Source organism: Aliihoeflea sp. 2WW, assembly GCF_000497755.1.
Lineage (GTDB): Bacteria > Pseudomonadota > Alphaproteobacteria > Rhizobiales > Rhizobiaceae > Aliihoeflea.
The window spans coordinates 106,628-161,499 of sequence record NZ_AYOD01000005.1 but is presented as its reverse complement, the minus strand read 5'-3'; the positions used below and the strand labels follow the sequence as shown (position 1 = coordinate 161,499).

Here is a 54,872-nt window from a genome sequence, read left to right as displayed (position 1 = left end):
CCGCCTTCCGGGGCTGGAGAAACGCTCGCCGATCCGCATCGTCCTCGACCGCGACGCGCGACTTTTGCCGACATCGCAACTTGCATCGAGCGCACGCGAGACGCCCGTTCTGTTGGCAACCGCGATCGACGCCGATGCCGGCCGTCGTGCCAGGCTTGAAGAACTCGGCGTCGGCTTCATCGCCTGCGACGAGCACGAAGGCCGCATCGCCCTGCCGGAATTTCTCGAGGACCTGGCAGCGCGCGGCGTCCTGACACTTCTCGTCGAAGGGGGCGCAGAGACCGCGCGCCAGTTTCTCGCCGAAGGCTCGGTCGACCGTTTGGTGCTCTTCGTCGGCCCGACGAAGATCGGCGAAGGCGGCGTCGCATCCCCGATCGACCCGGCCGGGGTTCCCCCGGGCTTCCGTCTCTTCCGCCGCGATGTATTCGGCGGCGATATCTGCTGCGAATATGTGAGGACCGACTGATGTTCACTGGGATCGTCACCGACATCGGCGAGATCAAGACCATCGCGCCGCTCGACAAGGGCATCCGGCTGCGTATCGGCACGGAATACGATCCGGCGACCATCGCCATCGGCGCCTCGATCGCCTGCGCCGGCGTCTGTCTGACCGTCGTCGCGCTGCCTTCGGATGGTGCCCGCTGGTTCGAGGTCGAGGCGTGGGAAGAGGCCCTGCGGCTGACGACGGCCGGCAACTGGCAGGTCGGCTCTCACCTCAATCTCGAACGCGCATTGAAGATCGGCGACGAGCTCGGCGGGCACATCGTCTCCGGCCATGTCGACGGCATGGCGGAGATCGTCGAGCGGATCGACGAAGGCGACGCCGTCCGCTTTCGCCTCCGCGCTCCGCGCACGTTGTCGAAGTTCATCGCGCCGAAGGGCTCGATCGCGCTCGACGGCACGTCGCTCACCGTCAACGGCGTCGACGGCGATCTCTTCGACGTCCTCCTGATCCACCACTCGCTCGGCGTGACGACATGGGGCGCGCGACAGGTTGGCGACCGCGTCAATCTGGAGGTCGACACCATGGCACGCTATGCCGCGCGCTTGATGGAAGCGCGCGACGAATGAGCGTGATCGACAACGAACGCACCAAGCTTCTGGCGAATGCGCTCGATCGCGCGTCGACGGCGTGCTTCACGGTGGGCGTGGCAACGCCGCTGGCGGGGTATCTCTATGGTGTGATAAGCTTCTCGTCACCGATCGGATTTTGGCTCGTCTTCACGGCGGCGGGTTGGATGACTGCGACGGCCTCCCTACATATCTTGGCGAGGCAAGTCTTGAAGGGTTTGAAATCATGAGCTTCAGCGATCCAATGTTCTGGTTCACTTCGCTCGGCTTGCCTGCAATCATCATCGTGGGCGCCTACATCGCCGTGCGCCTGCACGAGCGTTCGCTGAAGCGCTGACCGGCCGACTTTCTCCAAAGCTTCGCTTGCGAACTCGGCCGGATCGGCCTAAGTCACCGGGCCAATCCCGGAGACATTCATGCCCCATCAGGAACCCCTCAAAGTTCTGATCGTCGAAGCGCGTTTCTATGACGATCTGGCCGACGCCCTTTTGGACGGCGCCAAGGCGGCGCTCGATGCGGCAGGTGCGAGCTACGATGTCGTCACCGTGCCCGGCGCACTCGAAATTCCGGCCGTCATTTCGTTCGCGCTCGACGGCGCGGATGCGGGCGGCGCGGACTATGACGCCTTCGTCGCGCTCGGCTGCGTGATCCGGGGCGAGACCTATCATTTCGACATCGTGGCGACCGAATCCTGCCGCGCGCTGATGGACCTGTCCGTCAATGAATCGCTGGCGATCGGCAACGGCATCCTGACCGTCGAGAACGACGACCAGGCCTGGGCGCGCGCCCGCCGCAACGAGGGCGACAAGGGCGGCTTTGCCGCCCGTGCCGCCTTGACGATGGTGGAGACCCGCAAGCGTCTTGCAGGTGCGTCCCGATGAGCGAGGCCGACGAACTCCCGACCACGCCGCCGATCCGTCAAGCCAACAAGCGCGGCGCGGCACGGCTTGCCGCCGTGCAGGCGCTCTACCAGATGGACGTCGCCGGCACCGGCCTGCTCGAGATTTCGGCCGAGTACGAAGCCTACCGGCTCGGCAAGGAAGTCGACGGGGCGACCTATCGCGAGGCGGATGCGCAATGGTTCCGCGCGATCCTTTCAGGCGTGGTCGAGGACCAGAAGACGATCGATCCGGTGATCCGGCAGGCGCTGACCGACGACTGGCCGCTGTCGAGGCTGGACTCGACGCTGCGCGCGATCCTGCGCGCCGGCGTCTATGAACTGATGAAGCGCGCCGACGTACCGGTTGCGGTCATCGTCACCGAATATGTCGACATCGCCAAGGCCTTCTACACCGAGGAAGAGCCCAAGCTCGTCAACGCCGTACTCGACCGCGTGGCGCGGCGCCTGCGCAACGAGGGCAGGGGCGGAACGCCGAAGGCATGACGACGGCCACGACCCGCGATGCACGGCGCACGGCGATCGTTCTCGCCGCTGCGCAGGCCATCGTCGGGTCGGCGGCGCCGATCGCGATTTCGGTCGGCGGCCTTGCCGGCTTTTATCTTCTCGGCGCCGACAAGAGCCTTGCGACAGCGCCCGTCACCGGCTTCACCATCGGCGTCGCGCTCGGCGCCGTTCCGGCGGCACTGGTCCTCAAAAGGTTGGGATTGCGGCTGGGCTTCATGACCGGCACTGGCATGACAGCCGCTGGTGGTCTCGTTGCGACGCTCGCCTTGTTCGCGCAGAATTTCTGGCTGTTCGCGGCGGGCCTGGCGCTGATCGGCATCGGCAATGCGTTCGTGCAGCAATTTCGGTTTGCAGCGGCCGAGTCGGCACCTGCTGCGTTCAAGGCCAAGGCCATTTCCTTCGTTCTCGCCGGCGGCGTGCTGACGGCGATCATCGGGCCGCAGATCGTCATTTTCACGCGCGAATTGATGGCACCGGTCATGTTCGCCGGCACGTTCGCGTCCGTGCTCGGCATTGCCGCGGTCGGAGCGCTGATCCTGTCGGCTTTGCCGAAGCGTCAGCCCGAAGCGCATGCGAGCGCTGGCGCCAACGTCCCGGCACGCCCGCTTCGCGAGATCGTGCGGCAGCCCAAATATGCGACCGGACTTCTGTGCGGCGTCGGCACTTATGCGCTGATGAGCTTTGTGATGACCGGCGCGCCGCTCGCGATGGTGGGGTGCGGGTTCTCGACCGACCAGGCCATGCTCGGCATTTCGTGGCACGTGATGGCCATGTTTGCGCCGAGCTTCTTTACCGGCAAACTGATCGCTCGTTTCGGCAAGGAAAGAATCGTCGCGGCCGGCCTCGTCCTGCTGATTGGTTGCGCCGTCGTCGCGCTGTCGGGCATTGCGCTCTGGCAGTTCTGGACGGCTCTCGTTCTTCTCGGCATCGGGTGGAATTTCGGCTTCATCGGCGCGACCGCGATGGTCGCGGAGACCTACCATCCCTCCGAGAAAGGCCGCGCGCTGGGCTTTCACGATTTCGTGCTGTTTTCGACGGTCGCCTTCGCCTCGTTCATGTCGGGCCTGGTCTACAATTTCGCCGGCTGGGAAATGCTGAACTGGATCATCTTCCCGGTGGGCCTTGCCTGCCTGGCGTCCCTGGCCGTCCTTGCCCTGCGCCCGCCGAGCATCCTGGCCGTACGCGACTGACCATGCGTAAGAATAACTCCTTGATGTGTGCGGAATCCTTCGCATAAGCTGCCCGCGAATGTCGGATGACGAGCGATTCCGGCTTCGTTCCCAATGCCCGGGGAGGGGTTCTGCCGGGCGAGCATCAAGGAAAAATCGGCAATGACCATGCTTTTCGTCGTCATCGCCTGCGGCTTGCTGTCCATCGTCTATGCGATCTGGGCCACCCAGTCGGTCCTCGCGGCCGATCAGGGCAATGCACGCATGCAGGAGATTGCGGGCGCGATCCGGGAGGGCGCGCAGGCTTATCTCACTCGCCAGTACACAACCATCGCGCTCGTCGGCGTCGTGGTCTTCGCCATCACCTGGTGGCTGCTCGGGGTCACGGCCGCGATCGGCTTCCTGATCGGCGCCGTTCTTTCGGGCGTTGCCGGCTTCATCGGCATGCACGTTTCCGTGCGCGCCAATGTGCGCACCGCGCAGGCCGCTTCGAACAGCCTGTCGGCCGGCCTCGACATCGCCTTCAAGGCGGGCGCGATCACCGGCATGCTGGTGGCCGGCCTCGCGCTGCTTGCAGTCTCGGTCTACTACTGGGTGCTGATCGGCCCCATGGGCGCCGCCCCGTCCGACCGCATGGTCATCGACGCGCTGGTCGCGCTCGGCTTCGGCGCATCGCTCATCTCGATCTTCGCGCGTCTGGGCGGCGGCATCTTCACCAAGGGTGCCGATGTCGGCGGCGATCTCGTCGGCAAGGTCGAAGCGGGCATTCCCGAGGACGATCCGCGCAATCCGGCAACGATCGCGGACAATGTCGGCGACAATGTCGGCGACTGCGCAGGCATGGCGGCGGATCTTTTCGAAACCTATGCCGTGACCGTCGTCGCGACCATGGTTCTCGCCGCGATCTTCTTCCTCGGTTCCGACATGCTCGGCTCGATCATGATCTACCCGCTGGCGATCTGCGGCGCGTGCATCATCACCTCGATCATCGGCACCTTCTTCGTCAAGCTCGGGGCCAATGCCTCGATCATGGGTGCACTCTATCGCGGCCTGATCGTCACCGGCCTCCTGACCGTCGTCGGCATCGGCGCGGCGACATCGCTCACCATCGGCTGGGGCTCGATCGGCGTCGTCAACGGAATCGACATCACCGGCACCAACCTCTTCATCTGCGGCCTGATCGGCCTCGTGGTGACGGCGCTGATCGTCGTGATCACCGAATACTATACCGGCACCAACAAGCGCCCGGTGAACTCGATCGCGCAGGCGTCGGTGACCGGCCACGGCACCAACGTCATCCAGGGCCTTGCGGTCTCGCTGGAATCGACGGCACTTCCGGCAATCGTCATCATCGGCGGCATCCTGGCGACGTTCCAGCTTGCCGGCCTCTTCGGCACCGCGATCGCGGTGACGACCATGCTCGGCCTGGCCGGCATGATCGTCGCACTCGACGCCTTCGGCCCGGTGACGGACAATGCCGGCGGCATCGCCGAAATGTCGGGCCTCCCGCCGGAAGTCCGTCAGTCCACCGACGCGCTCGACGCGGTCGGCAACACGACCAAGGCGGTCACCAAGGGTTACGCGATCGGCTCTGCCGGTCTCGGCGCGCTGGTGCTCTTCGCGGCCTATTCCTACGATCTGGAATACTTCATCGCGAATCCGGACCAGTACCCGTATTTCGCCGGCATGGAGGATGTCTCCTTCTCGCTGTCGAACCCGTATGTGGTGGCGGGCCTGCTCTTCGGCGGCTTGATCCCCTACCTCTTCGGCGGCATCGCCATGACGGCCGTCGGCCGTGCGGCCGGCGCCATCGTGGAGGAGGTGCGTCGCCAGTTCCGCGAAAATCCGGGGATCATGCAGGGCACGGTCAAACCGGATTATGCACGGGCGGTCGATCTCCTGACCAAGGCGGCGATCCGGGAAATGATCATCCCGTCGCTGCTGCCGGTGCTGGCGCCGATCGTCGTTTATTTCGGCATCCTGCTGGTCTCGGGCTCGAAGGCCGCAGCCTTCGCGGCGCTCGGCGCAACGCTTCTGGGCGTGATCGTCAACGGCCTCTTCGTCGCCATCTCGATGACGTCGGGCGGCGGTGCGTGGGACAATGCGAAGAAGTCGTTCGAGGACGGTTTCATCGACAAGGACGGCACGCGCCATCTGAAAGGCTCGGATGCACACAAGGCATCGGTGACCGGCGATACCGTTGGCGATCCCTACAAGGATACGGCGGGCCCGGCCGTCAATCCGGCGATCAAGATCACCAACATCATGGCGCTTCTGCTGCTGGCCGTGCTCGCGCACAACTGATCGAGGCGCATGGAAAAGGGGCCGCGGTAGCAATACCGCGGCCCCTTCTTTGTGGTGTTGGACCGAATTCTAGAAGTTGACCGCACCGCGGCCCGCGCCGGTCCCGATCGGCGTGCCGCCAACGACGCCGGTGATCATCTGCTGGATAAAGTTCACATCGCCACCGGCGGTCGGCGTGGTTCGCGAGATGAAGTCGAACACGCGTCCGTCCTGCAGGCCGTAATTGGCGATGTTGGAGACGCGGCCGTCCGCGCCGAAATAGATCGCCAGGATCTTGCGGTCGACGACGCGCGGATTCTGAAACGCGACGTTCCGGACGGCCGTCTGCGAGATGTAATAGTAGGTCTCGTTGTCGAAGGTCGCCGTGGTCGTCGGCGTTCCGAGCGCAAGCGTCACCTGCTCGCGGCTCGACCCCACCGGCACCAGTTCGAGCATCTGCTCGTCGACGACATAACCTTGCTGGAAGGTCTGGCGTGGGCTCATGTCGCCCGAGATCGAGGAACAGCCGGCAGCCACGCCTGCAAGCAGGACAGCAATACCCGAAGTGACCAGCCGTGCACGGCTCTTGAAATTCCGTCCTTGCAACGACAACTCCATGACTTGGTTAAGCGCGCCTTGCGCCTGCGGGCAAAAGCGGTAAACCAGCTTGCGCGCCGATGCAACACGGCCGGCACTGAAACCGCCAGAAGGAGCCCTTCGGGAATGTTCAAGCGACTGTTCGGCGCTCGCCGGAATGAGAACGCTGCCATCGTCCACAGCATTTATGGACAAATCGTGGCGGCGGCGCGCCAGCCGGTCCTCTATGCCCAGTGGAACGTGCCCGACACGCCGCTCGGCCGCTACGAGATGATGGCGCTGCACATGTTCCTATTCCTGCATCGCACGCGCGGCGAGGACGGGCCGATCCAGGACGTTGCGCAGGACGTGACCGACGAGTTCTTCAAGGACGTCGATCATTCGCTGCGCGAACTGGGCATCGGCGATGTGGGCGTGCCAAAGCGCATGAAGAAGCTGGCGAAGATGTTCTACGGGCGTGCCGATTCCTATGGAAAAGCGCTGGAGGCGCAGGACCGCGAGGCGCTGGCGCAGGCGCTCTACCGCAATGTCTTTCCAGGCGGCACCGACTGGCATGAAGCACAGGCGATGGCCGACTATGTCATGGCGTCTGCGCGCGATCTCTCGGCGCAGCCGGCAGCAGCGATCATCGCCGGAAACATCGCCTTCCTGCCGGCCGAACACGCGATCGCGACAGGAGAGGCGACGACATGAGCGACGAACCGAGCCCGGTCGCCTTCGAGGCGAACGTCCTACGCCTGCCGGCAAAGGGCATGCCCGTCTCTGTCGAGGCCGACGAGCGGCAGCGCCGTGCGCTGGCCGACGCACATCATCTGGTCGAGGTGAAGAACTTCCACGCCGATCTTCTGGTCGAAAACTGGAAGCGCGACGGCGTCAAGGTGACCGGTCGCGTGAAGGCGCAGATCGTCCAGTCCTGCATCGTCTCGCTCGAACCGCTCGATGCGGAAATCGACGAGGAGGTGCACGCGCTCTTCGTTCCCGAAGGATCGAAGCTGATGCGCCCCGATGCGATCGAGGGCGGCGAGATGATCCTCGATGCCGAGGGTGATGACGGACCCGAGCCGTTTTCGGGCGACACGATCGACGTCGGTCAGCTTGCGGAAGAGTTCTTCGCGCTCGGCATCGACCCCTATCCGCGCAAAGCCGGTGCGCAACCCGTCGCTCCCGCTGCCGATCCAAACGCCGATCGCGGACCGCTCTACGAGCAGTTGAAGAAGTTGAAGCGCGACGGTTGAGCATGATCCGGCTTCACATCACCGGCCCGGCCGGGGCAGGCACGACGACGCTCGGTGCCGCATTGGCCACCGACCTCGACATTGCGCACCTCGATACGGACAGCTTTTTTTGGTTGCCGACAGATCCGCCTTTTACTCGAATGCGCGCAGTCCCGGCGCGGCAGGAGCGGCTCGCGCGGGCGATGGAAAACGCCGGTTCCTGGGTGCTGTCCGGCTCGGTTTTGGGATGGGGCGACGAGCACGTGCAGCGTGTAGATGCGGTGATCTATCTCTATGTGCCGCCCGAGATTCGCATTCCCCGTCTCATTGCCCGCGAACGGATGCGCTACGGAGACGACATTGCGTCAGGTGGGCGCATGCACGACCAGCATTGCGAGTTCCTCGCTTGGGCGCGTGGCTACGAGGATGACGCCCATGCCGGGCGCAGTCGCCACAAACATGAGGCTTGGCTTGCAACACTGGGTTGCCTCGTTCTTCGACTTGACGGATCAGCGCCCGTTCCCACGCTTGTTGAAGATGTCCGCACAGCCGTGACACCCGTCGCGTAGGCGTGCATAAGGCAGTTGTTTGCCGGGACGAAACCGCTATTTTCGCCGCACTTTGCTGAAATGCCGCCCGAAACGGGCCAACGAAAGACGATTGCCGCGTGATACGCATTTCCATCGACGCCATGGGGGGAGACCATGGTCCTTCGACGACGCTGCCGGGTCTGGCGCGTGTTGCCGAGAGACGCCCCGATGCACGGTTCCTGATCTACGGCCGCGAGGACGAGGTTCGCCCGGTCCTTGCGAAGCTGCCCAAGCTCGAGGCCGTCTCCGAGTTCCACCATTGCGAAATCTCGGTCCGCATGGACGACAAGCCGAGCCAGGCGCTGCGTCAGGGCCGGTGGAAGTCGTCGATGTGGAAGTCGATCGAGGCGGTCAAGAACGGCGATGCCGACGTGTGCATCTCGGCCGGCAACACCGGCGCGCTGATGGCGATGTCCAAATTCTGCCTGCGCACCATGGCGAGCATCGAACGGCCCGCCATCGCGGCCATCTGGCCGACCGTGCGCGGCGAGAGCGTCGTGCTCGACGTCGGCGCGACGATCGGCGCCGATGCGCACCAGTTGATTGATTTCGCTATCCTCGGCTCGGCGATGGCGCGCGCGCTGTTCGACATCGAGCGCCCCTCCGTCGGTCTGCTCAATGTCGGCGTCGAAGAGGTCAAGGGCCAGGAAGAGGTCAAGGAGGCGGGCCGCATCCTGCGCGAGGTCGGGCTGAAGTCGATCGACTATCACGGCTTCGTCGAAGGCGACGATCTCGGCAAGGGAACGGTCGACGTGGTGGTGACGGAAGGGTTTGCCGGCAACATCGCGCTGAAGACGGCCGAAGGAACCGCCAAGCAGATCGCGCAATATCTGCGCGAGGCGATGTCGCGCAGCTTCCTGTCCAAGATGGGCTATGTGCTCGCCAAGGGCGCGTTCGATTTCCTGCGCGAGAAGATGGACGTGCGCAAGATCAATGGCGGCGTCTTCCTCGGGCTGAACGGCATCGTGGTGAAAAGCCATGGTGGCACGGACGACGAAGGCTTCGCGGCCGCCGTCGAGCTTGGCTACGACATGGCCAAGGGCAAGCTGCGGGAACGCATCGAGGCGGAACTGCAGCAATTCCATGGGCGTCTTCGCCCGCGCGCCAAAGATGACGACGTGACCGTCGCGGCGGGAAAGTGAGATTTTGAGAATGATCAGATCGGTCGTGCGCTCGGTCGGCAAATCCCTGCCGCGCCGTGTGATGAAGAATACGGATTTCGAGGGCGTGCTGGAAACGTCCGATGCCTGGATCGTCCAGCGGACGGGCATCACCCAGCGCCACATCGCGGCGGATGACGAGACGACGGCCTCGCTTGGCGAGGCGGCGGCGCGCGCGGCGCTCGATGCAGCCGGCCTGACCGTCGACGATATCGACCTGATCGTGCTCGCGACATCGACGCCGAACAACACCTTCCCGGCGACCGCGGTCGAGATACAGGAACGGCTCGGCATGCGCCACGGCTTCGCCTTCGACATGCAGGCGGTGTGCTCCGGTTTCGTCTACGCCATCAACACCGCCGATCTGCACATTCGCGGCGGCATGGTCAAACGCGCCATCGTCATCGGCTCGGAAACCTTCTCGCGCATCCTCGACTGGCAGGACCGCGGGACATGCGTCCTGTTCGGCGATGGCGCCGGCGCGGTCATTCTCGAGGCGGGCGAAGGCGAGGGCACGATCGCCGATCGCGGCATCCTCGCCGCCAGCCTGCGCTCGGACGGCTCGCACCGCGAAAAACTCTATGTCGATGGTGGCCCGTCGACCACCGGCACGGTCGGCCACCTTCGCATGGAAGGCCGCGAAGTCTTCAAGCACGCCGTCGGCATGATCACGGACGTCGTCGAATCCGTCTTCGCGCAGGCAGGCATCACGGCCGAGGACCTCGACTGGTTCGTGCCGCACCAGGCCAACAAGCGCATCATCGATGCGTCCGCGAAAAAGCTCGGCATCGCCGACGAAAAGGTCGTCATCACCGTCGACAAGCACGGCAACACCTCGGCGGCTTCGGTGCCGCTTGCGCTGTGCGAGGGCGTCGACACCGGGCGCATCAAGCCGGGCGATCTGGTGCTCTTGGAGGCGATGGGAGGCGGGTTCACGTGGGGCGCCGTCCTCGTCCGCTGGTAGCATCGCCCGGTCGCTGGGATAAACCAAGCGGGGTCAATGGGTTCTTGACCTCGACACCCCAATTTCCTAACGTCCTCACTGCTTGAAAATTCGCCTGTTTTTTCAGAATGGTTGGACGGCCGATGGGGGGAAAGACTTTAACGCGTGCCGATCTCGCCGAAACTGTCTACCGACAGGTCGGGCTTTCGCGCACCGAATCCGCGCAACTCGTCGAGATGGTGCTCGACGAGATTTGCGACGCCATCGTCCGCGGGGAGATGGTGAAGCTGTCCTCCTTCGCGACGTTCCAGGTCCGCTCGAAGAACGAGCGCGTCGGCCGTAACCCGAAGACGGGTGAAGAGGTGCCGATCCTTCCGCGTCGGGTGATGACCTTCAAGGCGTCGAACGTGTTGAAGCAGCGAATTCTCGACAATCATCGCGCCATCGCAAATCCGGTCACGGAAGCCAAGCTCGCCAAGGGCTGAGCCCGGACCGGTCATGACAGCAAAATCGGGGGGCAAGACCGCCCCGCACTTGAATATGCCCTTCTAAGGGTCTGTAATACTGGCGAATCGCGAGCCCTGAAAGCGAGCACGCCATGGAAAAGTCTCCCGACGCATTCCGCACGATCAGCGAGGTCGCCGACGATCTCGACCTGCCGCAGCACGTCCTGCGTTTCTGGGAAACGCGCTTTTCGCAGATCAAGCCGATGAAGCGGGGCGGCGGCCGCCGCTACTACCGCCCGCAGGATGTCGAGCTGATCAAGGGCATCCGGCACATGCTCTACGACCAGGGCTATACGATCAAGGGTGTGCAGAAGCTTCTGCGGGACAATGGAAACCAGTTCGTCATTGCCATCGGAAACGGCGATATGGCGGCGGTCGAGGCCATTGCGCAGCGCAAGCAGCAGGAGGCGGAGGCCGTCCATGCCGCGCCGGAGGGCGATGGCGACGACGAGATGATCCTCGGCCAGGCCAAGGCCAAGCCGGCACGCCGGTTTTTCGGGCTGGGCCGCGGCGAGGACGAAGGGCCGGTGGCGCCCGACGACGAACGCCTGTCGCGCGACAACCGCGCCTTGCTTCAGGAGGCGCTGTTCGACCTTCTGGAATGCAAGCGCCTGCTCGACCAGGTGCGCTGAAGCCGCCGCAACTCCAGTGGAACCAAGCCCTTGCGCCGCCGTTTGTTAGGCAAACACGTGGCGAATGGAAGGACCACTCATGTCATATTCGATCTTCGGCGGCCGTCGTTCCTGGGATGACGATCTCGAACGGCGCATCGCGCATCTGAACAAGGAACTGTCCGTCCTCAGCCGGCAGGCGCGCAAGCGCGGCTCGCACTTCTACGACGACACGCGCGAGACCGCGTCCGACGCCTATGACGACATTGCCGAGCGCATTCATGACTGGATGCCGGTGGTGCGCAAGCAGGCGCGCTATGCGGAGCAGACCGCACGCGAACATCCCGCACTCGTCCTCGCTGGCCTTGCGGTCGTGGGGCTGGCCGCCGCCGCGCTTCTGCGTCGCTAAGTTGTACGGAAATTGACCGAAAGGCCGGCATTGCCGGCCTTTTTCGTATCGGGAAAAAGATAATCAGGGGAAGGAAGAATGGTCGGAGCGATAGGATTCGAACCTACGACCCCTTGACCCCCAGTCAAGTGCGCTACCGGGCTGCGCTACGCTCCGAGCCGTGCGAAGCTCTAATTGCTCGGTCCTGGCAAGGCAAGCGCATAATTGCGCGGGGCAATGGAATTGGCCGGTGACGCGGCGGAACCGCTTGCCTGATGGCGCGCTTCGAGCCCGACGCATCCCCAGATGATGCCCATCAAGAGATAGAAGTGGCGCCAGTGGTCCATGTCGATGACGGTGCCGAGCAGGATGTGGCCCACGAACACGACCCATGCGCAAAGCAGGAACGGCTGCCAGACCCGCTGCCTGAACAGGATGCGAAACCCGGCCGCGACCGTGAAGACCAGCAGCGAGACATAGGCGGCAAAGCCGAGCCAGCCATAGTCCATCAGCGCTTTCAGCCAGATATTGTGGGTGTCCTCGCCGAAGATCGTGCCGAAGACGAGCGGGCCGATGCCCAGCGGATGCTCCATGGCCAGCGCGAAGCCGAGCCCGTAGCGGGCGAAACGGCCGAGGCGTGCGCCGTCATAGTCCTGGACGAGTTGCGCGCGCGTCTCGAACAGCGTTGCGACCTGCGGGATCTGAAGCGCGACCATGACGGCGAGCGCGATCACGCCCATGCCGATCAGGGCCATGACAAGGATGCGCAGCCGCAGCTTGTTGCTCGAGGAGTTGAGGAAGACCGCCGCGCAGACGGTGAGCGCGGAGAGCGCGTAAAGACCCCAAGCGCCGCGCGAGAAGGAGAGGAAGATCGCGAAAGACAGGATGAGAAGCCCGGCCGCCTGGACCGGCATCTTCATCAGACGGCCTGTCACGAGCCCATGCAGAAGCCAGACCGCCGGAAGCACGAGGAAGGGCCCGAACACGTTCGGGTCCTTGAAGGCGCCGGCCGCCCGGTCGTAGAGGGTGAACCGCTCGGCGCCGGGAAAGGCGCCGAAATAGCCGAGAATGCCCAACAGTCCCGTCAGGCAGGCGGCGAGTGTCCAGCCGATGAAGATCGGACGCAGCAACCCGGTCCGCTTCTCGACGATAGCGGCTACGAACACAGCCGTCAGCGCCAGGAACGCTGTCACCGCCAGGTAGAGCGGCGTGTCCTTGAGGTCCCCCATCTGGGTCATCGAGATCATTCCGCCGATCAGATAGACGATCCACAGGACGAGAAGGGGAGCGGTCGTGCGTGAGATGGCAAGCCCGAACAGCGCCCAGATGCCGATGAGTGCGACCATGTAGAGTTCGTAAGGCGCCGGTTCGTTCTGCACGAAACCGGCCAGCCCGACGCCAAGGCCCACGGCGACGGAACTCGTCAGCGCGACGAGCTTGGCGTCGATCGCGGTCCGGGGCAGGGTGCCGGCGGCGGCGCTCAATACGCATTCTCCGTATTGAGGAGCCGCAGCGGCGTCAGGAACAGGATTTTCAGGTCCAGACCGAGCGACCAGTTCTCGATATAGTCGAGGTCGAACTCGGTGCGGCGGCGGATCTTGTCGTCATGGTCGATCTCGCCGCGCAGGCCGTTGATCTGCGCCCAGCCGGTGACGCCAGGCTTGACCCGGTGCCGCGCGAAATAGCCGTCGACGACCTCCTCGAAGAGCCGGTCCTGCGAATGGCCCTTGATGGCGTGCGGACGCGGGCCGACGAGCGAAAGCGAGCCAAGCAAAGCGTTGAAGAACTGCGGCAGTTCGTCGATTGAAGTCTTGCGGATGATGCGCCCGACGCGCGTCACCCGCGGGTCGCCCTTGGTGACGGCGCGGCGTGCGAGCGGGTCGCACTGGTCGGTATACATCGAGCGGAACTTGAAGACCTCGATGACCTCATTGTTGAATCCGTGCCGCTTCTGCTTGAAGAAGACGGGCCCCTTGCTGTCGAGCTTGATGGCGATCGCGGTCGCGATCATCAGCGGCGAGAAGACGATCAGGCCGGCAAGGCTGAAACTGATGTCGAACAGGCGCTTGGCGACCGAATCCCAGTCGTTGATCGGCTTGTCGAAGATGTCGAGCATCGGCACCGAGCCGACATAGGAGTAGGCGCGCGGGCGGAAGCGTAGCTGGCTCGAATGCGCCGAGAGGCGAATGTCGACCGGCAGCACCCACAGCCGTTTCAGGAGCGACAGGACGCGCGACTGGGCGCTGAGCGGCAGCGAGACGATCAGCATGTCGATCCGCGCGATGCGGGCGAATTCGACGAGTTCGGTCACGGAGCCGAGCTTCGGATAGCCGGCGACGATCGGCGGCGAACGCGAATCGTCGCGGTCGTCGAAGATGCCGCAGATGCGGATATCGTTGTCGGGGTCCTGCTCGATGGTGCGGATCAGCGCTTCGGCAGGCTTGCCGCCGCCAACGATCAGCGCACGCCGTTCCATCGTGCCGTTTCGTGCCCACCGGCGGATCAGGAGCGACAGCATGACGCGCCCCGAAAGGACGAGGAGGAGGGCGCTGGCCAGCCAGCCGGCGAACCAGACCCGCGAGAACTCGTCGGATATCTTGAGGAAGAACCCGGCCATCGCCAGAAGCGCGAACGTCGCGGTCACGACGAGAACGATCCGCGGCAGGAACACGAATGGCCGGCGCATGACGCCGAGCTGGTAGAGATTGGCGATTTCCAGCAGCAGCACGCCAAGGCCCGAGCCCGCGAGAATGACGAGTGGATAGCCATAGGTCGGGCCGACGGCGCCGCTGGCATAGGCAAAATATATGGACAGGCCGGTCAGGGCGAGGATCAGGAACTCGCAAAGACGCAGCAAGCCGCTGACCATGACGGGCGACATCGTGTCGGCGCGATATTGCGAGGCGACGGTGCGCGCGATTTCGCTCAACTCGCCGGTGCCGGCGGGCGCCGAGGCATCGGCGAAATCACGGACGGCTTTCGCCGTGAACTGGTGAGGCGGCTGGCTGTGGTTCATGGGCACACTCGCAATCTGCGAGAAAGCCTTACGGTGGCTGCCCTAAGAAACGCTTGAAACGAAGGGCCTGTCGCCCCTCAAGCAGATTTACGGTAAATGCTTTCGATACGCCCCGCCATGGCGGTGGCGCTGAAATCCTGCTCCAGGCGCCTCGCATCGGGCATGGAAGCGGCGAGCCAGTCGCGATCTTCCATCGCGCGGACCATCAGGGTGGCAAGGCTGTCGGTGGTAGGTTCGGCGAGGGCAGGCGAGTTCGCGCCGAGGATTTCGGGAATTCCGCCTACGGCGGTCGCGATCATCGGCCGCCCTGCGCCGAGTGCTTCCAGGACGATGTAGGGCATCGCCTCCGCGCGCGAGGGCACCACCATCACATGCGCCATGCCGAACGCCAGCCGTGCCGGCATGGCGGCGTGGAAGGTGACGGCGAGGCCCAGCCGGGCGACGCGGTCGCGATAGCGCGGCAGGTCGTCACCGTCGCCCACCATGTGTGCGCTGACGGCCGGAAACCGGTCCCGCACCTGCGCCAGCGCCTCGATGAAGAGATCGGGCCCCTTCAGGTCGCGCATCATGCCGATATAGAGGAAGTCCGCAGCATCGGGCCGCGTTTCCACCGGCTCGAATTCCGACGCCTGCAAGCCGTTATAGACGAGGCTGTGCGGTGCGCGCGGCGTGCCGACCTTGGCGAGATAGGTGCGCCGCTCAAAATCGGAGACGAAAAGGATGTGGTCGCTGAAGCGCTCCAGTTGCCGCTCGGCGAGGAAATAACCACGCCCGGCCGCCGAGCGGGGATCATAGTGCAACACCCCGCCATGCGGCGAATAGAGCCGCTCGAGAGACCGGCGCCGCCGCTTGAGCAGCGTGCCGAAGAAACGTGCGTAAAAGCCGCCCTTGGCGCCGTGGCCGTGTAGAACGTCCGGCTGCAGGTCTCCGAGAAGGTTGAATGCGCGGATGGCCGATTTCAGGTCGCCGATCCCGACATGGCGCTGCATCGCGATGCGGTGGATGCCGAGCGACACATAGGGCTCGACCGTCTTGAAAAGGCGGTCTTCATGTTCGCCACCGGTCGTGGAATCGCAGACGATGGCCACCTCGTGGCCGGCCGCATGCTGGGCCGAAGCGAGATCGCGCACATGGCGGAAGATGCCGCCGACCGGAGATCTGAACGTATGGACGATCCGCATGCGCCCTTATGCGCGCGAAACCCTAAAAGAAGCGTTCGCGCACATAGAGCGTATCGCCGGGCAGGACCGGGTCCGTCGTCGTCACGCGGCCCGTCATCACCTCGCCATTGATCTGGCGCGTGATGTCGACGTCGCGCTGCTGCGCGCGCGGCGTATAGCCGCCAGCCGCCGCCACGGCCTTCTGGACCGTCATGCCCGGCACGTAGGAATACTGCCCGGCCGCACCCACTTCGCCCATGATGAAGACCGGCCGGTAGCGGTCGATCTCGGCGGTGACGTCGGGATTGCGGATATAACCGTCGCGCAGCTTGGTCGCGATCTGGCCTTCGATCTGCTGCAGCGTATAGCCGCGTGCGGCCACCGCGCCGATCAGCGGAAAGGCGATGTAGCCGGACTGGTCGACGGAGTAGCTGTTGGTCAGCGATGCCTGCTCGAAAACCGAAATCCGCACCCGGTCGCCTGCGTCGAGGACGTAGGGCTGGTTGATCGCCTCGTGGAAGGCATGCGGGGCGGGCTGGTAGCTGGTGCAGCCCGAGAGGAACGCGAGAGCGAGGAGACCATAAAGAGCGGGGCGTTTCATGACCTGGCGAGCGTCCATCCCTTGAGCCGCGAAGCAGCCCGATTGCAGATGGCCTGTTATCGGCTCGTTAAGGTTAATGGCCGGTAAAGCCCAGTCATGATTGCCGTTCCCGCCGCCGCAATCGTTAACCCCATGGTTACCATGTGTCTTTACTTCTGGGTGCCTTGGGCCGGAGTGGATTCGCTATGAGCGGAATGCAAGTGGGTGGCAACGACGTCGATATCGACCTTCGCCGTCTCGCCTTGAGTGTGCGCGACAGGTGGAAGCCTATCCTGACGGTCGTGCTGGTCGTCACCATCGCCGCCTTCCTCCTCGCCTATTTCGCAACGCCGCTCTACCGTGCCGAAACGCGCATTCTGATCGAAGCCCGCGAGTCCGCCTATACGCGCATGTCGGGGGCGGGCGAGGGCGACCGGCCTATTCTCGACGATGAGGGAGTTGCAAGCCAGGTCGAGGTGATCGCCTCGAGTGACATCCTGCGCCGCGTCGCCGCCGAATTGCAGCTCGCCGAGCGTGCCGAGTTTCAGAGCGGCGGCATACTCGCCTCGTTCGGCCTCGGCGGCTCGGACGAATTGCTGCGCGCGCAGACGACCATCGACATCATGCGCGAAAAGCTCTCCGTCTATCGCGTCGAAAACTCCCGCGTCATCGTTGTGCGCTTCTCGTCCGAGGATCGCGAACTGGCCGCTGCCGTTCCGAACGCGATCGCCGACGCCTATCTCGACGAACAGCGCGCCGCAAAGCTGCTTTCCAACGAGGATGCGACCGGCTGGCTCGCGCCCGAGATCGCCGATCTGCGTGAACGGGTCCGTGAGGCGGAAGCGAATGTGGCAGCGTTCCGCGCCCGTTCGGGGCTTCTCGTCGGCCAGAACAATTCGACGCTGGCAAGCCAGCAGCTCTCCGAGCTTTCATCCGAACTGTCGCGCGTGCGCGCCAGTCGCTCGGCCGCCGAGGCGCGGGCCGAAGGCGTCCGCCAGGCGATCGAGACCGGCGCGTCGCTCGATGCGGTGCCGGAAGTTCTCGCCTCGCCGGTCGTCCAGCGTCTGCGCGAGCGCGAGGTGCAGTTGAACGCGGAGATCGCCGATCTGTCGACGACGCTTCTCGACAACCATCCGCGCCTTCGCGGCCTGCGCTCGCAACTGGCCGACCTATCGACGCGCATCCGCCAGGAAGCGCGCACGGTGCTGCAGAGCCTCGAGAACGAGTCCCGCGCGGCTCAGCGCAGCGAAGAGCGCCTGCAGCAGGATCTGGACGCGTTGAAATCGACCTCCGCTGCCGCCGGCACGGAAGAGGTAGAACTGCGCGCGCTCGAGCGTGAGGCGACCGCGCAGCGCGAACTCCTCGAATCCTACCTGACACGCTTTCGCGAGGCGAGCGCGCGCGGCGACCGCAACTATCTGCCGGTCGACGCGCGCATTTTCGCCCGCGCCACGCCGCCGGTGGATTCCTACTATCCGAAATACGGCCCGATCCTCGGCGCCGCCTTCATGGGCTCGCTTCTCCTGATGATCGTTGGCACCCTCCTTGGTGAACTGTTCAGCGGTCGGGCGATGCGCCCTGCGGCCGGCGGCGCGCGCGTCCATCCGGTTCCCCATCTCGTCATGCCCGCCGCTGCATCCGCCGAGGCCGCTCCAGCTTCGTCCGACGTCGGCACGCTACCCCTCGACGTCTCCGTCGAGACGGCTGCCGAACGGCTGATCGCCGCCGGTGTCGCACGTGCCATATTCGTATCGCCGGAGGGCGAGGAGGCTTCGACGGCCTCCGTCATGGTCGCTCGCGAGTTGGCCGATGCGGGGATGCGCGTCCTCTATCTCGATCTCACCTTCACCGGAACGCCGTCGAGCCACATGCTGGAAAGCCGCACCTATACGGGCATCACCAACCTCCTGGCCGCCGAAGCCCAGTTCACCGAGACGATTCACGGCGACCTTTATTCCGACGCGCACGTCATTCCCGTCGGCACGGCCGAACCCCGTCGCGCCATGCGCGCCGCAGACCGCCTGCCGATCATCCTGACGTCGCTGACGACGGCCTATGACATCGTCGTCGTCGAGTGCGGACCGACCGAAAGCGAAGGCCTTCGCCGGGTCGCGGGGGATGCGAGCGAGATCATGATCGGTGTTATCGATACGGCGGATGCCCGCGTGCTGGCGGCGTCCGAAAGCCTGTTCGCAGCAGGTTATGGAGAGGCCGCCCGCGTCGTCGCTCCGGCCCCGCAGGCACAGGGCGAAGCGCGGACGGTCGCCTGATCACCTGAGGCGACGCACCGCTTTCGCCAAGGCCCAGAGTTGCGGACTGGCCTTGATCCGCTTCTTGGCGCCGGCAATCACGTCGAAGCCGAGAACGGCAAGGCGGGCCGCCGGCGTCAGCGGAACGACGACGTCGAAATGCGAAATCTCGATATCGCACCAGGAGCGCTTGTAGGCCTCGTCGCCCACGCTGAAATCGTAGAGCGGCAGACCTTTCGCGCAGGCCTCTTCCAGATTGGAATAGGCCAGATATTCGCCCGGGCTGATCGATGCCAGTTCGCCGTCCTCGATGGCGCCGAATTCGCACACCGTTCGATCGCGAAGGTGCGTCGAACCGGTGATCGCCCTCGGCTTGCCGCCGACGACGAGCGCTTCGATCGAAAATGGCGTATCCGCCTCTTCGCGGCTGGCGTCGAGAATCGCCCGCCAGAATTCGCGGATCTGCGGATCGCCGAAGGCGTCCGCAATACCCGCCTTCTCGAACCGGGCAGCCTTCAGTCGGAAAAACGCGTCCAGAATCGCGTCGATTTCGGCGGTCGTTGCGGGCTTCACCACCGCGCTGCCGCCGGCATCCTCGAACCGTCGCCACTGGGCGCGGCGCTTCTTCGATTTCTTCTTGCCGTTGGTGCGCGTCAAGAGGCCGGCAAAACCGCCATCGAGGCTTGCTGCAAGGGCGATGTTCGGGCTGGTTCGCGTTGCCATGGCCGCAAGAACGTTAGTCTGCGCGTCGAGGGTTCGATGCTGGCGTTCGAGCGACAACAGGGCGACATGCGGCAGGGATTGGCGTATCGCGGCCTTGAGCGTCTGCACGCAAACCGCCGTGCCGGAATGGGCTGCGGGGCAGAAATTTCCGTTGGCATGGGCGCCGCCGGCAAAGGCGAGCGCGGGCAGCCCGGAAATGCGTGTTTCGACCAGCGGCAGCGCGGTGAGGGTGCTCGTTCCGTCGGCGACCCAGACGATCCATCCCCGCTCGCCGCTCGTTTCGAGCCATTTCTCGAACCAGAGCGGATGCTGAGCCGCGCCTTTCGCGCGCGGCCCGGCAAAGTCGCGGTAGCGCCGGAGCGCCTGCGGCCCCGCCGCTTCCACGGTGATGGCAAGCCCGGCGCGCGCCCCGTCGGCCGTTTCCAGAGCGTCAACCATGCCTCAACTCTTCGCCCATATGGTGTTCAGCGTGTCTCTGCTGTCGGCGGAGGAGGTTAGGGCACAAAGGTTTCGAAATGACCGACAATCAGGAACGCCTTCGCAGATTCGTGCTGAACGCATCGCGATGGTCCGGAATCGCCCGAATGGCGCAGCCGCATCTGTCCGGACTGGGCGCGATCCTGATGCTTCACAGCGTGACCGCGACGCCCCGCAAGGGCCTGGGTCTGAACGATCATCTTTCGGTGACGCCCGACTTCCTCGATCGCGCGATCTCGGACATGAAGCGGAGCGGATTCGCGTTCGTCTCGCTCGACGAGATGGTCGAGCACCTCGATGCAGGTCACCGCGCCAAGGTCGCCGCGATCACGCTCGACGATGCCTATCTCGACAACTTAACCGAAGCGCTTCCGATCTTCGAGCAGCACGACGCGCCGTTCGCCATCTACGTCGCGCCCGGCCTCATCGACGGGTCGGTCCAGCCCTGGTGGGAGGTGGTGGAGCAACTGGCCCTGATGCGCGACGAGGTCGCGATGCCGTCCCCGCTTGACGATTCCGTCTGTGCGACGTCTTCGCCGGTCGAGAAACTGGCGACCGCCCGACATCTCTTGGGCCTATTGGCAACGCGGGTCTCCGAAACCGCGCGTCAGGCCGTTCTCGACGAAATGGGTGGCCGCGAGGTGTCGACGAGCCCGTTCATGACGTGGGACGATATCGCTGCCGTGACGCGTCACAGGCTCGGCAAGATCGGCGCACACACGATCCAGCACCACAATCTGGCGCGGCTCGACGAAGAACGCGCGCTCATCGAAATGCGCGGTTCGGCCGACGTGATCACTGAGAAAACCGGCATCCGGCCGCGCCATTTCGCCTATCCCTACGGGCATCAGCAGGCGGTTGGCGCGCGGGAGATCATGCTGGCGAAGGAGGCGGGGTTCGTTTCCGCGGTGACGACGCGGCACGGTACGCTTCACCCCGAACACCGCGACCATCTTCATGCGCTGCCGCGCATCTCGCTCAACGGGCGCTACCAGGATATCGGCCATCTGCGCACGATGCTGACCGGCATCACCACTTTCGCCAACTCCCGGCGGCGCGTGGTGACGCTATAGATTGCGTGCGAGGTCGCGCTTCGACGGCTTTGCCATCCATGAGACGATGAACATCGCCGGAATGACCCACAGGAATCCCGTCAGGAAGAAATAGGCAAGGTGGACCCAGACGCTGGACTCGGCGAGTTGCGCCACGGCGATGATCGTCGCCACGATCGCGTAGACGGCGACGAGCAGGACCAGAAGAACGGTTCCGATGAGCTTCTTGAGGCGAACGGGCATGGCTTTTCCTTCTGCGCCATCGTTTAGTCCAGACATGCAGCCAAGGCAAACGCGACGGCATGTCGCGCGGGGCAGGCGCTTGAATTGACGAGGCCGATGCGGCACTTCTCCGCCACGCCAACCACCCGAGGAACCACGCGATGGCCGCGTCGGCAGCAATCGACAGCCTTCCCTTCGACGCCCGCGCCCGCGAGGCACGCAACCGGCGCCTTGTCCGCATCTGGCTCTACCTCGTCCTCCTCGTTCTGTTCGCACTGTTCGTCGTCGGCGGCGCGACGCGGCTGACCGGTTCGGGCCTGTCGATCACCGAATGGAAGCCGATCCACGGCGTCATCCCGCCGATCGGCGAGGCGCAATGGCAGGAGGAACTGGAAAAGTATCGCCAGATTCCGCAATATCAGCAGATCAACAGGGGCATGAGCCTCGACGAGTTCAAGACGATCTTCTGGTGGGAATGGGCGCACCGCCTGCTTGCGCGCGGCGTCGGCTTCCTCGTCGCCGTCCCGCTCGCCTTCTTCTGGCTGACCGGGCGGTTGGAGCGGCACCTGAAGCCCAAGCTGCTCGGCCTGCTGGCGCTGGGCGGCCTGCAGGGCTTCATCGGTTGGTGGATGGTGGCCTCCGGGCTTTCCGAACGCGTCAGCGTCAGCCAGTACCGGCTCGCAACGCATCTGATGCTCGCCTGCCTGATCTTCACCGCGACGATGGTGATCGCGCGCGGCCTCGCGCCGCATTCGGCCGGCCCCGCGCCCGATCGCACCCGCAGCCAGGCAGGGTGGCTGCTGGTCCTCGTCCTGTTCCAGATTTATCTCGGCGCGCTCGTCGCCGGCCTTCATGCCGGCCTGACGTTCAACACCTGGCCGCTGATGGACGGCGCATTCTGGCCGGGTGGTTTGCTGGTCGCCGAGCCCGTCTGGCGCAATTTCTTCGAGAACCCGAAGACCGTGCAATTCGTCCACCGCTTGGGCGCCTACGTGTTGCTTGCGGCGGCGGTCTGGCACGTCTTCTCAGCTTGGCGCGGTTCACCTTCGACGACACATTCGCGTCGCGCGGTCGTGTTGCTGGCAATGATCATCGCGCAGGCGCTGATCGGGATCACGACGCTTGTGCTGGTCGTGCCGCTCGGCTGGGCGCTGGCGCACCACGCCTTCGCGATCGTCGTCCTTGGCTTCGCTGCCGCGCATTGGCGCGGCACGAAGGGGGCGTATCCGTCGCAGGCCGCGGCCGGATACGCTCGTTGACCGGCGTCAGGCGGCGCGCTTCGACAGCATGAGATCCATGTTCTGGACGGCGGCGCCCGATGCGCCCTTGCCCAGATTGTCGAGCACGGCGACGAGATTGACCTGACCCGCCGCGTCGTTCCCGAAGACGAACAGCTTCATCCGATTGGTGTCGTTAAGTTCGGTCGGGTCGATCCGCGCGAGCTTGGCGCTCGCCTCAAGCGGCACGACCTCGACCACGTCCTGACCTGCATAATGCGCGGCAAGTGCGGTGTGAACGTCACCCACGCTCGGCGCGCCGTTAAGGTTCGCCGTGTGCAGCGGCACCTGCACGATCATTCCCTGAGCGAACCGTCCGACGCTCGGTGAGAAGATCGGCCGGCGGTCGAGCAGCCCATGCTCCATCATTTCCGGCACGTGCTTGTGCGCGAGCGTGAGGCCGTAGAGAAAGTGCGGCGCGGCGATGTGGTCCGGCGCGTCCGCGTTCTCCATCTGCGCGATCATCTGCTTGCCACCACCCGTATAGCCGGAGATCGCATTGACGCTGACGGGATAGTCCGCCGGCAGGATGCCCGCCTTGACCAGTGGCCGAATGAGCCCGATCGCCCCGGTCGGATAGCAGCCCGGATTGGCGACCAGCCGGGCGGTGGCGATCTTCTCGGCCTGGTCCTCGTCGAGTTCGGCAAAGCCATAGGCCCAGTCGGGATGGATGCGGTGCGCCGTAGACGTGTCGATGATGCGGGTGGAATTCGTGCCTTCGAGCATCGACACGGCTTGCTTCGCTGCATCGTCGGGCAGGCAGAGGATCGCGACGTCGGCCGTCTTCAGCATCTCCTCGCGCAGACTATCGTTGCGCCGCTCGGCCTCCGGGATCGACAGCATGTCGAGGTCGTCGCGGCCCGAAAGCCGCGTGCGGATCTGGAGGCCGGTCGTGCCGTGTTCGCCGTCGATGAAGATTTTCGGTTTCATGCTCGTCACTTCGAATTCTTTTTGAAACAATCGCTTGGGCCGGTTTCCGGATTCGATCCGTCAGCCGCTTGATTCACTTTGCCAGCCGCGATCGTCGCTCCGCCAGAAGCCCGATATAGTGCATCGCGACGGACGCGCCCGCAATCGCCGTGATGTCGGCATGGTCATAGGCCGGCGCGACCTCGACGATGTCGGCTCCGACGATGTCGAGCGAGCCGAGCTTGCGCAGCACCGCCAGCATCTTGGCGGAAGAGGGGCCGCCGGCGACCGGTGTACCGGTTCCCGGTGCGTAGGCCGGGTCGAGGCAGTCGATGTCGAAGGTGACGTAGGCCTTGGCGTCGCCGACACGCGCCTTGATCGCGGCGACGATCTCGTCGGCCCGCATCTCCTCGACGTCGTAGCCATAGAGCATCTGGATGCCGCAATCGTCCGGCGCGTGGGTGCGGATGCCGACCTGGATCGAGCGCGACGCGTCGATCACGCCGTCGCGCACCGCGCGGCCGACGAAGGAGCCATGGTCGATCCGCTTGCCGTCGTCGAACCAGGTGTCCTGATGCGCGTCGAACTGGATCATGGCGAGCGGGCCGTATTTCGCGGCGTGCGCCTTGAGGATGGGCCAGGTCACGAAATGGTCGCCGCCCATCGAGACGACGAAGGCGCCCGATTTGACCAATGTGGCAGCTTCGCGCTCGATCGTCGCCGGCGTTTCCTGATGATTGCCGTAGTCGAGCAGGCAGTCGCCATAGTCGATGACGGCAAGATCCTCGAAAAGATCGGCATCGAACGGATATTGCGGATCGTTGTCGAAGATCGCCGAAGCGCGCCGGATCGCCTGCGGCCCGAACCGTGCACCCGGCCTGTTGGAGACAGCGGCATCGAACGGAATGCCCCAGACGACCACATCCGCGCCCTCGAGCGACTTAGTGTACCTACGCCGCATGAACGACAGCGCACCCGCATGCGTCGGATCGCTCGCCGCTCCGGTGAGCTGACGCGCGCTAAATGCATTGTCGATCGTCTTTGCGGGCATTGGTCGCTCCGAAGATTGCTTACAAGAGTGCGTCGTAGTCGCGGGCTCCATGGAGCACGTGAAGGATTTCCACAGCTTCCTCAGTGCAGCGATAGAAGATGAGGTAGTTGCCGCAGAGCCGCCGCCTGATCCCGGCTTCCTCATATCCGTCAACGACCGGGAAGGCCAAGGGGTTCAAAACGAGACTGCTGCACCTGTCGTAGAGTTCGCTCAGAAGGCGATCCGACGCTTGGGGACTATCGATGGCCACGTGACGGACGATGTCTGCCAAATCCTCCCACGCAGCATCGGTGATGACGACCGACATCATGCGCGGTTGGAACGTTCCGCGGCCAATTTTGCCTTCAACTGTGCAAACGCTTCGTCGACGGGACGCGCTCTGCCTGCTTCTGCGTCGCTCAAGCCCCTAGCAATAGCCTCGTTCAGGGCACGGCGGCGCTCGTCGCGCTGGCGTTCTTGCATGTAGCGCTCCCGCACGAGCGCGCGAACATATTCGCTATTGGATGCGAACGAGCCTTTTCGGGTCTGCTCGCGAACGAATTGCTCAAGATCGTCGGTCAGCGTCAGCGTCATTTGCCCGGAGGATTTCATGACATGCCTCATTGGATATGTGACAGTGATTTACAGTGTAGTGGGGTTCCGCCGATCTCCAAACGAAAAAAGCGGACCCGAAGGCCCGCTTTTCGAAGTTCCGAATGCGAAACGCTTAGCGCTTCGAGAACTGGAACGAACGACGGGCCTTGGCCTTGCCGTACTTCTTGCGCTCGACGGTACGCGAATCGCGGGTCAGGAAGCCGCCCTTCTTGAGCACGGCGCGAAGGCCCGGCTCGTAGTAGGTCAGCGCCTTGGAGATGCCGTGGCGAACGGCACCGGCCTGGCCCGAGAGGCCGCCGCCGGCGACGGTGGCGATGACGTCGTACTGGCCGTTGCGGTCAGCGGCGACGATCGGCTGCTGGAGCACCATCTGCAGGACCGGACGCGCGAAATAGGCGCCGAATTCCTTGTTGTTGACGATGATCTTGCCCGAGCCCGGCTTGACCCAGACGCGCGCGATGGCGTCCTTGCGCTTGCCGGTGGCATAGGCGCGGCCCTGCTTGTCAAGCTTCTGGACGTGAACCGGAGCAGCCTGCTCCGACGCGCCGGTCGCCTGGCCGAGGTCCTGGAGGGAGTTGAGTTCAGCCATTGGTCTGGAGCCTCGTGTTCTTCTTGTTCAGGCCGGCGACGTCGAGCGTCTCGGGCGTCTGGGCGGTGTGCGGGTGTTCGGAGCCGGCATAGACGCGCAGATTCTTCATCTGGCGACGGCCGAGCGGGCCGCGCGGGATCATGCGCTCGACAGCCTTCTCGATGACGCGCTCGGGAAAGCGGCCTTCGAGAATCTGGCGCGCAGTGCGCTCCTTGATGCCGCCCGGGTGACCGGTGTGCCAGTAGTACACCTTGTCGGTGAACTTCTTGCCGGTGAACACGGCCTTGTCGGCATTGATGATGATGACGTTGTCGCCATCATCGACATGCGGCGTGAAAGTGGGCTTGTGCTTGCCGCGCAGACGGTTGGCGACGATGGAGGCCAGACGGCCGACGACGAGGTGCTCGGCGTCGATCACGACCCACTTCTTCACCACGTCCGCAGGCTTCTGCGAAAAGGTCTTCATGGTTTCGATCTTTCTTGTCGAACCTTCGCGAAGGAAGGCATTTCTTGTTGCTTGTGTTGGCGCCTTGCGGACCAACAAAAAACGGCCTCCGGAAATGGAGGCGCGTTCGGACCGGCTTATACGGCCGGCCTTCCGCGTCGTCAAGCGACCGAAAGTGGATGTTGCGGAAAAATATTGAATAAAATCAGCGCTGTAAGAATACGGTATTATTTTACCGCATCATTTCTCCCGCTTCGGCGGGATCGAATAGGTCCCCGTCGCGTGCGCGACGACATGCCGGTCGGGTCCGCTGACCATTTCGATGTCGAACACCATCAGGCTGCGGCCAAGCTTCAGGATGCGGCAATGCCCGTCGATCGGGCCTGCCTCGGCCTTGCGCATGAAGTTGATGTTGAGGTTGGTGGTGACGGAAAGCGCGTCCGGCCCGGCATGCGAAAGGACGCACACATAGCCGCCGATGTCGGCGAGCGTGAAGAGGGAAGGGCCTGAAACGGTATTGCCGGGGCGCAGGTGCCGATGGTCGGCGTCGAGGCGCACGGTGCAGCCGCCCGGAAAGACTTCTGTCGCGGAATAGGCGGCGAAATCCTCGTTGAGCTGCGGGTAGACCTCCCTGAGCAACGAATTGACCTCGTCCGCAGTCATCACCGGCGTCGGAACGCTCGATGGCTTCGATCCGTGCATGCCTGTCCTCCCATCCTCGTCGCGCCAAGGAACATGCAACCACAAGCAAACGCAAGAGTGTTGCAGGGGCATGAAACGCGTCTTCTTTGATGCTAAGGATCGGCAAAGACGCCACGGAGACTGCGAATGAATGTGACTGCTCTCGCCTCGGTACGGATGGAGCCGGCGCGTGCCGAACGCGACGGCCCGGTGTTGCGGATCGTGCTCGATTCGCCGCCGGCGAATGCGCTGTCGATGGAGATGATCGCGACGCTGCGCCGTCATCTGGCCACGGCGGGGGACGACGCCTCCGTGCGGGTCGTCGTCATCGCGGCCGAGGGAAAGGTCTTTTCCGCCGGGCACGACCTGAAGGAGATCACCGCGCACCGTGCCGACGCCGACCGCGGCCGCGCCTGGTTCGAGGAGCTGATGACGGCCTGCGGCGCGCTGATGCAGGAGATCGTGCGCCATCCCAAGCCCGTCATCGCCGCCGTGGCCGGCGTCGCGTCCGCCGCCGGCTGCCAGATCGTCGCAAGCTGCGACCTTGCCATCGCCACGACCGAGGCGACCTTCGCCACGCCCGGCGTCAATATCGGCCTCTTCTGCTCGACGCCCATGGTCGCTCTGTCGCGCAACATCTCGCACAAGCACGCGATGGAGATGCTGCTGACGGGCGAGATGATCGAGGCGACGGCTGCGCGCGAATTCGGCCTGGTCAATCGCGTCGTCCCGCCCGAATATCTGGACCAGATCGTCGGCAAATACGCCCAGACCATCGCCTCGAAATCCGCCATGACGCTGAAGATCGGCAAGGAGGCCTTCTACGCGCAGGCCGAGATGGGCTTGTCCGACGCCTACGAATATGCCGGCCGGGTGATGGTGGAGAACATGCTTGCGCGCGACGCCGCCGAAGGCATCGGCGCGTTCGTGGAAAAGCGCAAGCCGGAATGGACCGACGAATGATGGAGCCCCGCATCTCCATCGTCACGCTCGGCGTCGACGACCTCGACCGCGCGGTCGGCTTCTACGAGCAGATGGGCCTCAAGGCGGGCATGAAGGTGCCGGGCGACGTCGCCTTCTTCCAGATGGGCGGAACGCTGCTGGCGTTGTGGCCGCGCGAAAAGCTCGCGGCGGATGCCGGCGTCGAAGACAGCCGTCCGGGCTTTTCCGGCGCCGCTCTCGCCTATAACACGCGGTCCGACGCCGAAGTCTCTGAAGTCCTGTCGGCGGCGGAGAAGGCCGGCGGGCGCATCGTCAAACCCGCGCAACGCGCTTTCTGGGGCGGCTGGTACGGCTATTTCGCCGATACCGAAGGCCATTTGTGGGAAGTCGCGCACAATCCCGATTTTCCGATCGATGCAGAAGGGCGCATATCGCTACCCGAATGAACCACGATTCCTACGACAACTCCTACATCTCCGACATCCTGAACAAGGTGAAGAGCGTCGCCATCGTCGGTGCGTCGGCGAATGACGTGCGCCCGTCCTTCTTCGTCGCGAAATACCTGATCGACAAAGGCTACGCCGTCTTCCCGGTCAATCCGGGCCATGCCGGCAGGGAAATCCTCGGCCGCATGACCTATGCGAAGCTCGCCGACATTCCCGAGCCGATCGACATGGTCGACATCTTCCGCGCCTCGAACGCCGTGCCGAGCATTGTCGAGGAGGTGCTGGCGCTCGACCCGCTGCCGAAGATCGTCTGGATGCAGCTTGGCGTGCGCGACGACGTTGCGGCCAAGCGGATGGAAACCGCGGGCATCGAGGTCGTCATGAACCGCTGCCCCAAGATCGAATATGCCAGGCTCGCGGGCGAGATCGGCTGGAACGGCGTCAACAGCGGCGTCATCTCGTCGAAAAAGCCGATCATGCGCTCCGGCTTCCAGAGCTTCGGCATAAGGCAGAAATAGTTGCCACCGGACTGCCTCGGCGCGCAACATTCGTCTTTGCTTTTGGCCCGGCGCTTTGCGATGACTGTGCCGGCCTTGAAAATTGCATTCATCTGGAGGACGAACGATGGCGCAGCGCGCACCCGGCTTCAACACCTTGGCAGTCCATGCGGGCGCGCAGCCCGATCCGGCGACCGGCGCCCGCGCGACGCCGATCTACCAGACGACGTCCTTCGTCTTCGACGACGCCGACCATGCCGCCTCGCTCTTCGGGCTCAAGGCGTTCGGCAACATCTACACCCGCATCATGAACCCGACGCAGGCCGTGCTCGAGGAACGCCTTGCCGCGCTCGAAGGCGGCACGGCGGCGCTGGCGACGGCGTCCGGCCACGCCGCGCAGCTCCTGATCTTCCACACCATCATGCGCCCCGGCGACAATTTCGTCGCCGCGCGCCGGCTCTATGGCGGCTCGATCAACCAGTTCGGCCACGCCTTCAAGAATTTCGGCTGGGAGGTGCGCTGGGGCGACACTAACGATTTGTCGACCTTCGAGAACCAGATCGACGACAAGACGCGCGGCATCTTCATCGAGAGCCTCGCCAATCCCGGCGGCACCTTCGTTGACATCGCTGCTATCGCAGAAATCGCGCATAAACACGGCCTTCCGCTCATCGTCGACAACACCATGGCCTCGCCCTACCTCCTGCGCCCGATCGAGCATGGCGCGGACATCGTCGTCCACTCGTTGACCAAGTTCATCGGCGGCCACGGTAATTCGATGGGCGGCGTCATCGTCGATGGTGGCACGTTCGACTGGTCGAAATCGGGCAACTATCCGATGTTGTCCGAGCCGCGTCCCGAATATGGCGGCATCGTCCTGCACGAGACCTTCGGCAACTTCGCCTTCGCCATTGCCTGCCGCGTGCTCGGCCTGCGCGATTTCGGCCCCTCCATCTCGCCGTTCAATGCCTTCATGATCCTGACCGGCCTCGAGACCCTTCCGCTTCGCATGCAGCGCCACTGCGACAACGCGCTGAAGGTCGCCGAATGGCTGAAGACGCATGAGAAAGTGGAGTGGGTGTCCTATCCGGGCCTCGCCGACGACCCGAACAATGCGCTGCAGAAGAAATATTCGCCGCAGGGCGCCGGCGCCGTGTTCACCTTCGGCCTGAAAGGCGGCTACGAGGCGGGCGTCAAGGTCGTCGAAGGCGTCGAGCTCTTCTCGCATCTGGCCAATATCGGCGACACCAAGTCGCTGATCATCCACCCGGCCTCGACGACGCACCGCCAATTGTCGGACGAGCAGCAGACGGCCGCCGGCGCTGGCCCTGACGTCATCCGCCTGTCGGTCGGCATCGAGGACGTCGCCGACATCATCGCCGACCTGGAACAGGCGCTGGCGAAGGCCTGATCATCGCGGGAGGACGCCATGTATGTCAGCCATATAGTCGGTCTGGGCATTTCCGGAGTGGACCCGGAGGCGGGCCAACCCGCCGAAGGCCGCGTGATCGAAGGCAACCCGCAGTTCCGAACCTGGAACGTCGAGGAGGCCGGCAACGGCCTCTTCGCCGGCGTCTGGGAATCCACACCCGGCAAATGGCGCATCGAATATGACGAATGGGAATACTGCCGCATCCTCTCCGGCGTCTCCGTCATCACCGAAGACGGCGGCGCCGCCCGCACGGTGAAAGCCGGCGACAGCTTCGTGCTCCGCCCCGGCTTCAAGGGAAGCTGGGAAGTCGTCGAGACGACGCGCAAGGAGTATGTGGTGCGGGTTTAGCGTCGCGATCCTTCGCGCCCCCCTCTGTCCTGCCGGACATCTTCCCCGCGAGGGGGGAGATCACGCGGTGTCGATGACGAGAGTAATCTCCCCACCTGCGGGGGAGATGTCCGGCAGGACAGAGGGGGGCAACGTAGAGCGCGGCCTCACCACTTAACGACCAACCGCTCCAATCCATGAAAATGATAGGTGTCGCGATAGCGCGGCTCCTCGGCCAGCCTTAGCCCAGGCAGCCTCTCGAACAGCACCCTCAGCGACGCCTGCATTTCCAGCCGCGCGAGCGGAGCGCCGATGCAGAAGTGGATGCCGGCGCCGAACGACACGTTCTTCTGGTCCGTACGTCCCGGGCGAAAAACAAGGGGATCGGCGAAGGCGCTCGCATCCGTGTTCGCCGCGCCCAGCATCAGCCAGATGCGCTCGCCGGCCTTGACGAAGACGTCCGGCGCGATCTCGCAATCCGTTGCGGCGAAGCGGTTGAACATGTGGAGCGGCGCGTCGAAGCGCAGGCATTCCTCCACGGTCGCCGCGGTCGCATCGGCGTCGGTGAAGAACCGGCGCGGATCATCGCCCTGTTTCAGGATCGCGCGGACAGCGTTGCCGGTCTGGTGGACCGTCGCCTCGTGCCCGGCATTGAGAAGCAGGATGGCAGAGGCAACGAGCTCGTCTTCGGTCAGCTTTTCGCCGTTCTCCTGCGCGGAATTCAGGAGGCTCAGGAGGTCGTCACCCGGCGCCGCGCGCTTCTTGCGTGCATGCTCGCGGATGAAGGCGGAAAACTCCGCCGTTGCGCGATTGGCGTCGGCCTCGATCTCGCGGGTCAGGCCGTGCATGTACATCGCGACCATGCGGTGCGACCAATCGAGAAGCTGCGGCCCGGCTTCCACCGGAACGCCCAGCATTTCGCAGATGACGACGATCGGCACCGGCGTCGCGAAGGCGGGGATGAGATCGACGGACCCTTTCGTCTCGAAACCGTCGATCAGTTCATGCGCCAGTTGCTCGACGCGCGGGCGCAGCCGCTCCACCTGCCGCGAAACGAAGGCGCGGTTGACGAGCGTGCGCAGACGCGTGTGGACAGGCGGTTCCAGTTCCAGCATCGAGCGCGCCTCGACGGCGTCGAAATCGGCCAGATGCGAGCGATCGCCCGAGCGCGAGACGTAATCGACATAGCCGCCGGGCTTCTCGCGTCCGAAATTGCGGTCCCGCAGAATGCGGTTGACGCCTTCATAGGAGGCGACACACCAGGCGCCGAACTCTTCCCAATGGAAGACCGGCGTCCGCGCCTGCAGCCAGGCATAGGTCGGATACGGGTCCTGGAAAAAGGCGGCATCGTGCGGGTCGAGGCGGAGCCGGAGCGTGGCGGGATCAAACTGGAAGGTCGCGGGCTGGGTCATGCGTGTGCGTCTAGCGCGACTTGTCTGCCCGGTTCCAGTCCTTATGGTAGGCCAGCGGACAGGGTACGAGGGATACAGGGACGATGAAGATCATCGTGGTCGGCGCCGGCATTTCGGGCCTTTCGACGGCATGGGCGCTGACGAAGCGCGGGCATGAGGTAACGCTCATCGAGCAGGGGCCGATCCCAAATCCGCTCGCCGCCTCCGGTGATCACCACCGCATCATCCGCCGCGCCTATGGCGCGCATCTGGGCTATGCGGCGCAGATCGACGAGGCGTTCTCGGCCTGGGACGAACTCTGGCAGGACCTCGGGCAGCGCCACTACGACCATCGCGGCTGCCTTTGCCTCTCCTATGCGAAAGGCGACGCCGCGGACGTGCATCGCGAGGGCCTGGCCGCCGGCGGCCATCCATTCGAGATCATCGAGGCCGGCGAAGCCGTCTCTCGCTGGCCGTTCATCGAGGGCAGGCGCCTTCGCTACGCGCTTAATTCGGAAGAAGGCGGCGCGCTCCATTGCCGCCGCATCGCCAACGGCATCGCCGAATGGCTGCGCGCCAACGGAGCCGATGTGCGCGAGCACACGAAGGTCGTCGGCGTCGATGTCGACGGCGCGACGGTGACTCTGGCGAACGGCACGGTGCTCGCCGCCGACAACCTCGTTGTAACGGCAGGCGGCTGGGTGCTCGGCCTCTTCCCAGACCTTGCCGTCGACCTCCAGCCCTACCGCACCGCCGTCGCCTATCTCGAACCGCCGGTCGATCTGCGCGAAGCCTGGGCTGCGGCGCCGACGCTGCTCGACGTCGGCGCGGACGACGAAGGCTATATCATCCCGCCCTCCGGCGATGGCGGGCTGAAATTCGGCACCGGACTGCATCGGCAGGTAACGGTCGACGCCGACGACAATCGCGAACTGGCGCCGGACGAGGGCGGCCAGATCGTCAGCCATTTCGTACCGTCCATCGCCCGGCTCGACGAGTACCGCATCGCGTCGACGTCGAGCTGCGTCTACACCTTCACCCATGACGAGACCTTCTACAGCGCCCATATCGGCCACGCGCTCGTCGTCTCGGCCTGTTCGGGCCACGGCTACAAGTTCGGCGCCGCCGTCGGCCGGCGCGTCGCGGATGCCATCGAGACCGGCGATCTGGCGACGTTGCGTCACTGGATGCGCGCCGATCAGGCCGTCGAATCGGCGTGACAGGACACCTGTCCCCCGCTCTTGCGCAGGCCGAACCGGCCATCCTATTTAAGGGTCAGCAGCGACCATTCAGATTCGGTCCGACCGGGCCGACCATCCCTTGAAGGAAGAGACATGAGAGATCCCGTCGATACCTATATGAGCCTCGTGCCGATGGTGGTCGAGCAGACCAATCGCGGCGAGCGCGCCTACGACATCTTCTCGCGCCTCCTGAAGGAACGGATCATCTTCATCACCGGTCCGGTCGAGGACGGGATGGCGACGCTCGTCTGCGCGCAGCTTCTCTTCCTCGAGGCCGAGAACCCGAAGAAGGAAATCTCGCTCTACATCAACTCGCCCGGCGGCGTGGTGACGTCCGGCATGGCGATTTACGATACGATGCAGTTCATCAAGCCGGCTGTCTCGACGCTGTGCATCGGCCAGGCGGCCTCGATGGGCTCGCTCCTGCTTTGCGCCGGTCACAAGGACATGCGCTTTGCCACGCCGAACGCGCGCATCATGGTGCACCAGCCCTCGGGCGGATTCTCCGGCCAGGCGTCGGACATCGAACGCCACGCGCAGGACATCATCAAGCTGAAGCGCCGTTTGAACGAGGTCTATGTCAAGCACACCGGCCAGGATTACGAGACGATCGAAAAGACGCTCGACCGCGATCACTTCATGACGTCGGACGAGGCGAAGGCCTGGGGCCTGATCGACCGCGTCATCTCCGAGCGCGAGGCCGTCGAGACCGACAAGCCGGCCGCGTGATGGCCGGGGAACGGCCGATGACGCGGTTTTGACGCGCAACGCGGCAATTCCGTCACAATCGGCTGTTCCCTGAAGGTCGTTGCGCTCCTAGGTTAAGCTATGTTCAACGATAGCAGGCTTAGCTTTTTGCTGGGGATTTGCACGGAGGACACCGATTCGCGTTTTGCATCTCGGGGCGAATTGGGTTCACTGATGCGACATTCTTGGCAGGGCGGTTCGCCCGCCTTAGAATTCAGGTTCGGCGCCGTGTTGGGGCGGTGCCGACGAGCGGTGCCGAAAGGACGTACCAAATGAGCAAGATCAGCAACAGCGGTGGCGATTCCAAGAATACGCTCTACTGCTCGTTTTGCGGCAAGAGCCAGCACGAGGTGCGCAAGCTGATCGCAGGCCCGACGGTCTTCATCTGCGACGAATGCGTCGAATTGTGCATGGACATCATCCGCGAGGAAAACAAATCCTCGATGGTGAAGTCGCGCGAAGGCGTTCCGACGCCGCAGGAAATCCTGAAGGTTCTGGACGACTACGTCATCGGCCAGCCGCACGCCAAGCGCGTCCTGTCGGTCGCCGTCCACAATCACTACAAGCGTCTCGCCCACGCCTCGAAGTCGAACGACGTCGAGCTGGCGAAATCCAACATCCTCCTGATCGGCCCGACCGGCTGCGGCAAGACGCTGCTTGCCCAGACGCTCGCCCGCATCATCGACGTGCCCTTCACCATGGCCGACGCGACGACGCTGACCGAAGCCGGCTATGTCGGCGAGGACGTCGAGAACATCATCTTGAAGCTGCTCCAGTCGGCCGACTACAATGTCGAGCGGGCGCAGCGCGGTATCGTCTATATCGACGAGATCGACAAGATTTCGCGCAAGTCCGACAACCCGTCGATCACGCGCGACGTCTCGGGCGAGGGCGTCCAGCAGGCGCTGCTGAAGATCATGGAAGGCACCGTCGCTTCCGTTCCCCCGCAGGGCGGCCGCAAGCATCCCCAGCAGGAATTCCTGCAGGTCGACACCGCCAACATCCTCTTCATCTGCGGCGGCGCCTTTGCCGGTCTCGACCGCATCATCTCCGACCGCGGCCGCAAGACCTCGATCGGCTTCGGCGCCAATGTCGCCTCGCCGGAAGACCGCCGCACCGGCGATCTCTTCCGTCAGGTCGAGCCCGAGGATCTGTTGAAGTTCGGCCTCATTCCCGAGTTCGTCGGCCGTCTGCCCGTCCTGGCGACGCTCGAGGACCTGGACGAACCGGCGCTGATCCAGATCCTGACCGAGCCCAAGAACGCGCTCGTCAAGCAGTACCAGCGCCTGTTCGAGATGGAGAACGTGGAACTGACCTTCCACGAGACCGCGCTTTCGGCGATCGCCAAAAAGGCGATCGAGCGCAAGACCGGTGCGCGCGGCCTGCGTTCCATCATGGAAGCGATTCTGCTCGACACCATGTTCGAACTGCCTGCGCTCGAAGGCGTGCAGGAAGTCGTCATCTCCGACGACGTGGTGCAGGGTTCGGCTCGTCCGCTCTACATCTACTCCGAGCGCGAGCACGAAAAAGGCTCGGCCAGCGCCTGATCGCGATCCGGGCGCGGGCTTGTCCCGCGCCCGCCATGCGTCTTAGGCATGGCGACGTTGCGGCAGCCTGCGTCTTGATCTCCCATCATTGCGACGCCACCTAAGTGCTATTCGGGCGCCAGGTCTTCCGTGCTGCTCAATTCATGTCCTCTCCATCAGGACAATAGGCGGAAGGCCTTGACGCCGCTAATATGAGATTCGCGGCTGGCTGCTTCATGGCGGTCGCGGACAGAAAGGTTGGAACATGACCAAGCTCTCCAGCGCCCCCGACCAGACGACCTACGCGGTCCTGCCGCTGCGCGACATCGTGGTCTTCCCGCACATGATCGTGCCGCTGTTCGTCGGTCGCGAAAAGTCGATCCGCGCGCTCGAGGAAGTCATGGGTTCGGACAAGCAGATCCTGCTTGCCACCCAAAAGAATGCGGCCGACGACGATCCGCAGGCCGACGGCATCTACGAGATCGGCACTGTCGCAAGCGTCCTGCAATTGCTGAAACTGCCCGACGGCACCGTCAAGGTGTTGGTCGAAGGTTCCTCGCGCGCCCGCATCACCGCGTTCATGGAACGCGAGGAATACCACGAGGCCGCTGCCGAACTGATGGCCGAGCCCGAGGATGAGGAAGTCGAGATCGAGGCGCTTGCGCGTTCTGTCGTCTCGGACTTCGAAAACTACGTCAAGCTCAACAAGAAGATTTCGCCCGAAGTCGTCGGCGCCGCGAGCCAGATCGAGGATTATTCGAAGCTCGCCGACACGATCGCTTCGCACCTGGCGATCAAGATTCCCGAAAAGCAGGAAATGCTCGCGACGCTCTCCGTGCGCGAGCGGCTTGAAAAGGCCATGGGCTTCATGGAAGCCGAGATTTCCGTGCTTCAGGTGGAAAAGCGCATCCGCTCGCGCGTCAAGCGCCAGATGGAGAAGACGCAGCGCGAGTACTACCTCAACGAGCAGATGAAGGCGATCCAAAAGGAGCTCGGCGAGGGCGAGGACGGCCGCGACGAGGCGGCCGAACTGGAAGACCGCATCAAGAAGACCAAGCTGACCAAGGAAGCCCGCGAAAAGGCGGATGCGGAGCTGAAGAAGCTGCGCACCATGTCGCCGATGTCCGCCGAGGCGACCGTCGTGCGCAACTATCTCGACTGGCTGCTGTCGATCCCGTGGGGCAAGCCCTCCAAGGTCAAGAAGGACCTCGAATTCGCGCAGGAAGTGCTCGACACCGATCACTTCGGCCTCGACAAGGTCAAGGAACGCATCGTCGAATATCTGGCCGTCCAGAGCCGTCAGAAGAAGCTCAAGGGTCCGATCCTGTGCCTCGTCGGTCCTCCCGGCGTCGGCAAGACCTCGCTCGGCAAGTCGATCGCCAAGGCGACCGGTCGCGAGTTCATCCGCATGGCGCTTGGCGGCGTGCGTGACGAAGCCGAGATCCGCGGCCACCGCCGCACCTATATCGGCTCGATGCCCGGCAAGGTCATCCAGTCGATGAAGAAGGCGAAGAAGTCCAACCCGCTCTTCCTGCTCGACGAGATCGACAAGATGGGCATGGATTTCCGCGGCGATCCGTCTTCGGCGTTGCTCGAAGTTCTCGATCCGGAGCAGAACTCGTCCTTCATGGATCACTATCTCGAGGTCGAATACGACCTGTCGAGCGTGATGTTCGTGACGACTGCGAATACGCTGAACATCCCGCCGGCCCTGATGGACCGTATGGAGATCATCCGTATCGCCGGTTATACCGAGGACGAGAAGGTCGAGATCGCCCGTCGGCACCTGTTGCCCAAGGCCATACGTGACCATGCGCTCAACAAGGGCGAGTTCTCGGTCACGGACGAGGCGCTGCGCGAGACGATCCGCACCTATACGCGGGAAGCTGGCGTCAGAAACCTCGAGCGCGAGCTGATGAAGCTCGCCCGCAAGGCGGTGACGGAAATCCTGCGCACCAAGGTCAAGTCGGTCGAGGTGACCGCCGAGAATCTCGATAGTTATCTCGGCGTACCGCGCTTCCGCTTCGGTCAGGTCGACGGCGAGGATCAGGTCGGTGTCGTCACGGGCCTCGCCTGGACGGAAGTCGGCGGCGAATTGCTGACGATCGAAGGCGTCATGATGCCCGGCAAGGGCAAGATGACTGTGACCGGCAATCTGAAGGACGTCATGAAGGAGTCGATCTCGGCTGCTGCGTCCTATGTCCGCTCGCGTGCGATCGATTTCGGCATCGAGCCGCCGCTCTTCGACAAGCGCGACATCCACGTCCACGTGCCGGAAGGCGCGACGCCGAAGGACGGTCCGTCCGCCGGCATCGCGATGGTCACGGCGATCGTCTCGGTGCTGACGGGCATTCCGGTCCGCAAGGACATCGCCATGACCGGCGAGGTCACGCTGCGTGGCCGCGTCCTGCCGATCGGTGGCCTCAAGGAAAAGCTCCTCGCTGCCCTTCGCGGCGGCATCAAGAAGGTGCTGATCCCCGAGGAGAATGCGAAGGACCTGGCCGACATTCCGGAGAACGTGAAGAACGCTCTGGAGATCGTCCCGGTCAGCCGCGTCGGCGAGGTGTTGAGCCACGCGCTGGTGCGCCAGCCCGAGCCGATCGAGTGGACGGAACCGGCGACTTCCGCCCCCGTGACGGCCGACGATTCGGCCTCGGCGAGCTTTGCTCACTGACACGGTTGCAACAAAGCGTCTGATAATTGCGAAAGCCGGGCCCAGTGCCCGGCTTTTTGATTGAAAAACCGCAGAAAAGCTGGGATTTTGCGCGCCCAAGGCCAGCTTTTCGCTTGGTTGCAGACGATGGTGTGCCTACACTCCGCCCGCTGCCGGCAGAACCCAGTTTTCCGGCCTTTCAACCGAAAGGAAGTTTTTCAATGAACAAGAACGAGCTTATCGCCGCGGTTGCCGAAGAAGCGAGCCTTTCCAAGGCCGACGCGCAGTCCGCAGTCGACGCGGTGTTCTCCGCTATCTCCGGCGAACTGAAGAAGGGCGGCGACGTGCGCCTGGTCGGCTTCGGCAATTTCTCGGTTTCGCGCCGTGAAGCCTCGACCGGCCGCAACCCGCAGACGGGCGCCGAAGTGCAGATTCCTGCCCGCAACGTGCCGAAGTTCTCGGCCGGCAAGGGCCTCAAGGACGCCGTGAACTAAGTTCACGATCTTATGGCTGAAACGAAAAAGAGCCGGCGAAAGCCGGCTCTTTTTTGTGTCGACATACGTCGGAACGGATCAGTTCGCGCCGTCGATCTCGGTCGAAATCGTCGTGAAGGTCGCGTCGATCGACGTGCCGACCATGCGTGCGCCGCCGATGATGACCACACCGATGAATGCTGCGATCAGGCCGTATTCGATGGCGGTTGCGCCGGATTCGTCGTTCTAGAAACGCTTCAGAAGGTTCTTCATGGTAAGTGGGCTCCTTGTCCCCGCTTTGTGACAGGGCCAAATCTACAGAAGCCATATTGCGATCTGTTTAATCGGGAAAGTTAACCAACTGCTACGTTCTTCGTAGTTAAAGTCGTGTGAAATTTAAAACCTGAACTAATTCAGTCCAGTCGCTCGGTGAGACCCCGCGGACGACCGGATCAACGCCGCTTCGCGTCGGCAACGAGGTCCAGCATGGCCCGCATTGCGGCGCCGTAGCCCTTCGGTCCGAGCCCGGCGATGACGGCGGTGGCGACCTTCGACACCAGCGAGTTGTGGTAGATGTCCTCGCGCCGATGGATGTTGGAGATATGCAACTCGATGATCGGGCGCGGGAACATCTTCAGGGCATCGAGGATCGCGATCGAGGTGAAGGTGAAGGCGGCCGGGTTGATGATGATGCCGGCGCCTGGACGATCGATCGCCTCGTGCACCCAGTCGACGATCTCGTATTCGCGGTTCGACTGACGGAACTCGACCGGAACGTCGCCCGCCGCCGTCCTGCAAAGCGCCTCGACCTCGACGAGCGTCGTCGAGCCGTAGATTTCCGGCTCGCGCGTGCCGAGCCGGTTGAGGTTGGGGCCGTTGAGAACGTAGATCGGTGCGGTCATCGAAACTAGCCTTGGTAGCCGAACATGCGCGGCAGGAAGAGGACGAAATCGGGGAAGAAGGTGATGATCGCCAGCGCGCCCAGCATTGCGTAGAGAAAGGGCATGATCTCGCCGACGAGCGCGCGCAGCGACACCTGGCCGATATTCGTCATGATGAACAGCAGCAGCCCGTAGGGTGGCGTGATCAGGCCGAGCATGATGTTGACGACCGCGACGATGCCGAAATGGACCATGTCGACGCCGAGCGCCTGTGCAGTGGGGATCAGCACCGGGATGACGATCAGAAGGATCGTCGTTCCCTCGAGAAGGCACCCCAGCACCAGCAGCAGCAGGTTGACGACGATGAGGAACGTCGTCGGCGACATATCGAAGGCCTGCAGATAGGCCGAAAGCGCGCGCGGGATGTTCTCGACGGTCACCACATAGTTGAACACCAGCGCGCCCGCGATCAGCATGCCGATGGAGGCGGTCGTCCGCGCGGCCGATAGAAGCGACTGGTAACTGCCCGCAAGCGTCGTCGTGCGATAGAGCAGCGTCGAGATGAGGAACGCGTAGGCGGCGGCGATGGCGGCAGCTTCGGTGGGCGTCGTCACGCCCGAATAGATGCCGCCCAGCAGGACGACGGGCATCAGCAGCGCGGGCAGGGCGCGAAGGGTGATTCCCGGGATCTCGCGCGCCGGCACCGGCGGCTCGACGGGAAAGTGGCGCCGGCGGGCGGACCAGGCGACGATGCCCATCATCATGACGCCCATCAGCAGCCCCGGCAGCATGCCTGCGAGAAACAGGTAGCCGATCGAGGCGTCGGAGACGAGCGCATAGATGACGATCGGGATCGACGGCGGGATGATCGGCCCGATGACCGCCGTCGCCGCGGTCAGCGCGGCGGCGAAGCTGGCGGGATATTTGTTCCCGTCGGTCATCATCTTCTGCATCATCTTGCCCGTGCCGGCGGCATCGGCGATGGCGGAGCCGGACATTCCCGCGAAGATGATCGACTGGACGACGTTGACCTGCGCCAGCCCGCCGCGAAACCGGCCCACGAGCGCATTGCAAAAGCGCAGCAGCCGCTCGGTCATCGAACCGGAGTTCATGATCTCGGCCGACAGGATGAACAGGGGAACGGCCAGCAGGATGTAGCTCGTATACATGCCGTTCAGGAGCTGTTCGGCCGCCGTGCCCATGTCGAGCCCGGCGGCGTAAAGGTAGAGGATCGATCCGGCGATCATCGAGTGACCGATGGGCAGGCCGAGCAGGCTCAACGTGACGATCGCCGCGATGCACAGCGTAAAGGGATCGGTAAAGCTCATACGCCCGAACTCGCCTTGGTGGGATCGAACTCCTTCGGCGCCCGGCCGAACAGGGCCTTCCACAAGATGAAGCCATAACGGCCGATCGCGGCCACGGCGAAGATCACATAGATGGAAAACAGGAAGTCGAACCGGATTTTCATATACGCGGTCGATTGCACCTTCATGAAGGTGACGTAGTCCCAGACCGCTGGCAGCGACAGAAGATAGAGGCCGAGAAGCGCCAGCGCGCTCAGGATGGCCATGATGCGCCGCGCCTTGGGCCCGACACCGCCATAGACCAGGTCGAACCGGATTTCCTCTTCCTCGCGGACCACGAAGGCCGCGCCCCAAAGCACCAGCCACAGCCACATGACGACGGTCAGTTCCGACGTCCAGCCGATCGGCAGGTTGAGGAGATAGCGGAAGATGATCTGCGCGAGGAAGGAGAGAAACATCACCGCAAGCATCAAGGCCAGGATGTTCTCGGCGCGCCTGTAGAGCCATTGCCCGATGCGCATCAGACGCATGTCGACCTCCCTCAGGGTGCGGCGGCGATACGTTGAAAAATGCGGCCCACCGAAAGGCGGGCCGCATCCGAAGCGATCAGATCAAAGACCGTTGATCGTGTCGACCATGCCTTCCGGCCAGCTCTCGGCGAGCGCGGATTCAAGATACATCTTCTGCGCGTGCGTGCGGAAGGCGTCGAGATCCGGCTCATAGATATCGAGGCCCTTCTCCTTGAAGCCGGCAACCAGTTCTTCTTCCTGGCTCAGATGCTCGGCCGTGCTCCACTCGATCGCGCTGTCGGCGGCGGCCTGCACCTTTTCCTGCTGCTCGGGCGACAGCTTGTTCCACGCGTCGAGCGAGATCGTCAGGAGATCGAAGCCGACGAGATGCGAGGTCAGGACGATCTGCGACATGACTTCGTCGAACTTCATGTTCTGGACGTTCGGCAGCGGATTGTCCTGCCCGTCGATCGCGCCGGTCTGGAGGCCGGTATAGACTTCGGCATAGGCCATCGGCGTCGGGTTCGCGCCCAGCGCCTGGCCGAGGAACTGCCAGGCATCGCCGCCGGGCATGCGCAGCTTGATGCCGGCCATGTCCTCGGGCGTGTTGATCTTCTTGTCCGTCTTCAGCCCCACCTGGCGGGCGCCGAAATAGGTCGGGCCGAGGATTTTCACCTGAAGCTGGTCCTCGACCATCTTCTTCATCTCGTCGCCGGCTTCGGAGGCGAAGAAGGTCTTCAAATGGTCGGCGTCGCGGAAGAGGTAGGCCGACGTCAGGATCGACCAGGCCGGAATCTGGTTGGAGATGTCCTGCGGCGCGATATTGCCCATTTCCAGATTGCCGCGCTGGAGCGCGACAAGCTCGGTGCCCTGCTTGAACAGGTTGCCGCCGTAATAGCCCTGGAAATCGAACTCCTCGCCGATCTCCTCCTGGAACTTCTTCATCATCTCGGCGCGGATGTCCTGCTCGGAAAAGACGGCCGAGAAGCGAAGCTGGACCTTGTCCTGCGCAAAGGCAGGCGCGGCCGAAACGAGCATAATGGCTGCGCTGGCAGCCAGAACTGCGCGACGGGTAAATGAAAGCGACATGGTGATCCTCCCTGATCGAATGAAGTCGGTCGATGGTCCTCCCGGCACCACCTCTCGTCAATTCATTGCACCGGAAACGCGTCAGTTCAATAGGCAAATGCAGTTTCGTATGAGATTATTCATTTTCTATGGCGCAAGATGGCGGGTCGCCATTGCAGCCTCCCGGCCGCTTGCATCGAAACTGCGCGCGGCGCAAACTCGTCGGACATTCGCATTTTTATCGGAAGACAAGCAGATATGGCTCTCATCGAAGCATCAGTCGAAACCATCGGAGATAACACCTATCGCCGGATCAGGACGGATATCATCTTCGGCCGGCTGGCGCCCGCGCAAAAACTGAAGCTCGAGCGGTTGAAGGACGAGTACGGGGCCAGCGTCAGCACGCTGCGCGAAATCCTGAACCGGCTGTCCTCCGAGGCGCTCGTCCTCGCCGAAGGCCAGCGCGGCTTCGAAGTCGCGCCGGTTTCCATCGAAAACCTCAAGGAAATCGCGGCGTTGCGGCTTCTTCTGGAAAGCCACGCGCTTGAACAGTCCTTCGTGGCCGGCGATATGGACTGGGAGGGGCGGGTGGTCGCCGCCCATCACAAGCTGTCCTCGATGGAGCGTCGGATGAAGGAGGGCGACCGTTCGCAGACGGAATTGTGGAAGCGCTACGATTGGGAGTTCCACCAGGCGCTGATCTCCGCCTGCGGCTCCAGCGTCCTCATGGAAACCCACGCTGCCGTGTTCGACAAATATCTGCGCTACCAGATGATCGCGCTGTCGTTTCGCGGCGACATTGCCGCGAAAGAGCACCGCGCGCTGCTCGACTGCGCGCTGGAGCGCAACGCATCGAGGGCGCAGGAATTGCTGGAACTGCATGTGCGGGGCGGGGTGGAGCATGCGCTGGCGACGGGCACGATCGCCTGACCCAACGAACACGAATTCAAAAACATATGACATAATCGATTTTGCCATTTGAAATCGCCAGCGATGCTGTGTAATCCTTGCCATCGAATGCGGCGTCGAACCGCATATGGGCGCCCAGGGAGGACGCAGTGATCCAGCTTGGTTTGATCGGCGACAATATCCGTCGCTCGAAGTCGCCCCTGCTTCATCGGCTGGCGGGCGAGTTGTGCGGCCTAGACGTCCGTTACGAGCCGCTGATCCCCGCCGATCTCGGGCTTGATTTCGACGCCGCCTTCGCCCGATGCGCCGAGAGCGGCTACCGCGGCATCAACGTCACCTATCCCTACAAGGAGCAGGTTTTCGCTAGACTCGCGGTCGGTGACGCGCAGACGCGATCCGTCGCGGCCTGCAACACCGTCCTCTTCGGAGAGGGCGCCCCGCAGGGCTTCAATACCGATTGCACCGGCTTTGCCGCGGCGTTCCGCGCGAATTTCGGCAATTCGGCTCCCGGCCGCGTCGCCATGGCAGGGGCGGGCGGTGTGGGTAAGGCGATCGCTTTTGCACTGGCTGGCCTCGGCGCCGAGGAGCTTGCGATCTTCGATCCGGACCGCCGCAAGGGCGAAGCGCTCGCCGCCGCCCTGCGCCAATCCGCGGACCTGCCGGTTCGCCTGACACCTTCGGTGGAAGAGGCGATGGACGGTGCGGCCGGCCTCGTCAATTCGACGCCGCTCGGCATGGTCGGCCACCCCGGAAGTGCTTTCCCGACCGACACCCTCAAGAGCGCACGCTGGGCATTCGACGCCGTCTACACCCCTGTCGAAACCGAGTTCCTCATATCCGCCCGCACTGCCGGCTTGTCGATCCTGTCAGGCTACGAGCTCTTCTTCCATCAGGGCGTCGATGCGTTCCGGATTTTCACCGGCGTCGAGGTCGATCAGCCAGCCCTGCGCGCGGCCCTCCTGCGCCCGGAACCAGCCTTCGCGCATTCGGCCTAGTCGCCGATCATCAATACCAGAACGACATCCCTCGTCCCGGGACGCGAGCGTGTCCGACTGTGAACCCGGACCGGTCGTGGGCTTCGGCCCGGCTTGTTGGACGTTGGAAAATGAATTCCTCCGACGCCTAGGGCCGTCTCCGGACAGTCTGTTTTTGGGAAGACGGGAAGCTGCCGTTATGAACCTGTGCGATCGGGAAAAGTTTGCCTGGTCAGCTTACGACCCTTCGAGGTCTTTCAAGCCCGAAGTTCAAACTTCGCAAAGCTGCCTTTAGGCAATTCAAGAACTTCGGTGCCATACTCGGGGCGGAGAGCTCTGGTCGTCTTGTTCGATAGACGCTGTTAGGTGCGGGCACATTTCAAGGTGCTCCTGGCTCCGCTCGAACGGTCCGGCGTCCGGCCCCAGTCAGCCGGACGCCATATACGCGGGACGCTTTAGCTGGCGCTGGCCGCGCTCTCGGCTCCTTTAGCTGTCAATGCGTGCCGTTCGACGACCGCGGAGACGACGACACCCGCCACGAGAGCCCAGAAGGGCGCGCTGATTCCCAGGAGCGTGATGTTGGAGAGGGAGACGGCGAGTGCCACGAAGGCGCCGGTCTGGTTGCCAAGCGACCGTCCGAAAGCATTCTGAAGCGCGGCGAGAAGCACTCCGATCATTGCAAGGCCTGCAACCGTGCCGATCAGCGCCCCGGGCAACGACATGACGACCGGCACTGCGGCCCCTGCCACGATGCCGAAGGTACCGAACAGAACGCCGTTGACCACGGTCGCGGCATAGCGGCCTTCCTTGTTTTCACCTGCCTGCTCGGATGAGCAGATTGCGGTCATCGGGCCGGCGATGTTGGCATTGTGTCCACCCAAAAGGCCAGCCGCCACGCCGCCGACGCCGGAAATCACAGTCATCATGTTGATGGGCGGCTTGTAGCCTTCGGCAATCAGGACACCGGTCGCCTGTGCGTTTTCGGCGCCGATGACGAGCAGGGCAAGCGGCACAGCAATCGCGAGGAACGCGTCGATGGTGAAGGTCGGCGCGGTGAATTCGGGGAAAACGAAGGCAATATCGGTTGCCGCACCACCGACCGATCCGGTGGCGAAAGCGGCGACAAGGCCGGCGACAAGTGCGGCGAGAACCGGCGGGATCGTTTTCGTCATCCGCATCGAAACGAAGAAGGCGATGATGGCGGCGCCGGCAATGAGCGGTGCCGTACCGAGCGAGCCGACGGCGCCGGTTGCAAAGCGCATCAGCGCGCCTGCGATCATGGCCATGACGATCGGCATCGGAATCCAGCGCATGACCTTGCCGATGAGGCCGGAAATGCCGAGGACGAAGACGATGACGCCGGCCAGGATAAAGGCGCCCACCGTCTGGTCGAAGGAGAAGGTGGCGAGCGAACCGGCGACCAATGCGGCGCCGGGAATGGAGTAGGCGCCGGTGACCGGCTGCTTGTAGCGCAACGCCAGGAACAGGCTGATCAGCCCACCAAGGAAATAAATGGCGAACAGCCACGCGACCGTCTGACCATTGGTCAGTCCGCCGTCATTGGCAGCGCCGATCACGATCAGGGCCGGACCGGAGCAACCGAAGATCGCGGCAACGAGACCCGCACTGAACGACTTCACTGTAAGATGCTTCGGCAAGTCTCGCAGTCCGGAGGCAAAGCCGGGTGCGGGTTCGATGATGTGTCTTGCTTCCGTATTCATTGAAAACTCCTCCCATTGTCGGCCGCGTCCCCTTGTGCGGCCCGGTGAAAAAAATGCCGGACCCTTGGCGAGGGCCCGGCCTTGATGTCAGCGGCCGACGAAGACGGCGGCCCGCTTTTCGTGAAAGGCGTTCACCCCTTCGCGGAAATCATCGGACTGGCGCAGGCGGCTGTAGCTGTGGCCTTCCAGTTCGATCGCGGTGGTGAGCAGGGCGTCGTCTGTGTCGTTCAAAAGCTTCTTGGCCGTGCGCTGGGCGATTGGCGAGAAGGCGATCAATTCTTCGACCAAGGCGTCGACGGCTTTTTCCAGTTCAGCGTCGGCGACGACATCCGAAGCGATGCCCCAGTCATGGGCTTGGCCGCCGGTGATGCGCATGGACCGCATCACGATGTTCTTGGTGCGCGTGACGCCGACCATCTTCTGCAAGCGCGCCGAGCCGCCCGAGCCGGGAATCTGGCCCAGCTTCTGCTCCGGCAGCGCGTAGCGCGTCGTGTCGGTTGCGATCCGGAAGTCGCAGGCGAGCGACAGTTCGAAGCCTACCCCGAAGCAGTAGCCGCGATTGGCGGCGATCACCGGCTTGGAGCAGCGGGCCGGCGCGGCGATGTTCCAGGCGAGCTTCGAGACATGCTCCGGGCTCGCTTCGAGGAAGCCCTTGATGTTGCCGCCGGAGGAAAAATGCTCGCCAGCGCCGGTGACGACGATGATGCGCACGCGGTCGTCCTCGTCGAGTGCTTCGAAGACGAGGCGAAGCTGGTCGCGCGCCATCATCGAGACGACGTTGTAGGGCGGGCGGTCCAGTGTGATGTCCGCGCGTTGGCGTGCAGGGTCGATGGAGACCGTGAAGCCGTCGAGGTCGGCCAGACGCTTGTCGTCGAAAGTGGCTTTATCTGCCATGTGAATGGTCCTTCTGCTCAGTAATGGAGTGCTTATTGATGTTCGGGAGTGCGTCGGTCTTCGCGGTACTCGCCGGCGACGAGCATGCGGCGCAGGATCTTGCCGACGGGCGATTTGGGAATGTCCTCGACGAAGACGATGCGGCGCGGCCGGCGGAAATTGGCCAGGCCGGACGTCTTGCAATGCTGGTCCAGCTCTTCGGCGGTGACGCTGCCGCGCCGCTTGACGAAGGCGGTGACGATCTTGCCCCATCGCTCGTCGGGAAGGCCGACGACCGCGACTTCGGCAACGTTGTCGTGCAGCGACAGGCAGCTTTCGACCTCGACGGGCGAGACGTTCTCGCCACCGGTGATGATCATGTCGTCGGCGCGGCCGGTGACGAACAGATCGCCGTCCTTGTCGAAGAAGCCGGTGTCGCCGGTGAAGTACCAGCCGTGGCGCAAGGCCTTCGCGGTCGCTTCGGGCCGGTTCCAGTAGCCCTCGAACGCCTCGTCGCTCCTGGCAAGCGCGACGATCTCGCCTTCCTCGCCGGTCTCTGCGAGTTCATCGGGGTTGGCCGCATTCAGCTTCACGACCCGGATCATCTGGTTGATGCCAGCGCGGCCCGCCGAGCCCGGCTTGGCCGCGGCCTTCTGCTCGATGGTGAACGTGTAGATTTCGGAAGATCCGTAATGGTTCACGAACAGTTCGGGCTTGAACGCTTCGTCGAGCTTGCGCAGCAGCCCGTCCGTCATCGATGCGCCGGCGTAGCCGAGCTTGGTCACCGACTTGACGCGTTCCGGTGAGAACCCCTCGTGATGGACGACGTCGTGATAAAGCGTGGGTACGAGGTAGAGATTGGTGATCGCCTCGGCCTCGATAAGGTCGATCGCCCTGCCGGCATCGAAGCGCGGCAGGCAGATGAAGGCGCCGCCGATCAACGAGGATGCGATCAGCGAGCGCACGCCCATCGTGTGGTAGAGCGGCATCACGCCCAGCGTGCGTTCGCCATGGCGATAGAGATTCTGCGCCACATGGGCGAGAGCGCCGGCGCGCTCGGCGCGATGGCGGCGCGGCACACCTTTGGGCTTCGACGTGGTGCCGGACGTGTAGAGCATCAGCGACCAGTCATTGGCCGACGCCTGTGGCAGGGCGAGCGGCGTTTCCGCCTGCATCATTACCGCAAGTTCATCGGCCGATTTCCTGGCAAGCCCGGCTGCCTCCGTCGAGCCTGCGACGGCGTCTTCCGTCACGTCCTCGTAGAACACCGCTTTCGCGCCGGAATCGACGATGCCATGGTCGATCTCGTCGGCTTTGGCACGCCAGTTGAGCGGCGTGACGATGATACCGGCGAACTGGCAGGCCCAATGCAGAGAGGCGTTCTCCCAGCGGTTCTGCATGGCTGTCAGCACATGGTCGCCGCACGTCAGGCCCATATCGCCCAAGCCCGTCACCAGTGCCGAAATGCGCGTGTACCATTCGGCATAGGACAACCGGGTGTCTCCATCCACGATAGCCAGCGCATGCGGATCACGATCCACGCTCGCCACAAAACTCGTTCCCAGATCAAACATTGCTATTTGCCTCCCTCCGGATTTCATCGAGGGCCGACAGAGCGGCCTGCACGATCGTCGCGTATCCGGTGCACCGGCAAAGGTGACCGGAAAGATGTTCGCGCACTTCCTCGCGTCCCGCGTCGGGCCGTGCGCTGATCAGCGCATCGAGCGACATAAGGATGCCGGGCGTGCAGAAGCCGCATTGAAGACCGTGATGGCGTTTGAACGCGGCCTGAAGCGCGGACAGCCGATCTTCGCCGGGCGATAGCGCTTCGACGGTGCGGATGTCGGTCCCTTGCGCCTGGACGGCGAGCATCAGACAGGCACGCGCCGGCGCTCCGTCGACCTGGATCGTGCATGCGCCGCAGACCCCGTGCTCGCAGCCGACATGGGTGCCGGTCATGCCGATCTCGTGGCGGATGAAGTCGCTCAGAAGCGTCCGGCTGTCGGCATCGGCCCTGACGGGCAAACCGTTGAGCTGGAACGTGACGGTCTTTTTCTCGTGGGCTTTCAGGCGAGACATGCGGCAGCCTCCTCGACGGTTCGGCGGCCCAGACGCCTCACGAGTTCGCGGCGATAGCGGGCCGAGGCGTGGATGTCGTCGCGGGCGTTGAGGTCCCAGGCGATCTCGTTCAAGGCATCGTCCAGGCCGGCATCGCCCGGCAACGGCACGTCGAAACGCCGGGGACGGTCGTCCACGCCGGCAATGGCGATCGATGCGGAGCGGTCGGTCACCATTGCGGCCACCGCCGTGATGGCGAAATCGCCGTGGCGTCGCCCGATCTCGTTGAAGCCGTAGCCGGTGCCCTCGGCCCGGGCGGGGAAGGACACTGCTTCGATCATCTCGCCCTCGGCGAGCTCGGTCGCCATCATGCCGATGAAGAAGTCTTCAGCGCTGACCGTGCGCTTCTTGCGCTTGGTGCGCAGATGCACGCGTCCCTGAAGCGCGATCAGCGACAGCGGCAGTTCCGCGCTCGGATCGGCATGGGCAAGCGAGCCGCAGACCGTTCCGCGTGCGCGGGTCTGCACATGGCCGAGCCACGGCAGGGCCATCGCCACCAGCGGCAACCGGTCGGACAAATCCGGCCAAGCTTCGAGCTTTGCCTGGCGCACGCCGGCGCCGATCAGGATGTCGTTGCCGTCTCGCTCGATCTTCTGCAGCGCCTCGATGCGCATGATGTCGACGAGGACAGCCGGGCGGGCGAGACGCATGTTCAGCATGGGCACCAGCGACTGGCCGCCGGCGATGACACGGGCGTCGCCGCCCTCCTCGTGCAGGGCGTCCAGGGCCTCGTCGAGCGTTTCGGCTTGCAGATAGTCGAAAGCTGCGGGCTTCATGCGCGCCTCCCCAGGAGCGATCGAAGTCGCGCCAAGATTCCGGACGAAGCGGGCTCGGCGGCTTTGCCGCGCCCGGCATACCGGGCAAGCGACTGGAAGAACTGGCCGATGACCACCCGCGCCGCACCATCGAGCAGGCGTCCGCCGATGGACGCGACCTTGCCGCCGATGCCGGCCTCATAGCTGTAGGAGACGCGGGTGCCAGTCTCTGTTTTGGTCAGCGTGATGCGACCTTGTCCGCGTCCAGACCCGAGCGCCCCTTCGGTGCCGCCGGAAAGCGTCACCGCTTCCGGTTTGACCATGTCCGACAGGGTGATATCGGCCCGGTAGCGCCCCTTGACCGGACCGACGCCCAAGGTGACGTCGGCGCGGAAATGCGTGTCGGAGACCTTCTCGACCTTGTGGGCGCCGGGGATGATCGCTTCCAGCGTCTTGGGGTCGAGCAGCATCGCCCAGATCTCTTCGCGCGAGGCGGAAACCTCGGCCGATCCTTCTCCCGAAAGGGCCCGCTCGCCGTCACGCGCTTTCAGCGGCTTCGCCTCGCGCCTTGGCTGCGCGGAGGGCTTTTCGTCGGCATGGATGAGGGCCGAAATCTTGCTCGGCGAGAGCGGCAGCGTCAGGTCCTCGACACTGGTCGCATCGGCGATGGCATTGGCGATGCAGACCGGCGTCGACATGCAGTTGCCTTCGCCGACACCTTTTGCGCCGAGTGGCGTGAAGGGTGACGGGCTCTCATAATGAAGGATGACCGGCTCCGGCGTCTCCATCACGGTCGGGATCAGATAGTCCGCGAGCGTTCCCGTGAGAAAAGCCCCGTCGGCGCCATAGGCGTATTCTTCATAGAGCGCTGCGCCCACTGCCTGGGCAAAGCCGCCGCGGACCTGGCCGTCCACCATGCCGGGATGAAGGATCGTGCCGCAATCATGCATGGTCACGTAGCGGTCGATGCGCGCCACGCCGGTATCGCGGTCGATTTCCACGCCGCAGAAATCGAATATGAAACCATGGCAGAGCGATGAATTGATCCCGTCCTGCGGCGTCGGCGCGGTCAGTTCATCGGGCGTCCAGAAGACGGTCTCGCGGATCGTCTGCCCGGTGCCTTCCGGCACGGTGCCAGGAGCCCAGTGGCTGGCCGCGGCAACACGCGCGAAGGAGACGGAATTGTCGGGGTTGCCGCTGTCGAACACCTTGCCGTCGGCGAATTTGACCTGATCGGCGGTGACGTTGAGCTGAGTTGCGGCAATGGTCGCCAACCGACCGCGCAGCCTGTCTGCCGCGAGCTTGGCGGTTCCGGCGACCGCCGGGGCGAAGCGGCTTGCATAATTGCCCGATGCGATGGACCAGGCGTCGCGATTGGTGTCGAGTTCGGTGTTGACCCGCACAGCGCCGAGCGGCAGCCCCAGCCGGTCGGCGACGACTTGCGCGAGCACCGTGCGGTGGCCTTGTCCCTGCGGCACTGAAGCGACCTTGACGGTGACCGAACCGAGCGGATCGATCCCGACCGTCGCCACGGCCTGCGCGCCGTTCTTCGGCCCGGCCTTGGCGCGTGCCTCCGGCGTCAGTACGGTGGTGATGTAGCCCATGTTGGAGACGCTCGGTTCCACCGCAGCGGTGAAGCCGATGCCGTAGAGCCGGCCTTGCGCGCGGGCCGCGTCGCGGCGGGCGATCAGTTCGTCGAGCCCGCCTTCGGTGACGGCACGGTCGAGCGCCGACTGGTAGTCGCCGGAATCGAGCAGGGCACCTGTCGCTGTGCGGTAGGGAAAGGCGTCACTCGGCACCAGGTTCTTGCGGATCACATCAAGCCGGTCGAGCCCGAGTTCGTCGGCGATCTTGTGGACCAGACGTTCCAGCGGGAAATAGATCTGGGGGCCGCCGAAACCTCTGTTGAGGCCGGTGGGCGTCTTGTTGGTCAGAACGACCCGATTGCGGATGGTGACGTTCTCGATCGCGTAGGCGCCGGTCATGTTGCCGTGCATCCGGTAGAGCGTCGCCGGCTCGGGCGCCCGCAGATGCGCGCCGCAATCCTCGATCTGGTCCCAGGAAAGCGCCGTGATCCGCCCGTCGGATTCCACCGCCGCTTCCAGGGTCGTCACCCGGTTGGTTGCCGAGACAGACGCGGTCAGGTGCTCCAGGCGATCCTCGATCCACTTGACCGGCCGGTTGGCGACGCGCGCGGCGATGGCGACGAGCACGACATACGGAAAGACGCCCTGCTTGACGCCGAAGGAGCCGCCCGAATCCGGCGGGGTGCGCAGCCGCATGCGGTTGCCCGGCACTTTGAGCGCGCGCGAGAGAACCGCATGGATGGAGAACGGCCCCTGGAAGTTCGCCGTGACGTCATAGGCGTCTTCGCCGGGGTCGTATTCGGCGATCACGCCATAGGTCTCGATCGGCGTGCAGGAATTGCGCGGATAGGCGGTGGTGATCGCGATCCGGTGCGCGGCGGCCGCGAAAGCAGCGTCCGGGTCGCCGTAGCGGAACGCGCGTTCGTTGATCAGGTTCGTACCAAGCGAGGGGTGGAGCACCGGCGCGTCGTCGAGCAGGGCCGCGCGCGGGTCGATCACGGGAGGCAACGTCTCGTAGGTGACCTCCACAAGGTCCAGCGCGTCCTCGGCAACATAGCGGTTTTCTGCCACCACCAGCAGGACCGGCTCGCCGACATAGCGGACGCGGTCGCGCGCCATCGGCCAGCACTCGACATCGGCCTTCACGCCCACGACGAGGCTGTTGGTCAGGCTTGCGACGTCCTGGCCGGTCAGGACCGCGTAGACGCCTGGATGCGCCTTGGCCTTCTCGGCATCGATGGAGCGGATTTCGGCATGGGCATGGGGCGAGCGCAGGAATGCGGCGTAGGCCGTGTCGCGGCGTGTCGGAAGATCGTCGATGAAGCGTCCGCGACCCTTGAGCAGGCTCGCATCCTCGACACGTTTGACGGACTGTCCGACGAGGCTTTGGGGCCTCGTTTGCTCGTTCATGGCGTCTCCTCCCTGGCGCATGCGTTGGAAGCAGCACCATGCCGAAGAGGAAACAGCCGTTGAGCCTAGCCGGCGATACCGGGTCGTCTCACGCCTTACCGAGGAGTCTCAAATTGCGACCCAGCCAGACGCGTCACGGAGCGGAACACGCTCGGGGACGATCCGGCGTGATCATGGAAGAAGCGTGAGAAATGCGCCGGAACCGAAAAGCCCAGCCGCTCGCCGATAGCGGCGAAGGTCTCTTCTCCGTCCGAGACGGCGCTCACGGCGCGTTCGAGCCGCTGGACGTTCAGATAGACACGCGGGCTGACGCGCATGACACTTTCGAACTGCCGGAAGAAATGCGCCCGCGACATGCCCACATCGGCCGCCAGCGTATCCATGTCGGTGATCCCGCCGGGGTTCGCCGTCATCAGCATCACAGCCTTGCGGATACGGAAATCGGAAGGTTGGCGCGCAACCAGTGCGCTCATCGACTGGGGCATGCCGCGCCAGGCGGTAAACCGCTCGATGACCGTGATCATCAGCCGACCTAGCATGTCCTCGTGCAGCGCGGCCGCCTCCGGCGCATGCACCATCGCCTCCGCCAGTTCCCGGGCGAGCCGCCTGATATCGGGGGTAATCGAGCCGGCCGCGGATTCGAAGAAGTCCGGTGCGTCGCTCGCACCCCAATTCTTGCGGAAATGCTCCAGCCACTGCGGTTCGATATAGAGTGCGAGGATCACCGTCTTGGGCCGCGCCTGATCGTGCTCGTAGGCGTGCGGCTCCCAGGCGTTGATCAGCACCGCGCTGTCGTCGGTCAGCGGCACCATGCGGTCGCGCACGGAGAACTGAGTATCCGCCCCCTCGACTTTCAGCAGCACATGGCAATGCGGGTGTGCGTGGCGCACCAGCGGCCTGTCCATATTGAGGAGGGCTACCCGCCCGAAGCGGCCCCTGGCGATGCGGAGTGCATTGGACATAATTGATGTCGCGACCGATTTATTGGGGGGTGAGACTGCTGCGATCCGCTGAACCTGTCAAATATGGCTTGAGTAATGCGTCCGCAATTGCCGCATTGCGCGTGTCCAATCGAAGCGCTGGTCTCGGTGATGTAACCACCGCCGACCGCACATCTTTGGGCAATTGGCTGCGGGATGAAAACTACTCGATCTTCCGGGCCGGCCAAATCCGGCGATCGACGGCGTCGTGCACGAGTTGAATGACGAGTTGCTGCACGGCTTCCAGCGCGTAGGATGACGGGCGCTCGGCCATCTGGCACAGATAGAGCGTGCGCGACAGCTCCGGCTCGACGACGGGCCTGACCGCCAGCGCGCCGGACTCGATATATTCCTGCAGGAAGAGCCGCGTGCCGATGGCGCAGCCGAGCCCGGCGATCAGCGCGCCGCCGATCGCCTGAACCGAGTTCATCTGGAATCGCGCCTTGCTTTCGAGCTTCTTCAGGAGCGTTGCGTCGTCGACGAGCGCGCGCGCTGAAATGCCCTGGCGCAGGATGATCATCGGCATGTCGAGCGTGTCGTGGAACGCGACCGGCCGGTCGTTTTCGCCGATGATCCGCTCCAGCCCGATCAGCACCATGCTCTCCTCGAGCACCGGAACGGATTTCAGCCGCATGTCGGCGGGCGGGTTGTAGACCAGCGCCATGTCGACATCGGCGGCGAGAAGATGCAGCAGTGTCGCGCCCGACAGGCTTTCGGACAGCGACAGGTTCAGCTTGGGATAGTCGGTCAGGATGCGCTGGAGGAGCGGCACGCCGATCGCCTTCACCGCCGAATAGGCCATGCCGATCGTCACGTCGCCCGCGACCTCGCCGCCCGAAGCCTTGACGTCGCGCTCGGCCGCCTGCATGGCGCGCAGGATCGCCTTGGCGTGCGTATAGAGCCGCTCGCCCGCCGCGGTCGGCTCCAGCCCGCGCGGCTTGCGGTGGAACAGGCGATGGCCGAGCTCGGTTTCCAGATTCGACAGATGGTGGCTTAGAGCCGAGACCGCGACTCGCAGCTCGCCGGCCGCCGTGGTGAGGCTGCGTTTCTCGAAGATGGCCTCGAAATAGCGGAGCTGGCGCGAATCCATGGTTTCTCGAATCCAGAACGATGTCTTAGAAACTTTATAATTTTGCGATCTCCA

General features: G+C 64.0%; 57 protein-coding genes, 1 tRNA gene and 1 pseudogene (1 of these 59 cut by a window edge). 30 read left to right on the top strand and 29 right to left on the bottom strand.

Going from position 1 to position 54,872, the window contains the following annotated elements; translation table 11 throughout:
• The 7 genes from ribD to ALII_RS0104455 all read left to right on the top strand — a co-directional run.
• Positions 1-466: the 3' end of a bifunctional diaminohydroxyphosphoribosylaminopyrimidine deaminase/5-amino-6-(5-phosphoribosylamino)uracil reductase RibD gene (gene ribD, locus ALII_RS0104490; RefSeq protein WP_024586131.1), read on the top strand. 641 nt of this gene lie to the left of the window's left edge; the window shows 466 of its 1,107 coding nt (coding positions 642-1,107); its start codon lies beyond the left edge, outside the window; it ends in the stop codon at positions 464-466.
• Entirely contained in the window at positions 466-1,071 is a 606-nt protein-coding gene (locus tag ALII_RS0104485) for a riboflavin synthase (protein ID WP_024586130.1), read from the top strand. Before ribD ends, ALII_RS0104485 begins: the two co-directional genes overlap by 1 nt.
• Positions 1,068-1,301 (top strand): hypothetical protein, encoded by a 234-nt coding sequence (locus ALII_RS0104480; protein ID WP_024586129.1) that lies wholly within the window; start codon positions 1,068-1,070, stop codon positions 1,299-1,301. Before ALII_RS0104485 ends, ALII_RS0104480 begins: the two co-directional genes overlap by 4 nt.
• A gap of 186 nt (positions 1,302-1,487) precedes the next feature.
• Positions 1,488-1,952, top strand: a complete 465-nt coding sequence (ribH, locus tag ALII_RS0104470) for a 6,7-dimethyl-8-ribityllumazine synthase (protein ID WP_024586128.1) — start codon at positions 1,488-1,490, stop codon at positions 1,950-1,952.
• Positions 1,949-2,455, top strand: a complete 507-nt coding sequence (nusB, locus tag ALII_RS0104465) for a transcription antitermination factor NusB (RefSeq protein ID WP_024586127.1) — start codon at positions 1,949-1,951, stop codon at positions 2,453-2,455. The genes ribH and nusB overlap by 4 nt, the downstream gene beginning before the upstream one ends.
• Positions 2,452-3,666 (top strand): MFS transporter, encoded by a 1,215-nt coding sequence (locus ALII_RS0104460; RefSeq protein WP_024586126.1) that lies wholly within the window; start codon positions 2,452-2,454, stop codon positions 3,664-3,666. Before nusB ends, ALII_RS0104460 begins: the two co-directional genes overlap by 4 nt.
• Before the next feature lie 141 nt (positions 3,667-3,807).
• Positions 3,808-5,949, top strand: a complete 2,142-nt coding sequence (locus ALII_RS0104455; RefSeq protein ID WP_024586125.1) for a sodium-translocating pyrophosphatase — start codon at positions 3,808-3,810, stop codon at positions 5,947-5,949.
• A gap of 69 nt (positions 5,950-6,018) precedes the next feature.
• Here the strand turns inward: ALII_RS0104455 and ALII_RS0104450 are convergent, their stop codons facing one another.
• Entirely contained in the window at positions 6,019-6,534 is a 516-nt protein-coding gene (locus tag ALII_RS0104450) for an outer membrane protein assembly factor BamE (protein WP_024586124.1), read from the bottom strand.
• Between the two features lie 117 nt (positions 6,535-6,651).
• On the opposite strand from ALII_RS0104450, the gene ALII_RS0104445 reads away from it, so the two are divergent.
• The 8 genes from ALII_RS0104445 to ALII_RS0104410 all read left to right on the top strand — a co-directional run bounded on the left by ALII_RS0104445 (position 6,652) and on the right by ALII_RS0104410 (position 11,958).
• On the top strand, positions 6,652-7,218 hold the full coding sequence (locus tag ALII_RS0104445; RefSeq protein ID WP_024586123.1) for a ubiquinol-cytochrome C chaperone family protein: 567 nt from the start codon (positions 6,652-6,654) through the stop codon (positions 7,216-7,218).
• Complete coding sequence (locus tag ALII_RS0104440; protein WP_024586122.1) at positions 7,215-7,760, top strand: DUF177 domain-containing protein; 546 nt, start codon at positions 7,215-7,217, stop codon at positions 7,758-7,760. Before ALII_RS0104445 ends, ALII_RS0104440 begins: the two co-directional genes overlap by 4 nt.
• Positions 7,761-7,762: 2 nt before the next feature.
• Positions 7,763-8,308 (top strand): AAA family ATPase, encoded by a 546-nt coding sequence (locus tag ALII_RS0104435; RefSeq protein WP_029660197.1) that lies wholly within the window; start codon positions 7,763-7,765, stop codon positions 8,306-8,308.
• 98 nt (positions 8,309-8,406) lie between these two features.
• Positions 8,407-9,471, top strand: coding sequence for a phosphate acyltransferase PlsX (gene plsX / locus ALII_RS0104430; protein ID WP_024586120.1), 1,065 nt, complete (start codon positions 8,407-8,409; stop codon positions 9,469-9,471).
• Between the two features lie 10 nt (positions 9,472-9,481).
• Complete coding sequence (locus ALII_RS0104425) at positions 9,482-10,453, top strand: beta-ketoacyl-ACP synthase III (protein ID WP_024586119.1); 972 nt, start codon at positions 9,482-9,484, stop codon at positions 10,451-10,453.
• A 122-nt stretch (positions 10,454-10,575) separates the two neighbouring features.
• Positions 10,576-10,917 carry an integration host factor subunit alpha gene (locus ALII_RS0104420; RefSeq protein ID WP_024586118.1) on the top strand — a complete coding sequence of 114 codons (342 nt, stop codon included), beginning with the start codon at positions 10,576-10,578 and terminating at the stop codon, positions 10,915-10,917.
• 113 nt (positions 10,918-11,030) lie between these two features.
• The gene (locus ALII_RS0104415) at positions 11,031-11,570 is read left to right on the top strand and encodes a MerR family transcriptional regulator (protein ID WP_024586117.1); all 540 of its coding nucleotides are present in this window, start codon (positions 11,031-11,033) and stop codon (positions 11,568-11,570) included.
• A 79-nt stretch (positions 11,571-11,649) separates the two neighbouring features.
• Positions 11,650-11,958, top strand: coding sequence for a hypothetical protein (locus ALII_RS0104410; RefSeq protein ID WP_051375766.1), 309 nt, complete (start codon positions 11,650-11,652; stop codon positions 11,956-11,958).
• A 79-nt stretch (positions 11,959-12,037) separates the two neighbouring features.
• Here the strand turns inward: ALII_RS0104410 and ALII_RS0104405 are convergent.
• From ALII_RS0104405 to ALII_RS0104385, 5 genes are all read right to left on the bottom strand, one after another.
• Positions 12,038-12,114, bottom strand: a tRNA-Pro gene (locus ALII_RS0104405).
• A 14-nt stretch (positions 12,115-12,128) separates the two neighbouring features.
• Positions 12,129-13,421 carry an O-antigen ligase family protein gene (locus ALII_RS0104400; protein WP_024586115.1) on the bottom strand — a complete coding sequence of 431 codons (1,293 nt, stop codon included), beginning with the start codon at positions 13,419-13,421 and terminating at the stop codon, positions 12,129-12,131.
• Positions 13,418-14,953: an undecaprenyl-phosphate glucose phosphotransferase gene (locus tag ALII_RS0104395; protein ID WP_024586114.1), complete on the bottom strand. Its 1,536-nt coding sequence runs from the start codon at positions 14,951-14,953 to the stop codon at positions 13,418-13,420. Before ALII_RS0104395 ends, ALII_RS0104400 begins: the two co-directional genes overlap by 4 nt.
• A 77-nt stretch (positions 14,954-15,030) precedes the next feature.
• Positions 15,031-16,134: a glycosyltransferase family 4 protein gene (locus ALII_RS0104390; RefSeq protein WP_024586113.1), complete on the bottom strand. Its 1,104-nt coding sequence runs from the start codon at positions 16,132-16,134 to the stop codon at positions 15,031-15,033.
• Positions 16,135-16,156: 22 nt separating this feature from the next.
• Positions 16,157-16,714 (bottom strand): polysaccharide biosynthesis/export family protein, encoded by a 558-nt coding sequence (locus tag ALII_RS0104385; protein WP_029660194.1) that lies wholly within the window; start codon positions 16,712-16,714, stop codon positions 16,157-16,159.
• Positions 16,715-16,899: 185 nt separating this feature from the next.
• On the opposite strand from ALII_RS0104385, the gene ALII_RS0104380 reads away from it, so the two are divergent.
• The gene (locus ALII_RS0104380) at positions 16,900-18,963 is read left to right on the top strand and encodes an exopolysaccharide transport family protein (protein WP_024586111.1); all 2,064 of its coding nucleotides are present in this window, start codon (positions 16,900-16,902) and stop codon (positions 18,961-18,963) included.
• On the opposite strand, the gene ALII_RS0104375 is transcribed toward ALII_RS0104380, so the two are convergent.
• On the bottom strand, positions 18,964-20,103 hold the full coding sequence (locus ALII_RS0104375; RefSeq protein ID WP_024586110.1) for a GNAT family N-acetyltransferase: 1,140 nt from the start codon (positions 20,101-20,103) through the stop codon (positions 18,964-18,966).
• A 146-nt stretch (positions 20,104-20,249) separates the two neighbouring features.
• Between ALII_RS0104375 and ALII_RS0104370 the strand changes: the two genes are divergently transcribed.
• On the top strand, positions 20,250-21,215 hold the full coding sequence (locus tag ALII_RS0104370) for a polysaccharide deacetylase family protein (RefSeq protein ID WP_161632236.1): 966 nt from the start codon (positions 20,250-20,252) through the stop codon (positions 21,213-21,215).
• Here the strand turns inward: ALII_RS0104370 and ALII_RS0104365 are convergent.
• Positions 21,210-21,437: a DUF2842 domain-containing protein gene (locus ALII_RS0104365; protein ID WP_024586108.1), complete on the bottom strand. Its 228-nt coding sequence runs from the start codon at positions 21,435-21,437 to the stop codon at positions 21,210-21,212. The two genes, ALII_RS0104370 and ALII_RS0104365, sit on opposite strands and share 6 nt — an antisense overlap.
• A gap of 140 nt (positions 21,438-21,577) precedes the next feature.
• Between ALII_RS0104365 and ALII_RS0104360 the strand changes: the two genes are divergently transcribed.
• A complete protein-coding gene (locus ALII_RS0104360) occupies positions 21,578-22,675 on the top strand; it encodes a COX15/CtaA family protein (protein ID WP_024586107.1) in 1,098 nt (365 codons plus the stop codon).
• A gap of 6 nt (positions 22,676-22,681) precedes the next feature.
• On the opposite strand, the gene argC is transcribed toward ALII_RS0104360, so the two are convergent.
• From argC to ALII_RS0104325, 7 genes are all read right to left on the bottom strand, one after another.
• Positions 22,682-23,623: an N-acetyl-gamma-glutamyl-phosphate reductase gene (argC, locus tag ALII_RS0104355; RefSeq protein WP_024586106.1), complete on the bottom strand. Its 942-nt coding sequence runs from the start codon at positions 23,621-23,623 to the stop codon at positions 22,682-22,684.
• Positions 23,624-23,696: 73 nt separating this feature from the next.
• Positions 23,697-24,653: an agmatinase gene (gene speB, locus ALII_RS0104350; protein WP_024586105.1), complete on the bottom strand. Its 957-nt coding sequence runs from the start codon at positions 24,651-24,653 to the stop codon at positions 23,697-23,699.
• Positions 24,654-24,672: 19 nt separating this feature from the next.
• Complete coding sequence (locus ALII_RS0104345; protein ID WP_244437294.1) at positions 24,673-24,963, bottom strand: type II toxin-antitoxin system RelE/ParE family toxin; 291 nt, start codon at positions 24,961-24,963, stop codon at positions 24,673-24,675.
• Positions 24,960-25,244 carry a type II toxin-antitoxin system ParD family antitoxin gene (locus tag ALII_RS0104340; RefSeq protein WP_029660193.1) on the bottom strand — a complete coding sequence of 95 codons (285 nt, stop codon included), beginning with the start codon at positions 25,242-25,244 and terminating at the stop codon, positions 24,960-24,962. Before ALII_RS0104340 ends, ALII_RS0104345 begins: the two co-directional genes overlap by 4 nt.
• A gap of 115 nt (positions 25,245-25,359) precedes the next feature.
• A complete protein-coding gene (gene rpsI / locus ALII_RS0104335) occupies positions 25,360-25,836 on the bottom strand; it encodes a 30S ribosomal protein S9 (RefSeq protein WP_024586102.1) in 477 nt (158 codons plus the stop codon).
• Entirely contained in the window at positions 25,829-26,302 is a 474-nt protein-coding gene (rplM, locus tag ALII_RS0104330; protein WP_024586101.1) for a 50S ribosomal protein L13, read from the bottom strand. The genes rpsI and rplM overlap by 8 nt, the downstream gene beginning before the upstream one ends.
• A gap of 219 nt (positions 26,303-26,521) precedes the next feature.
• Positions 26,522-26,983: a PaaI family thioesterase gene (locus ALII_RS0104325; RefSeq protein WP_024586100.1), complete on the bottom strand. Its 462-nt coding sequence runs from the start codon at positions 26,981-26,983 to the stop codon at positions 26,522-26,524.
• A 156-nt stretch (positions 26,984-27,139) separates the two neighbouring features.
• Here ALII_RS0104325 and ALII_RS0104320 point away from each other — a divergent pair, with 156 nt between their 5' ends.
• The 5 genes from ALII_RS0104320 to ALII_RS0104300 all read left to right on the top strand — a co-directional run bounded on the left by ALII_RS0104320 (position 27,140) and on the right by ALII_RS0104300 (position 30,627).
• Positions 27,140-27,925 carry an enoyl-CoA hydratase gene (locus ALII_RS0104320; protein WP_024586099.1) on the top strand — a complete coding sequence of 262 codons (786 nt, stop codon included), beginning with the start codon at positions 27,140-27,142 and terminating at the stop codon, positions 27,923-27,925.
• Positions 27,925-28,350: a VOC family protein gene (locus tag ALII_RS0104315; protein ID WP_024586098.1), complete on the top strand. Its 426-nt coding sequence runs from the start codon at positions 27,925-27,927 to the stop codon at positions 28,348-28,350. The genes ALII_RS0104320 and ALII_RS0104315 overlap by 1 nt, the downstream gene beginning before the upstream one ends.
• Positions 28,347-28,868: a CoA-binding protein gene (locus tag ALII_RS0104310; protein WP_024586097.1), complete on the top strand. Its 522-nt coding sequence runs from the start codon at positions 28,347-28,349 to the stop codon at positions 28,866-28,868. Before ALII_RS0104315 ends, ALII_RS0104310 begins: the two co-directional genes overlap by 4 nt.
• Before the next feature lie 106 nt (positions 28,869-28,974).
• Positions 28,975-30,258: an O-acetylhomoserine aminocarboxypropyltransferase gene (locus tag ALII_RS0104305; RefSeq protein ID WP_024586096.1), complete on the top strand. Its 1,284-nt coding sequence runs from the start codon at positions 28,975-28,977 to the stop codon at positions 30,256-30,258.
• Positions 30,259-30,276: 18 nt separating this feature from the next.
• A complete protein-coding gene (locus tag ALII_RS0104300; RefSeq protein ID WP_024586095.1) occupies positions 30,277-30,627 on the top strand; it encodes a cupin domain-containing protein in 351 nt (116 codons plus the stop codon).
• A gap of 146 nt (positions 30,628-30,773) precedes the next feature.
• Here ALII_RS0104300 and ALII_RS0104295 read toward each other — a convergent pair whose 3' ends face one another.
• A complete protein-coding gene (locus ALII_RS0104295; protein WP_024586094.1) occupies positions 30,774-32,018 on the bottom strand; it encodes a cytochrome P450 in 1,245 nt (414 codons plus the stop codon).
• Between the two features lie 83 nt (positions 32,019-32,101).
• Here ALII_RS0104295 and ALII_RS0104290 point away from each other — a divergent pair, with 83 nt between their 5' ends.
• The 5 genes from ALII_RS0104290 to hupB all read left to right on the top strand — a co-directional run bounded on the left by ALII_RS0104290 (position 32,102) and on the right by hupB (position 38,658).
• Positions 32,102-33,217: an FAD-dependent oxidoreductase gene (locus tag ALII_RS0104290; protein WP_024586093.1), complete on the top strand. Its 1,116-nt coding sequence runs from the start codon at positions 32,102-32,104 to the stop codon at positions 33,215-33,217.
• A gap of 114 nt (positions 33,218-33,331) precedes the next feature.
• On the top strand, positions 33,332-33,967 hold the full coding sequence (locus tag ALII_RS0104285) for an ATP-dependent Clp protease proteolytic subunit (protein ID WP_024586092.1): 636 nt from the start codon (positions 33,332-33,334) through the stop codon (positions 33,965-33,967).
• Positions 33,968-34,257: 290 nt separating this feature from the next.
• Positions 34,258-35,532 carry an ATP-dependent Clp protease ATP-binding subunit ClpX gene (gene clpX / locus ALII_RS0104280; protein ID WP_024586091.1) on the top strand — a complete coding sequence of 425 codons (1,275 nt, stop codon included), beginning with the start codon at positions 34,258-34,260 and terminating at the stop codon, positions 35,530-35,532.
• Positions 35,533-35,776: 244 nt separating this feature from the next.
• Complete coding sequence (lon, locus tag ALII_RS0104275; RefSeq protein ID WP_024586090.1) at positions 35,777-38,185, top strand: endopeptidase La; 2,409 nt, start codon at positions 35,777-35,779, stop codon at positions 38,183-38,185.
• 200 nt (positions 38,186-38,385) lie between these two features.
• Positions 38,386-38,658: a DNA-binding protein HupB gene (gene hupB / locus ALII_RS0104270; RefSeq protein WP_024586089.1), complete on the top strand. Its 273-nt coding sequence runs from the start codon at positions 38,386-38,388 to the stop codon at positions 38,656-38,658.
• Between the two features lie 78 nt (positions 38,659-38,736).
• Here the strand turns inward: hupB and ALII_RS21810 are convergent.
• The 5 genes and pseudogenes from ALII_RS21810 to ALII_RS0104245 all read right to left on the bottom strand — a co-directional run bounded on the left by ALII_RS21810 (position 38,737) and on the right by ALII_RS0104245 (position 42,423).
• Positions 38,737-38,910: pseudogene (locus tag ALII_RS21810) on the bottom strand (Flp family type IVb pilin).
• A 179-nt stretch (positions 38,911-39,089) separates the two neighbouring features.
• The gene (locus ALII_RS0104260; RefSeq protein WP_024586088.1) at positions 39,090-39,539 is read right to left on the bottom strand and encodes a type II 3-dehydroquinate dehydratase; all 450 of its coding nucleotides are present in this window, start codon (positions 39,537-39,539) and stop codon (positions 39,090-39,092) included.
• A 5-nt stretch (positions 39,540-39,544) separates the two neighbouring features.
• Positions 39,545-40,846, bottom strand: a complete 1,302-nt coding sequence (locus ALII_RS0104255; protein ID WP_024586087.1) for a TRAP transporter large permease — start codon at positions 40,844-40,846, stop codon at positions 39,545-39,547.
• Complete coding sequence (locus ALII_RS0104250; protein WP_024586086.1) at positions 40,843-41,355, bottom strand: TRAP transporter small permease subunit; 513 nt, start codon at positions 41,353-41,355, stop codon at positions 40,843-40,845. The genes ALII_RS0104255 and ALII_RS0104250 overlap by 4 nt, the downstream gene beginning before the upstream one ends.
• Before the next feature lie 81 nt (positions 41,356-41,436).
• Positions 41,437-42,423, bottom strand: coding sequence for a sialic acid TRAP transporter substrate-binding protein SiaP (locus ALII_RS0104245; RefSeq protein ID WP_024586085.1), 987 nt, complete (start codon positions 42,421-42,423; stop codon positions 41,437-41,439).
• 237 nt (positions 42,424-42,660) lie between these two features.
• On the opposite strand from ALII_RS0104245, the gene ALII_RS0104240 reads away from it, so the two are divergent.
• Together ALII_RS0104240 and ALII_RS0104235 are read left to right on the top strand one after the other, a co-directional pair.
• Positions 42,661-43,332 (top strand): FCD domain-containing protein, encoded by a 672-nt coding sequence (locus ALII_RS0104240; protein ID WP_024586084.1) that lies wholly within the window; start codon positions 42,661-42,663, stop codon positions 43,330-43,332.
• 128 nt (positions 43,333-43,460) lie between these two features.
• Entirely contained in the window at positions 43,461-44,306 is an 846-nt protein-coding gene (locus ALII_RS0104235) for a shikimate dehydrogenase (protein WP_024586083.1), read from the top strand.
• 434 nt (positions 44,307-44,740) lie between these two features.
• Here ALII_RS0104235 and ALII_RS0104230 read toward each other — a convergent pair whose 3' ends face one another.
• The 8 genes from ALII_RS0104230 to ALII_RS0104195 form a co-directional block, all read right to left on the bottom strand.
• On the bottom strand, positions 44,741-46,006 hold the full coding sequence (locus ALII_RS0104230) for a benzoate/H(+) symporter BenE family transporter (protein ID WP_024586082.1): 1,266 nt from the start codon (positions 46,004-46,006) through the stop codon (positions 44,741-44,743).
• 87 nt (positions 46,007-46,093) lie between these two features.
• Complete coding sequence (locus ALII_RS0104225; protein ID WP_024586081.1) at positions 46,094-46,900, bottom strand: enoyl-CoA hydratase-related protein; 807 nt, start codon at positions 46,898-46,900, stop codon at positions 46,094-46,096.
• A 32-nt stretch (positions 46,901-46,932) separates the two neighbouring features.
• Positions 46,933-48,453 carry an AMP-binding protein gene (locus ALII_RS0104220; protein ID WP_024586080.1) on the bottom strand — a complete coding sequence of 507 codons (1,521 nt, stop codon included), beginning with the start codon at positions 48,451-48,453 and terminating at the stop codon, positions 46,933-46,935.
• Entirely contained in the window at positions 48,446-48,958 is a 513-nt protein-coding gene (locus ALII_RS0104215) for a (2Fe-2S)-binding protein (RefSeq protein ID WP_024586079.1), read from the bottom strand. The genes ALII_RS0104220 and ALII_RS0104215 overlap by 8 nt, the downstream gene beginning before the upstream one ends.
• Positions 48,946-49,773, bottom strand: a complete 828-nt coding sequence (locus ALII_RS0104210) for an FAD binding domain-containing protein (RefSeq protein ID WP_024586078.1) — start codon at positions 49,771-49,773, stop codon at positions 48,946-48,948. Before ALII_RS0104210 ends, ALII_RS0104215 begins: the two co-directional genes overlap by 13 nt.
• Complete coding sequence (locus ALII_RS0104205) at positions 49,770-52,748, bottom strand: molybdopterin cofactor-binding domain-containing protein (RefSeq protein WP_024586077.1); 2,979 nt, start codon at positions 52,746-52,748, stop codon at positions 49,770-49,772. Before ALII_RS0104205 ends, ALII_RS0104210 begins: the two co-directional genes overlap by 4 nt.
• 95 nt (positions 52,749-52,843) lie before the next feature.
• Positions 52,844-53,710 (bottom strand): AraC family transcriptional regulator, encoded by an 867-nt coding sequence (locus ALII_RS0104200; RefSeq protein WP_024586076.1) that lies wholly within the window; start codon positions 53,708-53,710, stop codon positions 52,844-52,846.
• Positions 53,711-53,891: 181 nt separating this feature from the next.
• Positions 53,892-54,818 (bottom strand): LysR substrate-binding domain-containing protein, encoded by a 927-nt coding sequence (locus ALII_RS0104195; RefSeq protein ID WP_024586075.1) that lies wholly within the window; start codon positions 54,816-54,818, stop codon positions 53,892-53,894.
• Positions 54,819-54,872 lie beyond the last annotated feature (54 nt).

Bases quoted from the DNA above. Each gene is read 5' to 3' on its own strand.
- ALII_RS0104485 (WP_024586130.1), top strand. From the start codon at position 466: ATGTTCACTGGGATCGTCACCGACATCGGCGAGATCAAGACCATCGCG.
- ALII_RS0104480 (WP_024586129.1), top strand. From the start codon at position 1,068: ATGAGCGTGATCGACAACGAACGCACCAAGCTTCTGGCGAATGCGCTC.
- ribH (WP_024586128.1), top strand. From the start codon at position 1,488: ATGCCCCATCAGGAACCCCTCAAAGTTCTGATCGTCGAAGCGCGTTTC.
- nusB (WP_024586127.1), top strand. From the start codon at position 1,949: ATGAGCGAGGCCGACGAACTCCCGACCACGCCGCCGATCCGTCAAGCC.
- ALII_RS0104460 (WP_024586126.1), top strand. From the start codon at position 2,452: ATGACGACGGCCACGACCCGCGATGCACGGCGCACGGCGATCGTTCTC.
- ALII_RS0104455 (WP_024586125.1), top strand. From the start codon at position 3,808: ATGACCATGCTTTTCGTCGTCATCGCCTGCGGCTTGCTGTCCATCGTC.
- ALII_RS0104445 (WP_024586123.1), top strand. From the start codon at position 6,652: ATGTTCAAGCGACTGTTCGGCGCTCGCCGGAATGAGAACGCTGCCATC.
- ALII_RS0104440 (WP_024586122.1), top strand. From the start codon at position 7,215: ATGAGCGACGAACCGAGCCCGGTCGCCTTCGAGGCGAACGTCCTACGC.
- ALII_RS0104435 (WP_029660197.1), top strand. From the start codon at position 7,763: ATGATCCGGCTTCACATCACCGGCCCGGCCGGGGCAGGCACGACGACG.
- ALII_RS0104425 (WP_024586119.1), top strand. From the start codon at position 9,482: ATGATCAGATCGGTCGTGCGCTCGGTCGGCAAATCCCTGCCGCGCCGT.
- ALII_RS0104420 (WP_024586118.1), top strand. From the start codon at position 10,576: ATGGGGGGAAAGACTTTAACGCGTGCCGATCTCGCCGAAACTGTCTAC.
- ALII_RS0104415 (WP_024586117.1), top strand. From the start codon at position 11,031: ATGGAAAAGTCTCCCGACGCATTCCGCACGATCAGCGAGGTCGCCGAC.
- ALII_RS0104410 (WP_051375766.1), top strand. From the start codon at position 11,650: ATGTCATATTCGATCTTCGGCGGCCGTCGTTCCTGGGATGACGATCTC.
- ALII_RS0104395 (WP_024586114.1), bottom strand. From the start codon at position 14,953: ATGAACCACAGCCAGCCGCCTCACCAGTTCACGGCGAAAGCCGTCCGT.
- ALII_RS0104390 (WP_024586113.1), bottom strand. From the start codon at position 16,134: ATGCGGATCGTCCATACGTTCAGATCTCCGGTCGGCGGCATCTTCCGC.
- ALII_RS0104385 (WP_029660194.1), bottom strand. From the start codon at position 16,714: ATGAAACGCCCCGCTCTTTATGGTCTCCTCGCTCTCGCGTTCCTCTCG.
- ALII_RS0104380 (WP_024586111.1), top strand. From the start codon at position 16,900: ATGAGCGGAATGCAAGTGGGTGGCAACGACGTCGATATCGACCTTCGC.
- ALII_RS0104375 (WP_024586110.1), bottom strand. From the start codon at position 20,103: ATGGTTGACGCTCTGGAAACGGCCGACGGGGCGCGCGCCGGGCTTGCC.
- ALII_RS0104370 (WP_161632236.1), top strand. From the start codon at position 20,250: ATGGCGCAGCCGCATCTGTCCGGACTGGGCGCGATCCTGATGCTTCAC.
- ALII_RS0104365 (WP_024586108.1), bottom strand. From the start codon at position 21,437: ATGCCCGTTCGCCTCAAGAAGCTCATCGGAACCGTTCTTCTGGTCCTG.
- ALII_RS0104360 (WP_024586107.1), top strand. From the start codon at position 21,578: ATGGCCGCGTCGGCAGCAATCGACAGCCTTCCCTTCGACGCCCGCGCC.
- argC (WP_024586106.1), bottom strand. From the start codon at position 23,623: ATGAAACCGAAAATCTTCATCGACGGCGAACACGGCACGACCGGCCTC.
- speB (WP_024586105.1), bottom strand. From the start codon at position 24,653: ATGCCCGCAAAGACGATCGACAATGCATTTAGCGCGCGTCAGCTCACC.
- ALII_RS0104345 (WP_244437294.1), bottom strand. From the start codon at position 24,963: ATGATGTCGGTCGTCATCACCGATGCTGCGTGGGAGGATTTGGCAGAC.
- ALII_RS0104340 (WP_029660193.1), bottom strand. From the start codon at position 25,244: ATGAAATCCTCCGGGCAAATGACGCTGACGCTGACCGACGATCTTGAG.
- rpsI (WP_024586102.1), bottom strand. From the start codon at position 25,836: ATGGCTGAACTCAACTCCCTCCAGGACCTCGGCCAGGCGACCGGCGCG.
- rplM (WP_024586101.1), bottom strand. From the start codon at position 26,302: ATGAAGACCTTTTCGCAGAAGCCTGCGGACGTGGTGAAGAAGTGGGTC.
- ALII_RS0104325 (WP_024586100.1), bottom strand. From the start codon at position 26,983: ATGCACGGATCGAAGCCATCGAGCGTTCCGACGCCGGTGATGACTGCG.
- ALII_RS0104320 (WP_024586099.1), top strand. From the start codon at position 27,140: ATGGAGCCGGCGCGTGCCGAACGCGACGGCCCGGTGTTGCGGATCGTG.
- ALII_RS0104315 (WP_024586098.1), top strand. From the start codon at position 27,925: ATGGAGCCCCGCATCTCCATCGTCACGCTCGGCGTCGACGACCTCGAC.
- ALII_RS0104310 (WP_024586097.1), top strand. From the start codon at position 28,347: ATGAACCACGATTCCTACGACAACTCCTACATCTCCGACATCCTGAAC.
- ALII_RS0104305 (WP_024586096.1), top strand. From the start codon at position 28,975: ATGGCGCAGCGCGCACCCGGCTTCAACACCTTGGCAGTCCATGCGGGC.
- ALII_RS0104300 (WP_024586095.1), top strand. From the start codon at position 30,277: ATGTATGTCAGCCATATAGTCGGTCTGGGCATTTCCGGAGTGGACCCG.
- ALII_RS0104295 (WP_024586094.1), bottom strand. From the start codon at position 32,018: ATGACCCAGCCCGCGACCTTCCAGTTTGATCCCGCCACGCTCCGGCTC.
- ALII_RS0104290 (WP_024586093.1), top strand. From the start codon at position 32,102: ATGAAGATCATCGTGGTCGGCGCCGGCATTTCGGGCCTTTCGACGGCA.
- ALII_RS0104285 (WP_024586092.1), top strand. From the start codon at position 33,332: ATGAGAGATCCCGTCGATACCTATATGAGCCTCGTGCCGATGGTGGTC.
- clpX (WP_024586091.1), top strand. From the start codon at position 34,258: ATGAGCAAGATCAGCAACAGCGGTGGCGATTCCAAGAATACGCTCTAC.
- lon (WP_024586090.1), top strand. From the start codon at position 35,777: ATGACCAAGCTCTCCAGCGCCCCCGACCAGACGACCTACGCGGTCCTG.
- hupB (WP_024586089.1), top strand. From the start codon at position 38,386: ATGAACAAGAACGAGCTTATCGCCGCGGTTGCCGAAGAAGCGAGCCTT.
- ALII_RS0104260 (WP_024586088.1), bottom strand. From the start codon at position 39,539: ATGACCGCACCGATCTACGTTCTCAACGGCCCCAACCTCAACCGGCTC.
- ALII_RS0104255 (WP_024586087.1), bottom strand. From the start codon at position 40,846: ATGAGCTTTACCGATCCCTTTACGCTGTGCATCGCGGCGATCGTCACG.
- ALII_RS0104250 (WP_024586086.1), bottom strand. From the start codon at position 41,355: ATGCGTCTGATGCGCATCGGGCAATGGCTCTACAGGCGCGCCGAGAAC.
- ALII_RS0104245 (WP_024586085.1), bottom strand. From the start codon at position 42,423: ATGTCGCTTTCATTTACCCGTCGCGCAGTTCTGGCTGCCAGCGCAGCC.
- ALII_RS0104240 (WP_024586084.1), top strand. From the start codon at position 42,661: ATGGCTCTCATCGAAGCATCAGTCGAAACCATCGGAGATAACACCTAT.
- ALII_RS0104230 (WP_024586082.1), bottom strand. From the start codon at position 46,006: ATGAATACGGAAGCAAGACACATCATCGAACCCGCACCCGGCTTTGCC.
- ALII_RS0104225 (WP_024586081.1), bottom strand. From the start codon at position 46,900: ATGGCAGATAAAGCCACTTTCGACGACAAGCGTCTGGCCGACCTCGAC.
- ALII_RS0104220 (WP_024586080.1), bottom strand. From the start codon at position 48,453: ATGTTTGATCTGGGAACGAGTTTTGTGGCGAGCGTGGATCGTGATCCG.
- ALII_RS0104215 (WP_024586079.1), bottom strand. From the start codon at position 48,958: ATGTCTCGCCTGAAAGCCCACGAGAAAAAGACCGTCACGTTCCAGCTC.
- ALII_RS0104210 (WP_024586078.1), bottom strand. From the start codon at position 49,773: ATGAAGCCCGCAGCTTTCGACTATCTGCAAGCCGAAACGCTCGACGAG.
- ALII_RS0104205 (WP_024586077.1), bottom strand. From the start codon at position 52,748: ATGAACGAGCAAACGAGGCCCCAAAGCCTCGTCGGACAGTCCGTCAAA.
- ALII_RS0104200 (WP_024586076.1), bottom strand. From the start codon at position 53,710: ATGTCCAATGCACTCCGCATCGCCAGGGGCCGCTTCGGGCGGGTAGCC.
- ALII_RS0104195 (WP_024586075.1), bottom strand. From the start codon at position 54,818: ATGGATTCGCGCCAGCTCCGCTATTTCGAGGCCATCTTCGAGAAACGC.